At 61.9% G+C, this 55832-nt stretch carries 51 protein-coding genes and 10 tRNA genes (2 of these 61 cut by a window edge); 38 read left to right on the top strand and 23 right to left on the bottom strand.

Annotated elements, in window-relative coordinates; genetic code table 11:
* The 4 genes from WE862_RS01920 to mdtD form a co-directional block, all read left to right on the top strand.
* A protein-coding gene (locus tag WE862_RS01920) for an EAL domain-containing protein (RefSeq protein ID WP_042033213.1) crosses the window boundary here: on the top strand, positions 1 to 322 show its 3' portion. The gene continues 1265 nt to the left of window position 1, outside the view; only the last 322 of its 1587 coding nucleotides appear in the window; the start codon falls outside the window, past its left edge; it ends in the stop codon at positions 320 to 322.
* Between the two features lie 159 nt (positions 323 to 481).
* Positions 482 to 1876, top strand: coding sequence for a D-arabinono-1,4-lactone oxidase (locus WE862_RS01915; RefSeq protein ID WP_042033215.1), 1395 nt, complete (start codon positions 482 to 484; stop codon positions 1874 to 1876).
* 9 nt (positions 1877 to 1885) lie between these two features.
* Positions 1886 to 3013: a CobW family GTP-binding protein gene (locus WE862_RS01910; protein ID WP_042033216.1), complete on the top strand. Its 1128-nt coding sequence runs from the start codon at positions 1886 to 1888 to the stop codon at positions 3011 to 3013.
* Positions 3014 to 3081: 68 nt separating this feature from the next.
* Positions 3082 to 4494 carry a multidrug transporter subunit MdtD gene (gene mdtD, locus WE862_RS01905; protein ID WP_042033219.1) on the top strand — a complete coding sequence of 471 codons (1413 nt, stop codon included), beginning with the start codon at positions 3082 to 3084 and terminating at the stop codon, positions 4492 to 4494.
* On the opposite strand, the gene WE862_RS01900 is transcribed toward mdtD, so the two are convergent.
* From WE862_RS01900 to folB, 3 genes are all read right to left on the bottom strand, one after another.
* The gene (locus tag WE862_RS01900; protein ID WP_042033223.1) at positions 4466 to 4954 is read right to left on the bottom strand and encodes a YbaK/EbsC family protein; all 489 of its coding nucleotides are present in this window, start codon (positions 4952 to 4954) and stop codon (positions 4466 to 4468) included. The two genes, mdtD and WE862_RS01900, sit on opposite strands and share 29 nt — an antisense overlap.
* Positions 4955 to 5079: 125 nt before the next feature.
* A complete protein-coding gene (gene folK, locus WE862_RS01895) occupies positions 5080 to 5589 on the bottom strand; it encodes a 2-amino-4-hydroxy-6-hydroxymethyldihydropteridine diphosphokinase (protein WP_042033225.1) in 510 nt (169 codons plus the stop codon).
* Positions 5589 to 5960: a dihydroneopterin aldolase gene (gene folB, locus WE862_RS01890; protein WP_005356584.1), complete on the bottom strand. Its 372-nt coding sequence runs from the start codon at positions 5958 to 5960 to the stop codon at positions 5589 to 5591. The genes folK and folB overlap by 1 nt, the downstream gene beginning before the upstream one ends.
* A gap of 156 nt (positions 5961 to 6116) precedes the next feature.
* On the opposite strand from folB, the gene plsY reads away from it, so the two are divergent.
* From plsY to WE862_RS01860, 6 genes are all read left to right on the top strand, one after another.
* Positions 6117 to 6779 carry a glycerol-3-phosphate 1-O-acyltransferase PlsY gene (gene plsY, locus WE862_RS01885; RefSeq protein WP_042033227.1) on the top strand — a complete coding sequence of 221 codons (663 nt, stop codon included), beginning with the start codon at positions 6117 to 6119 and terminating at the stop codon, positions 6777 to 6779.
* A gap of 47 nt (positions 6780 to 6826) precedes the next feature.
* Positions 6827 to 6902: transfer RNA gene (locus WE862_RS01880), tRNA-Phe, on the top strand.
* A 53-nt stretch (positions 6903 to 6955) separates the two neighbouring features.
* Positions 6956 to 7031 (top strand) — tRNA-Thr (locus WE862_RS01875).
* A 3-nt stretch (positions 7032 to 7034) separates the two neighbouring features.
* Positions 7035 to 7110: transfer RNA gene (locus WE862_RS01870), tRNA-Phe, on the top strand.
* A gap of 8 nt (positions 7111 to 7118) precedes the next feature.
* Positions 7119 to 7194 (top strand) — tRNA-Asn (locus WE862_RS01865).
* Between the two features lie 106 nt (positions 7195 to 7300).
* Positions 7301 to 8473 carry a CD0519/CD1768 family membrane protein gene (locus WE862_RS01860; RefSeq protein ID WP_042033230.1) on the top strand — a complete coding sequence of 391 codons (1173 nt, stop codon included), beginning with the start codon at positions 7301 to 7303 and terminating at the stop codon, positions 8471 to 8473.
* A gap of 63 nt (positions 8474 to 8536) precedes the next feature.
* On the opposite strand, the gene WE862_RS01855 is transcribed toward WE862_RS01860, so the two are convergent.
* Complete coding sequence (locus WE862_RS01855) at positions 8537 to 9229, bottom strand: B3/B4 domain-containing protein (RefSeq protein ID WP_042033231.1); 693 nt, start codon at positions 9227 to 9229, stop codon at positions 8537 to 8539.
* Positions 9230 to 9672: 443 nt separating this feature from the next.
* Between WE862_RS01855 and WE862_RS01850 the strand changes: the two genes are divergently transcribed.
* Positions 9673 to 10128, top strand: a complete 456-nt coding sequence (locus tag WE862_RS01850) for a hypothetical protein (RefSeq protein WP_042033236.1) — start codon at positions 9673 to 9675, stop codon at positions 10126 to 10128.
* 75 nt (positions 10129 to 10203) lie between these two features.
* Here the strand turns inward: WE862_RS01850 and argH are convergent, their stop codons facing one another.
* From argH to argC, 5 genes are all read right to left on the bottom strand, one after another.
* Positions 10204 to 11589, bottom strand: a complete 1386-nt coding sequence (gene argH / locus WE862_RS01845) for an argininosuccinate lyase (RefSeq protein WP_042033237.1) — start codon at positions 11587 to 11589, stop codon at positions 10204 to 10206.
* 211 nt (positions 11590 to 11800) lie between these two features.
* Complete coding sequence (locus tag WE862_RS01840; protein ID WP_042033238.1) at positions 11801 to 13036, bottom strand: argininosuccinate synthase; 1236 nt, start codon at positions 13034 to 13036, stop codon at positions 11801 to 11803.
* A gap of 56 nt (positions 13037 to 13092) precedes the next feature.
* Positions 13093 to 14004 (bottom strand): ornithine carbamoyltransferase, encoded by a 912-nt coding sequence (locus WE862_RS01835; RefSeq protein ID WP_042033239.1) that lies wholly within the window; start codon positions 14002 to 14004, stop codon positions 13093 to 13095.
* A gap of 25 nt (positions 14005 to 14029) precedes the next feature.
* On the bottom strand, positions 14030 to 14809 hold the full coding sequence (argB, locus tag WE862_RS01830) for an acetylglutamate kinase (RefSeq protein WP_042033241.1): 780 nt from the start codon (positions 14807 to 14809) through the stop codon (positions 14030 to 14032).
* A 22-nt stretch (positions 14810 to 14831) separates the two neighbouring features.
* The gene (gene argC, locus WE862_RS01825) at positions 14832 to 15839 is read right to left on the bottom strand and encodes an N-acetyl-gamma-glutamyl-phosphate reductase (protein WP_042033244.1); all 1008 of its coding nucleotides are present in this window, start codon (positions 15837 to 15839) and stop codon (positions 14832 to 14834) included.
* A gap of 272 nt (positions 15840 to 16111) precedes the next feature.
* Here argC and argE point away from each other — a divergent pair, with 272 nt between their 5' ends.
* Both argE and ppc read left to right on the top strand, forming a co-directional pair.
* The gene (gene argE, locus WE862_RS01820) at positions 16112 to 17257 is read left to right on the top strand and encodes an acetylornithine deacetylase (RefSeq protein WP_042033246.1); all 1146 of its coding nucleotides are present in this window, start codon (positions 16112 to 16114) and stop codon (positions 17255 to 17257) included.
* 229 nt (positions 17258 to 17486) lie between these two features.
* On the top strand, positions 17487 to 20120 hold the full coding sequence (gene ppc, locus WE862_RS01815) for a phosphoenolpyruvate carboxylase (protein WP_042033248.1): 2634 nt from the start codon (positions 17487 to 17489) through the stop codon (positions 20118 to 20120).
* A gap of 84 nt (positions 20121 to 20204) precedes the next feature.
* Here the strand turns inward: ppc and WE862_RS01810 are convergent, their stop codons facing one another.
* Together WE862_RS01810 and WE862_RS01805 are read right to left on the bottom strand one after the other, a co-directional pair.
* Positions 20205 to 20540, bottom strand: coding sequence for a hypothetical protein (locus tag WE862_RS01810; RefSeq protein WP_124241549.1), 336 nt, complete (start codon positions 20538 to 20540; stop codon positions 20205 to 20207).
* A 76-nt stretch (positions 20541 to 20616) separates the two neighbouring features.
* Positions 20617 to 21129, bottom strand: a complete 513-nt coding sequence (locus WE862_RS01805) for a GNAT family N-acetyltransferase (RefSeq protein ID WP_042033252.1) — start codon at positions 21127 to 21129, stop codon at positions 20617 to 20619.
* Between the two features lie 178 nt (positions 21130 to 21307).
* Between WE862_RS01805 and ybaK the strand changes: the two genes are divergently transcribed.
* The 3 genes from ybaK to WE862_RS01790 all read left to right on the top strand — a co-directional run bounded on the left by ybaK (position 21308) and on the right by WE862_RS01790 (position 23610).
* Positions 21308 to 21772: a Cys-tRNA(Pro) deacylase gene (gene ybaK / locus WE862_RS01800; protein ID WP_042033253.1), complete on the top strand. Its 465-nt coding sequence runs from the start codon at positions 21308 to 21310 to the stop codon at positions 21770 to 21772.
* Positions 21773 to 21889: 117 nt separating this feature from the next.
* Positions 21890 to 22681 carry a substrate-binding periplasmic protein gene (locus tag WE862_RS01795; RefSeq protein ID WP_042033255.1) on the top strand — a complete coding sequence of 264 codons (792 nt, stop codon included), beginning with the start codon at positions 21890 to 21892 and terminating at the stop codon, positions 22679 to 22681.
* A gap of 5 nt (positions 22682 to 22686) precedes the next feature.
* Positions 22687 to 23610, top strand: a complete 924-nt coding sequence (locus WE862_RS01790; RefSeq protein ID WP_042033258.1) for a hypothetical protein — start codon at positions 22687 to 22689, stop codon at positions 23608 to 23610.
* Here the strand turns inward: WE862_RS01790 and WE862_RS01785 are convergent.
* From WE862_RS01785 to WE862_RS01775, 3 genes are all read right to left on the bottom strand, one after another.
* Positions 23604 to 24488, bottom strand: a complete 885-nt coding sequence (locus tag WE862_RS01785; protein WP_042033260.1) for a LysR family transcriptional regulator — start codon at positions 24486 to 24488, stop codon at positions 23604 to 23606. The genes WE862_RS01790 and WE862_RS01785 overlap by 7 nt on opposite strands.
* A 186-nt stretch (positions 24489 to 24674) precedes the next feature.
* Positions 24675 to 25391, bottom strand: a complete 717-nt coding sequence (locus WE862_RS01780) for a GNAT family N-acetyltransferase (protein ID WP_042033261.1) — start codon at positions 25389 to 25391, stop codon at positions 24675 to 24677.
* Positions 25381 to 25818 (bottom strand): rhodanese-like domain-containing protein, encoded by a 438-nt coding sequence (locus WE862_RS01775; RefSeq protein ID WP_042033263.1) that lies wholly within the window; start codon positions 25816 to 25818, stop codon positions 25381 to 25383. Before WE862_RS01775 ends, WE862_RS01780 begins: the two co-directional genes overlap by 11 nt.
* A gap of 88 nt (positions 25819 to 25906) precedes the next feature.
* On the opposite strand from WE862_RS01775, the gene WE862_RS01770 reads away from it, so the two are divergent.
* From WE862_RS01770 to WE862_RS01750, 5 genes are all read left to right on the top strand, one after another.
* On the top strand, positions 25907 to 27331 hold the full coding sequence (locus tag WE862_RS01770; RefSeq protein ID WP_042033264.1) for a PLP-dependent aminotransferase family protein: 1425 nt from the start codon (positions 25907 to 25909) through the stop codon (positions 27329 to 27331).
* Positions 27332 to 27430: 99 nt separating this feature from the next.
* Positions 27431 to 27832 carry a CidA/LrgA family protein gene (locus WE862_RS01765; RefSeq protein WP_041210812.1) on the top strand — a complete coding sequence of 134 codons (402 nt, stop codon included), beginning with the start codon at positions 27431 to 27433 and terminating at the stop codon, positions 27830 to 27832.
* Positions 27825 to 28514, top strand: a complete 690-nt coding sequence (locus tag WE862_RS01760; RefSeq protein WP_005341581.1) for an LrgB family protein — start codon at positions 27825 to 27827, stop codon at positions 28512 to 28514. Before WE862_RS01765 ends, WE862_RS01760 begins: the two co-directional genes overlap by 8 nt.
* A 74-nt stretch (positions 28515 to 28588) precedes the next feature.
* Positions 28589 to 29485, top strand: a complete 897-nt coding sequence (locus WE862_RS01755; protein WP_042033266.1) for a hypothetical protein — start codon at positions 28589 to 28591, stop codon at positions 29483 to 29485.
* 252 nt (positions 29486 to 29737) lie between these two features.
* Positions 29738 to 30598: a patatin-like phospholipase family protein gene (locus WE862_RS01750; protein ID WP_042033268.1), complete on the top strand. Its 861-nt coding sequence runs from the start codon at positions 29738 to 29740 to the stop codon at positions 30596 to 30598.
* 86 nt (positions 30599 to 30684) lie between these two features.
* On the opposite strand, the gene mutS is transcribed toward WE862_RS01750, so the two are convergent.
* On the bottom strand, positions 30685 to 33267 hold the full coding sequence (gene mutS, locus WE862_RS01745) for a DNA mismatch repair protein MutS (protein ID WP_042033269.1): 2583 nt from the start codon (positions 33265 to 33267) through the stop codon (positions 30685 to 30687).
* Positions 33268 to 33484: 217 nt separating this feature from the next.
* Between mutS and pncC the strand changes: the two genes are divergently transcribed.
* The 12 genes from pncC (at position 33485) to WE862_RS01685 (ending at position 41004) form a co-directional block, all read left to right on the top strand.
* Entirely contained in the window at positions 33485 to 33976 is a 492-nt protein-coding gene (gene pncC, locus WE862_RS01740; RefSeq protein WP_033115928.1) for a nicotinamide-nucleotide amidase, read from the top strand.
* A gap of 80 nt (positions 33977 to 34056) precedes the next feature.
* On the top strand, positions 34057 to 35121 hold the full coding sequence (gene recA, locus WE862_RS01735; RefSeq protein WP_042033271.1) for a recombinase RecA: 1065 nt from the start codon (positions 34057 to 34059) through the stop codon (positions 35119 to 35121).
* A gap of 44 nt (positions 35122 to 35165) precedes the next feature.
* A complete protein-coding gene (locus WE862_RS01730; protein ID WP_042033292.1) occupies positions 35166 to 35666 on the top strand; it encodes a regulatory protein RecX in 501 nt (166 codons plus the stop codon).
* Between the two features lie 295 nt (positions 35667 to 35961).
* Complete coding sequence (gene alaS / locus WE862_RS01725) at positions 35962 to 38586, top strand: alanine--tRNA ligase (protein ID WP_042033273.1); 2625 nt, start codon at positions 35962 to 35964, stop codon at positions 38584 to 38586.
* A gap of 16 nt (positions 38587 to 38602) precedes the next feature.
* Positions 38603 to 39841, top strand: coding sequence for an aspartate kinase (locus WE862_RS01720; RefSeq protein ID WP_041210820.1), 1239 nt, complete (start codon positions 38603 to 38605; stop codon positions 39839 to 39841).
* Between the two features lie 103 nt (positions 39842 to 39944).
* Positions 39945 to 40133 carry a carbon storage regulator CsrA gene (gene csrA, locus WE862_RS01715; protein ID WP_005305164.1) on the top strand — a complete coding sequence of 63 codons (189 nt, stop codon included), beginning with the start codon at positions 39945 to 39947 and terminating at the stop codon, positions 40131 to 40133.
* A gap of 214 nt (positions 40134 to 40347) precedes the next feature.
* Positions 40348 to 40440, top strand: a tRNA-Ser gene (locus WE862_RS01710).
* Positions 40441 to 40444: 4 nt separating this feature from the next.
* Positions 40445 to 40521: transfer RNA gene (locus tag WE862_RS01705), tRNA-Arg, on the top strand.
* A gap of 95 nt (positions 40522 to 40616) precedes the next feature.
* Positions 40617 to 40693, top strand: a tRNA-Arg gene (locus WE862_RS01700).
* Positions 40694 to 40719: 26 nt separating this feature from the next.
* Positions 40720 to 40796 (top strand) — tRNA-Arg (locus WE862_RS01695).
* 27 nt (positions 40797 to 40823) lie between these two features.
* A tRNA-Arg gene (locus WE862_RS01690) sits at positions 40824 to 40900 on the top strand.
* Positions 40901 to 40927: 27 nt separating this feature from the next.
* Positions 40928 to 41004, top strand: a tRNA-Arg gene (locus tag WE862_RS01685).
* Positions 41005 to 41315: 311 nt separating this feature from the next.
* Here WE862_RS01685 and pbpG read toward each other — a convergent pair.
* From pbpG to WE862_RS01655, 6 genes are all read right to left on the bottom strand, one after another.
* Positions 41316 to 42143 carry a D-alanyl-D-alanine endopeptidase gene (gene pbpG, locus WE862_RS01680; protein WP_041210894.1) on the bottom strand — a complete coding sequence of 276 codons (828 nt, stop codon included), beginning with the start codon at positions 42141 to 42143 and terminating at the stop codon, positions 41316 to 41318.
* 159 nt (positions 42144 to 42302) lie between these two features.
* The gene (locus tag WE862_RS01675) at positions 42303 to 42968 is read right to left on the bottom strand and encodes a DedA family protein (RefSeq protein ID WP_042033274.1); all 666 of its coding nucleotides are present in this window, start codon (positions 42966 to 42968) and stop codon (positions 42303 to 42305) included.
* 18 nt (positions 42969 to 42986) lie between these two features.
* Positions 42987 to 44279, bottom strand: coding sequence for a hemolysin family protein (locus WE862_RS01670; protein WP_033115934.1), 1293 nt, complete (start codon positions 44277 to 44279; stop codon positions 42987 to 42989).
* A gap of 180 nt (positions 44280 to 44459) precedes the next feature.
* Positions 44460 to 45518, bottom strand: a complete 1059-nt coding sequence (gene ansB, locus WE862_RS01665; protein ID WP_041210891.1) for an L-asparaginase 2 — start codon at positions 45516 to 45518, stop codon at positions 44460 to 44462.
* Positions 45519 to 45648: 130 nt separating this feature from the next.
* Complete coding sequence (locus WE862_RS01660; protein ID WP_042033275.1) at positions 45649 to 45843, bottom strand: heavy-metal-associated domain-containing protein; 195 nt, start codon at positions 45841 to 45843, stop codon at positions 45649 to 45651.
* Between the two features lie 174 nt (positions 45844 to 46017).
* Positions 46018 to 46968: an AEC family transporter gene (locus WE862_RS01655; protein ID WP_339058693.1), complete on the bottom strand. Its 951-nt coding sequence runs from the start codon at positions 46966 to 46968 to the stop codon at positions 46018 to 46020.
* A gap of 137 nt (positions 46969 to 47105) precedes the next feature.
* On the opposite strand from WE862_RS01655, the gene treR reads away from it, so the two are divergent.
* The 5 genes from treR to WE862_RS01630 all read left to right on the top strand — a co-directional run bounded on the left by treR (position 47106) and on the right by WE862_RS01630 (position 52437).
* The gene (treR, locus tag WE862_RS01650; RefSeq protein WP_042033277.1) at positions 47106 to 48053 is read left to right on the top strand and encodes a trehalose operon repressor TreR; all 948 of its coding nucleotides are present in this window, start codon (positions 47106 to 47108) and stop codon (positions 48051 to 48053) included.
* Between the two features lie 192 nt (positions 48054 to 48245).
* Positions 48246 to 49676 (top strand): PTS trehalose transporter subunit IIBC, encoded by a 1431-nt coding sequence (treB, locus tag WE862_RS01645; protein ID WP_042033278.1) that lies wholly within the window; start codon positions 48246 to 48248, stop codon positions 49674 to 49676.
* Between the two features lie 67 nt (positions 49677 to 49743).
* Positions 49744 to 51405: an alpha,alpha-phosphotrehalase gene (treC, locus tag WE862_RS01640; protein ID WP_042033280.1), complete on the top strand. Its 1662-nt coding sequence runs from the start codon at positions 49744 to 49746 to the stop codon at positions 51403 to 51405.
* A gap of 3 nt (positions 51406 to 51408) precedes the next feature.
* The gene (locus WE862_RS01635) at positions 51409 to 52002 is read left to right on the top strand and encodes a sugar O-acetyltransferase (RefSeq protein ID WP_042033282.1); all 594 of its coding nucleotides are present in this window, start codon (positions 51409 to 51411) and stop codon (positions 52000 to 52002) included.
* A 246-nt stretch (positions 52003 to 52248) separates the two neighbouring features.
* The gene (locus tag WE862_RS01630) at positions 52249 to 52437 is read left to right on the top strand and encodes a hypothetical protein (protein ID WP_019446232.1); all 189 of its coding nucleotides are present in this window, start codon (positions 52249 to 52251) and stop codon (positions 52435 to 52437) included.
* 64 nt (positions 52438 to 52501) lie between these two features.
* Here the strand turns inward: WE862_RS01630 and rluA are convergent, their stop codons facing one another.
* Together rluA and rapA are read right to left on the bottom strand one after the other, a co-directional pair.
* Entirely contained in the window at positions 52502 to 53158 is a 657-nt protein-coding gene (gene rluA / locus WE862_RS01625; protein ID WP_042033283.1) for a bifunctional tRNA pseudouridine(32) synthase/23S rRNA pseudouridine(746) synthase RluA, read from the bottom strand.
* 113 nt (positions 53159 to 53271) lie between these two features.
* Positions 53272 to 55832: the 3' portion of an RNA polymerase-associated protein RapA gene (rapA, locus tag WE862_RS01620; RefSeq protein WP_042033284.1), read on the bottom strand. It continues 307 nt past the right edge of the window; 2561 of the gene's 2868 nt are visible here — the last part of the coding sequence; its start codon lies off the right edge, out of view; it ends in the stop codon at positions 53272 to 53274.

Below are 55832 nucleotides of genomic sequence, written 5' to 3'. Positions count from 1 at the left end.
CCTGATCTATCTGCAGCAGTTCCATGTCGACTACCTCAAGATCGACCAGTCCTTTATCGCCCGTATCGGCACCGAGTCGCTCTCGGAGCATATCGTGGACAACGTGATCGATCTGGCGACTCGCCTCGGGTTGGCGCTGGTGGCGGAAGGGGTAGAAACCAGCAGGCAGGCTGACTACCTCAGAAGCAAGGGGGTCGATTATCTGCAGGGCTTCCTGTTTGCCCGTCCCATGCCGCTGCGCCAGTTCTGCGACGAGCTGTTGCCAAAGGAACAGGAAGAGTCGGCCACCGCGCTGGCGGGCGATATCCCGGGTACGGTATGAGAGACTCGCCGACCAGTACCAAATGATTCCGACAATGTGGCGATAGCGAGAATGAGGCCAATTCCACCAGATTGGCAGGGTCTTGTTTTCCATGCCTTGGCGCCCGCTTTTCGGTAGAATCGTCGCTCATTTTGACGTCAGCAAGAGATGAGGCGCGGTATGACGGTTCAGTTCCAGGCATTTCACAGCATCAAGGCGATTGGTAATCGGGAGGTGCTGTTCAACTGGTCGAGAACCAATCCCCTCGGGGCGCTGGATCAGGTGTGGCGTCCGAAAAACCGCGACGAGCTGCAGCAACTGCTGCGGGAACACCCCGAGCGCAAGCTGCGCCTTATCGGTTCCGGCCTCTCTTTTGAGCCCATTCACAGCGTCTATGCCGAGGGCAGTCAGGCGCTGCTGGTGGACTTGCACCACCTGCGCGGTCAGCTGGCGAAAACCGCCGATACCGTGACCTATCAGGCGGGTACGCCGCTCGACATCGTCTACGGCGATCTTATCGCCATGGAGCGGATGCTGCCGGCTTCCCCCGGGGTTATCGGCATCCAGACTCTGGGCGGCGCGCTCAGCACCGGCACCCACGGTCAGGGGCTTCACCAGTCTGCCCTCTGCGATGCGGTGGAGGCGATGACCGTGATGCTGGCCAATGGCGAGATCATCCGGGTGGATCGCACCGACCCGCGCTTCGGTGCCTTCGTGATGGGGATGGGGATGCTCGGCATCCTGCTCGACGTTACCCTGCGTACCGTGCCGAACCGCATCATGCGCTGCACCAAGTTCACCACCGATTACCCCTTCCTCCTGGAGCACAACGAGCGGCTCAACCGCGAGCACGGCTTCGTGAAGAGCTGGTGGTTTGCCTGGACTGGCGAGAGCCACATCTGGCTGGTGGATCCCGCCTCCGATGACGAGGTGGCCCGCTACCGCGCCGGTGGCAGCGAGCCGCTGCTGCTGGATGGCGATATCGACGCCCGCATGAATGCCACCATAGATGCCACCCTGCAGAAGATGGCGAAAGATACCAAGGATGAGGCGCTGGCCGGTGAGCACTTCGAGACGGTGCGCCGCTTCAAGGATGCCTCCGATCTGGTGGGCAACGTCTACCAGATCCTCTGCAAGGGGATCCCGGCCCCCCAGATCAACTGTGAAGTGGCGGTACCGCTGCATCGTATGAACGAGGCGCTGGAGACTCTGCAAGCGTGGCAGCAGGCCAATCCGGGCGTGTTGCACTACCCCTTTATCCTGCGCTGCACCGGCCCTTCCGAGGCGTGGCTCAGTGCCGCTTACGGCCAGCCGGTCTGCTGGATCGGTTTTCTGGTCTATCTGGCGGCGGACGGCACCTTCGTCAACGGCTCCATGGAGCAGATGCGCGAGCTGCAGCAACTGCTGGTGCCGCTCGGCGGCATCCCCCATTTCGGCAAGCATCTGGCGATGGATCTCTACGACTTCCCGGCTCTGCTGCCGCGCTGGAACGACTTCGTGGCCTTGCAGCGTGAGCTAGACCCCCACGGCCGCTTTGAAAACCGCTGGCTCAGCGACCTGTTTGCCAACCGGTAAGGATCTGACATGACCGATATGCAAGATACCCGTATCCCCGTGACCCTGCTGACCGGCTTTCTCGGCAGCGGCAAGACCACCTTGCTTAACCACTGGGTCAAGCAGCCGGAACTCGGCGAGTGTGCGGTGCTGATCAACGAGTTCGGCTCGGTGGGGCTGGATCACCATCTGGTGCAGCAGGTCGATGAGCAGGTGATGCTGCTCGACTCCGGCTGCATCTGCTGCTCGGTGCAGGGCTCTCTGGTGGAGGCGTTGCAGGGGCTCTTTATGAAGGCCATCCAGCGCAAGATCAAACCGTTCAAGCGGCTGATTATCGAGACCACTGGTCTGGCCGATCCGGCCCCCGTGCTCTTTACCTTGCGCGAAGAGGGCTTTATCGCCCAGCGCTACCGCTTCGATGGCACCGTTACCGTGGTGGATGCCGGCCATATCGAACAGCAGCTTGCAGCCCAGTATGAGGCGGTGAAGCAGGTGGCGCTGGCGGATCTGCTGGTGGTGAGCAAGGGCGATCTGGTGGATGGCGAGCAGCTGGCTCGGGTCGAAACCCAGCTGGCGGCACTCAATCCGGCGGCGCCGCTCCAGCTGGTGACCAATGGCGAGCTTTCGCCCAAGGTGCTGGAGAAGCTGGGCGCCTACAACGAAGCGGCCGGGCGCGATGTGCGCCAGCTGCTGGCCTGGCTGCGCACCGAATCCCCCAGGCAGGGGCTGGCGTCACCGATGCAGCCGAAGATGCAACCGTTCGCCGCCAAGGTGGGCACAGCTGCGCCCACCCACTTCGAGCACGGCAACATCGAAAGTTTCTCTTTGCGCATCGGCGAACCGCTCAAGCCCTCTCGTCTGCTGGCCGCCATCGATGCGGTGCAGGCCCAATACGGCGATGCCCTGCTGCGCCTCAAGGGGATCTTGCAGCTGGAAGGAGAGAGCCAGCCGGTGGTGATCCACGGCGTCCACGGTCAGCTCTATCCGCTGCAGGCACTGGGTGAGTGGCCGGAGGGCAAGGCCCAGTCCCGACTGGTGTTTATCGTGAAAACTCAGGACAAGGCGGGGATAGAGCGGCTGTTCCTTGATACGCTCAAGGCTCCCGAGCCCAGCCTCGAAGAGCAGCTCAAGGCCATGCTTGGCCAGCCGGATGCCTGATGTCTGACATGACCCGCCCGTAACAACGAGAGCGGGTCTTTTTATTCCTGAAGTGGAGGTGGTCTGTTATGGCGGAAGTTTCACTCGGGGTGACCCCGGCCCAGCGCAAGTGGCTGCCCATGCTGGCGGCAGTCGGCTTTTTCATGCAGTCGCTGGATGGCACCATTCTCAATACCGCCCTGCCCAGCATGGCCGAGACGCTGGGGGAGAGCCCGCTGCAGATGCAGTCGGTGGTGATCGCCTACATGCTGACGGTGGCCCTGCTCATCCCGGCCTCCGGCTGGCTGGCGGACAGGTTCGGTACCCGTCGCATCTATCTGGCGGCAATCTCGCTGTTCACCCTCGGTTCGCTGGCTTGTGCCGCTTCCGGTTCGCTCTCGATGCTGGTGGCAGCCCGGGTGCTGCAGGGGATTGGCGGCGCGCTGTTGATGCCGGTGGGACGACTGGCTGTACTGCGGGTCTATGACAAGCGGGAGCTGCTGCGGGTGATGTCGTTCGTCACCATTCCGGGGCTGCTCGGCCCGCTGATGGGGCCAGCGCTCGGTGGCTGGCTTGTCGAGGTGGCGAGCTGGCACTGGGTCTTTCTGATTAACCTGCCGGTGGGGGTGATCGGCTTTATGGCGAGCTGGTACTTCATGCCGGATCTGCGTCAGGCGACCGCCCGTTTTGACTGGCAGGGCTTCGTGCTGTTCAGCCTCGGCATGGTGCTGGTATCGGTCGGTTTGCAGGGGCTGGGGGAGCACAGCATCTCCACCGGCTGGGCACTGTTTGCGCTGATTTTCGGGCTGGCGGCGATGGCGAGCTACTGGCTCTATGCCGCCAATGCGGAGCAGCCGCTCTTCAGCCTGAATCTGTTCAAGACCGCCACCTTCGCCATCGGTGTCTGGGGCAACCTGTTTGCCCGCCTCGGCAGCGGTGCCATGCCGTTCCTCACCCCGCTCTTTCTGCAACTGGGGCTCGGCTTCTCCCCGAGCAAGGCGGGGATGACCATGATCCCGACGGTACTTGGCGCCATGCTGACCAAGACGCTGGTGAACAAACTCATCCCCAGGGTGGGCTATCGCCGGATCCTGATCGGCAACACCCTGTTGCTCGGCGCCATGATTGCCAGCTTCTACTTTATCGACAACCAGCTTCCCTATGGCGTGCTGCTGGGCTGGCTGGCGATCTTCGGCGCCATCAACTCGCTGCAGTTCTCCGCCATGAACACTCTCACGCTGCAAGATCTCAGCCCGACCCTGGCCAGTAGCGGCAATGGCCTGCTCTCGGTGGTGATGCAGCTCTCCATGAGTTTGGGGGTAGCGATTGCCGCCAGCCTGCTGGGGCTCTTCTCGGCGGGTACCTCAGCGGCCAACGGCCAGTGGCTGGCAGGGTTCCACCTTACCTACCTCTGTGTCGGTTTGCTCTCCATGCTGGCTGCGCTGATCTTCGCTCAGCTGGCACGCGATGGTGTTACGCCGTCGTCACGGGCAGATAGCTGACTTCGCAGGGGAGCTGCGCCAACACCTCAGCCAGATGGGCCGTCTCCAGCAGAAAGGTCTGCTCGGGGTGGCCCGGGGTCCAGGTGAAGGCGGAGTGGCTGAGCAGTTGCGGATCCACCAGTAGGGGAATATCGGCGCGGGGCAGGAAGGGGCAGACGGCTCCCGGCAGGCAGCCAATCTCAGCCTGCATCTCTTCGGCGCTGCAGATGGAGGGCTTGGCACCGAGCGCGGCCTTGACCGCCTTGTTGTCGAGCCTACCATCCCTGTGGGTCAGCAGCAGGGCGAAGCGGCCATCCTTGAACTTGATAAAGAGGGTCTTGCTGAACTCCGCCTGCCAGCCGAAGCGGGCTTTGACCTTCTCATCGGTGGCGTAGTCGAGGATGGGTTCGTGTTCGAAGCGCTGGTGGGGCAGGGTGGTGAGCAGCTGGCAGTTGAAATGGTGAATGGTATCGAGTGGCATAAGGTTCTCCTGTAGTGGGCGCTATCCTGCCACTCTCGCAGGGGCTGGCCCAATGACACTTTCTTATCCGTGATAAGCAACCTTGTCCGTGAAACGACAAGGGCACCGCGAGGTGCCCTTGTAGATCAGTGGTGCTGCAGCTCCCGCGCTTCCCAGTGAAAGGGAATGGGGCACAGCTGCTGGGAGGCCTTGTCGTAGCTCTCCCACAGCTCGCCCATGGTGCGGCCATCGATGGGGTGGCGTAGTCCGGGTGCCAGCTCGGCCAGCGGCCAGAGCACGAAAGCGTTGGTAAGGATCTCGCCGCGCGGCAGTACCAGCGGCGTCTCGCAGACCAGCTCGCCATAGAGCAGCAGGTCTAGATCCAGCGTGCGCGGGGCGAACTTCTTGGCATCCGGCTCGCGACCGTGGGCGAACTCCATCTCGCGCAGCTGCTGGCAGACGGTAACCAGCGGCAGGTCGGTCTCGGCAGCGGCAACAAGGTTGTAGAAGGGGCGGCCATTGAAGCCCACCGCTTCACTCTCGAACACTCGGGAGACCCGCAGCTCACCGAAGGCAGCGTGCAACGCATCGAGGCCGGCGCGAATATGGCGCTCTCGCTCGATGTTGGAACCAAGGCTGATATAGATAGTGGTCATCAGTTGCTGCTCGCCGCCGGGGTGCGGTGGCGCAGGATCTCGACGCCGACACCGGCGGCATTGGGTACGGCGCCCGGCTTGGTGAGGGTCACCTTGACCCACTGCACCCGCTCGTCGGCGAGTACCAGCATGGCGACCTGCTCGGCCATGGTCTCGACCAGCTCGACTACCTTGCCTGTGACATGCTCGCAGATCTTGTTGGAGAGGTCGGCATAATCCAGTGCCAGATTGATGTCGTCGGTTGCGGCGGCGGGGCGGTTGTCGAACCCCATCTCGAGGTCAAAACGGAGCTTCTGGCGAATGCCTTTCTCCCACTCATATACACCTATGGTGGTCAAAACCTCGAGTCCGCGAATAAACACCTTGTCCATGACTGTACTTCTTCTTTACTCTTGATGGGCTGTGATGACAGCGCAGGGATGCTGGCCGGGCAACAGGCTTGCCGAGGCGCTCTGGGTGGGCATGGGCCCATGCCAGCGTTGTGGCCCGCATCATACCCCATTCATATCGTGGTAAAAACGACCAAGATGACGGCCCTGACGATTTTGATGATTATTCTGGCCTACCTGGGTGGTTCACTATCCAGTGCTGTGCTGGTCTCCCGCTGCAGCGGTCTGCCCGACCCGCGGGATCATGGTTCCCACAACCCCGGCGCCACCAATGTGCTGCGCCTCGGTGGCCGGCTGGCGGCGCTGGTGGTGCTGTTGCTCGATGTGCTCAAGGGAACGGCGCCTGTCTATCTTGCCTGGTATCTGCAGATAAAGCCGGTCTACCTCGGCTTTATCGGGGTGGCCGCCTGTCTTGGCCACATGTATCCCATCTTCTTTCATTTTCGCGGTGGCAAGGGGGTGGCGACGGCGCTGGGCACCATGATGCCGCTCGGCTTCACCATGGGGGGCGCTGTCATCTGCACCTGGCTGCTGGTGTTGCTGGCAAGCGGCTACTCTTCGCTGGCCTCCATCATTACCGTGCTGCTGACGCCACTCTTTACCTACCTGCTCAAACCCGAATACACCCTCCCTGTCTCGCTGCTCTCCTGCCTTATCCTGATCCGCCATCACGAGAACATCTCCCGCCTGCTCAAGGGGGAAGAACCCAGAGTCTGGCGGCGAAAAGGGTGTGCCTGTGGTGAGGAAGTGGGAAAAACGGGTGATGTTGAGCAAAAAAGAGACGAACGAGACAAAAAGTAAAATTTCCCGTTGACCATCCGCCTTAAAATCCGTTTAATAGCGCCCACGCCCAGATAGCTCAGTCGGTAGAGCAGGGGATTGAAAATCCCCGTGTCGGCGGTTCGATTCCGTCTCTGGGCACCAAATTTTGGTGCCATGAAATAAAAAATTTGTTCATGCACAATGGTTTAAAGTGTGCCGGCTTAGCTCAGTAGGTAGAGCAACTGACTTGTAATCAGTAGGTCACCAGTTCGATTCCGGTAGCCGGCACCATTTGCCCAGATAGCTCAGTCGGTAGAGCAGGGGATTGAAAATCCCCGTGTCGGCGGTTCGATTCCGTCTCTGGGCACCACTAATAATTCCTCCTTAGCTCAGTCGGTAGAGCGACGGACTGTTAATCCGCAGGTCGCTGGTTCGAGCCCAGCAGGAGGAGCCAAACCGAAAAGCCCTTGTCGCAAGACAAGGGCTTTTTTTCTTTGGTTCAATACCGCTTTTTTACCATAACAACAATCACACACGCACAGAATGACGGCAGGATAGATATGGAAAATCAAGTAGTTATAGACTCAAAGGGGCGACTGGCCACCATCCGCGAGTGGCTTGAGCCCGTGCTGGTGCTGCTGATCCTGGGCTGCCTGTTTGGCTACCTCGGCAGCCAGATGGGCCTCTCCGCCATGGTCAACACCCTGTTCAATACCGCTCACCAGCTGCTGCTCAATACCGTGCTCTTCATCATGGGGATCACCGTACTTTCCGGCGCTCTGAGCCAGCTGTTGAGCGAATTCGGGGTGATCCGCCTGCTGGAGGTGCTGCTGGCACCCCTGATGAAGCCGGTGTTCCGCTTGCCGGGGCGCACCGCGCTGGCGGCGCTGATGACCTTCTTCTCCGATAACCCGGCGGTGATCAGCCTCGCCAAGGACAGCCGCTTTCGCAAGGGCTTCACTCCGTGGCAACTGGTGTCTCTGACCAATTTTGGTACCGCCTTCGGTATGGGCCTGATCGTGGTGACCTTTATGGCCACCCTGCAGCTGCCGGGCGGCGAATCCACTGCCAGCGCAGCGCTGATCGGTCTGCTCGGCGCTCTGGTTGGCTCGGTGGTCTCTACCCGACTGATGCAGCGGATGATCCGCCCGCTGGTGGGCGAGGTGCTGGACGATGAGCCGACTGATGCCAAGGGGCATAAAGTCGGGGTCAGCAAGGAGGCGGCCCCCGGCTGGCTGCGGATCCTCAACTCATTGCTCGATGGCGGCAAATCCGGTGTGGAGCTGGGGATGGCGGTGATCCCGGGTGTGCTGATCATCAGCACCTTCGTGATGCTGCTTACCTTCGGCCCGGGGGAGAAGGGCTATACCGGCGAAGCGTTTCAAGGGGTAGCCTTGCTGCCGGTGCTGGCCGCCAAGGCTGGCTGGCTGTTTGATCTGCTATTCGGCTTCCAGCAGCCGGAGCTGGTCGCCTTCCCGGCTACCTCGCTCGGCGCAGTCGGTGCAGCCATGTCGCTGGTGCCCCCCTTTATCGCCAAGGGGTGGATCACTGGTAACGAGGTGGCAGTGTTTACCGCCATGGGGATGTGCTGGAGCGGCTTTTTGAGCACCCACACCGCCATGCTCGATGCCCTCGGCTATCGCCACCTCACCTCCCGCGCCATCGTCGCCCATACGGTCGGCGGTCTGTGCGCCGGGGTGGCAGCGCACCAGCTTTATATGCTGCTGGGCTGAGCAGAGTGAAAAGAGAGAGGGGCGCTGCGGTGCCCCTCTCTGTATCCTGCTGACGAAAATCGCCTATTCGTTATGGCCGATCAGGCTCTGCGCGATCACCGCTTCCGGCATCATCTCCTGCAGTCCGGCGACCAGTTTTTCCCCCGCCTCATGCAGCGCAGCCAGCGGCATCTCGGGCAGGCTCTCCAGAATGAACCACATCTGGCCCGAATCGACACTCAATCGGGTGCGCACACCCTGCCGCCAGTTCCAGCGCCGACAGGTCACCCCCTTGTCATCCCGCCAGACCACCTCGCCGGGCTCCACCGCTTCGTGGGTCGGCTCGCCCCCCTTCATGGTATCGAACTGCTCGCTGCCATCGGCCACCACCAGTCGCGGCAACCCCTCATAGGCGAGCTGGTTTTCGCCCCCCACCGGAATGGCGTAGCGGATGCTGATGGCGTTGTAGAGATCGACTACGGGATCGATGGCGGGCAGGTTGCCATCGCGGGCGACCCGCTTTCTCAGAGCGTCGGCGGAACAGGGAGTCCGCTGCGGCTTGGCGCCGAACTTTCTGAACAGCTCGCCCCAGGCGGCGAGATGCGCCTCTGCCCACGGCACATCGGCGGTCAGCATGGCGCTGCAGGCTTCATCGAGCGCACGCGCCCCCACGTTCGGGTCGACCACGGCGGCGGCCTGCACCGTGATGCTTAAAGCGCGAAAGCCGGGAGCCAACTGGCTGACTTCGGGGGAGATATGGGGGGTAATCAGGGACATAGCGACTCCATAAACGAAAAAGGCAGGGAGAAGGCGGCTGCCGGCCAGCATAACGGTGACGGCAAATCCGGTTTGAGAGCCATCTTGCGCGAACATGTCAGATAAGAAAATTTACATGATCTTAATCGCCATAAGTTTCATGAATGAAAAATGATGTGATCGAGGGGATGGCGGGCATGTACCGGCATATAGCGAAGAGGATCCCTGCCGTCTCCGGTTTGCTGCGGCAATGCCCCTTTGCCGCTTCGATCTGCAGCGGCAGCCGCTGGCCGCCCGGCTCTCGTGTGATGACCTCAGTTGCAATCCCCGAACACAAGGCGGCGATTCAAATCACTCGGTGACTCAATGAGTTGGTTTCGCCCTGCGCTGTTCACTGCATTCTGGCCCCGCTTATGCACTCCTCCTGGCAACACCATCAAGGGTCGTTGTCGCGGAGAGATATCATGATCAGCAGCCTGCTTCCCCTTGCCTCGATCGCCCTCAAGCTGGGCAGCCAGCTGCTTGGCAGCAGTAGCAAACCCCAGCCCGTGCAGCCTGCCGTACAGGAGGAACACCTAGCCCCGACCGTCCAGAGCCTGTTCCAGCGATTTGGTATCAAGGATGCCGATAGCGAACAGAACCGCGCTGCCATCAACCACTTTATGGGTGAGCTGATGCAGACCCTGGGGCAGGAGAATGGTGGCCAATCCCTCCCGGCTGCCATCGACAGCGCCCGCAACCAGCTGGCGAGCGGCACCCAGAGCACCCGCCTCAATGCGCTGCAAAGTGAGCTCGATACCCTCAAGGATTCCCTCGGTGCCAGCCATCTCAACCTCGACCAGCTGCTCGGTGCCTTTAAGCAGACCCTGCCCAATGGCAAGGGGGAGGGGGTTGGCAAGCTGCTCAATGCCAGCGCCTGAACGGCGGTGAACAATAAAAAACGGCAACCTCGGGTTGCCGTTTTGCTTTCAACTTTGGATGACAAGCCGGTTGGCTTAACCCACCCGCTTGGCCAGCCACTGCTCTGCGGCGGTAAGGGCCGCTTCTACCTGCTCGCGGGCAACGCCGCCTTTGGCGACCCGCTTGGCCAGGGTCGCTTCCAGTTCCAGATTGGGGTAGACGTCGAACTCGATCACCGGGCTGAAGCGCTGGAACTCGCCGATGGAGAGCTCCTCCAACGGACGGCCCACGCTGATGGCGAATACCACGGTTTCGCCGACGATATGGTGCGCTTCACGGAATGGAATCCCCTTGGCCACCAGATAGTCCGCCAGCTCGGTAGCGTTGGCATAGCCGCCCTGCGCCGCCGCCATGGTGCGCTCGCCATTGACCTTCAGATCGATCAGCACCAGCGCCGCCATATCGAGGCAGTCGTGCCAGGTGTCGAGGGCATCGAACAGCCCCTCCTTGTCTTCCTGCATGTCCTTGTTGTAGGCCAGCGGCAGCGCCTTGAGGCTCATCAACATGCCCATCTGGGCGCCGACCACCCGGCCGGTCTTGCCACGGATCAGCTCCAGCGCATCCGGGTTTTTCTTCTGCGGCATCAGCGACGAGCCGGAGGTGACTGCATCGGAGAGCTCGACAAAGCCCGCCTCGCCGGTGTTGTAGAAGATGAGGTCTTCGGCAAAGCGCGACAGGTGGGTCATGGAGAGGGACGCCACGTGCATCAGCTCCACCACGTGATCCCGATCGGAGACCGAATCTAGGCTGTTGCGGGTGGCGCCGCTAAAGCCCATGTCGAGCGCCAAGGCTTCGCGGTCGATGGCATAGGCGGTGCCCGCCAGCGCGCCGCAGCCGAGGGGGCTGGTGTCGAGGCGCTTGAGGGCATCCTGCAGCCGGGAGTAGTCCCGTTCCAGCATCTCCACATAGGCCAGCGCCCAGTGGGCGTAGGTGACCGGCTGGGCCCGCTGCAGGTGGGTGTAACCCGGCAGCACGGCAGCCTGATTGGCACGGGCGGAGGCCACCAGCCCCTGCTGCAGGGCGGTGATGGAACCGAGCAGCAGCTCGCCCTGCGCCTTGCACCAGAGTTTCAGGTCGGTGGCGACCTGATCGTTGCGCGAGCGGCCGGTGTGCAGCTTCTTGCCAAGATCGCCGACGGCGGCAATCAGCTGGCTCTCGACCCAGGAGTGGATGTCTTCGGCGTCCGAGCTCAGGATCTGCCGGGGATCCTGCTGCACCGAGGCGAGCAGCACTTCCATCGCCTGCTGCAACTTGGCCTGCTCATCGGCGGTCAACACGCCCACCTTGACCAGCGCTTTGGCCCAGGCCATGGAGCCCTGAATATCCTGCTCCGCCAAGCGGTAATCGAACCGCAGCGAATCGTTGAACTGCTTGAACCGGTTATCGGCTCCCTGACTGAAGCGTCCACCCCAAAGTGCCATACTGCTCTCCTTGAATGCGTTGTCGGCGGCGCCTTGCACCGCCGAGCTTGAAATCGTGCCCTGTTTTTCTGCGAGCCTGTTATCTCACAGAAGCGGCCGGGGCGCTGCCGCTCTTGTCACACCCGCCGATGATGGGTCAGGGGTTATGCCCTCTGCCTGTAGAAGAGGGGGCCATGCCCCCTCAACGGAATCAGCGGGTTATCGCGGTTGCTTAACCGTGGGTATGATCACCACCAATGGCCTGATGCTGCTCCTTCATGGCGCGGATCCGGCTGGCCAGGGTGTAGAGACGGATAAAGCCTTCGGCATGGCTCTGGTCATACACTTCATCGGCCCCGAAAGTGGCGAAGTCTTCGGAGTAGAGGCTGTTCGGCGACTTCTTCTGCACCGCAGTGACCTGACCCTTGTACATCTTCAGCACCACTTCACCATCCAGATCTTCGGCGATGGCGTTGGCAGAGGCGAGGATCGCCTTGCACAGCGGGGTGAACCAGCGACCGTCATAGACCAGATGGGAGAACTCGGCACCCAGCTTCTCCCGCCAGGCGCGGGTCGGGCGATCCAGGACCAGCTCTTCCACGGCGCGCAGCGCGGCGACCATCACGGTACCGCCCGGGGTCTCGTAGCAGCCACGGGACTTCATCCCCACCATCCGGTTTTCGGTGATGTCGATGCGGCCCACGCCGTGCTTGCCAGCACGCTCGTTCAGGGTCATCAGGATCTGGTGCGGGCTGAGCGGCTGGTCGTCAACGGCCACCACTTCACCCTGCGCCACGGTCAGCTTGACGTACTCCGGCTGATCCGGAGCCTGCTCGGCCGGTACGGTCCACTGCCAGACCGCTTCGGACGGCTCGTTCCAGGTGCTCTCCAGCTCGCCACCTTCGGTGGAGATGTGCCAGGCGTTGGCATCGCGGCTGTAGATCTTCTTCAGGGTCGCCTTGCAGGGGATGTTGCGGGTCTCCAGATAGGAGAGCAGATCTTCCCGGGAGCGCATGTCCCAGATCCGCCACGGGGCGATCACTTTCAGCTGGGGCGCCAGCGCGGCAACCGCACCTTCGAAACGCACCTGATCGTTACCCTTGCCGGTGCAGCCGTGGGAGATGGCATCGGCCCCTTCCGCCAGCGCGGCCTCGACCATCGCCCTGGCGATCACCGGACGAGCCATGGAGGTGCCCAGCAGATAGGTGCCTTCATAGACGGCGCCAGTCTTCAGGGTCGGGTAGACGTACTCTTTGACGAACTCTTCCCGCAGATCCTTGATGATGCACTTGGTGGCGCCGGAGGCGATGGCTTTTTGCTCGATCCCTTCCAGATCGTCGCGCTCCTGACCGACATCAGCTACGAAGGCGATGATTTCGGCGTCATAGTGCTCTTTCAGCCAGGGAATGATGGCCGAGGTATCCAGTCCACCCGAGTAAGCCAGTACGATCTTGTTGATTCCGCTCATTTTACTTCTCTCCATGATGATTCGATAAAGGGTCGTGATTCAGGTTGAGTGCCGCGTTACTTGCCGCCGAGAAGGGTCAGCAACACGGCGTTCTGGATATGCATCCGGTTTTCGGCCTCGTCCATGATGAGGGAGGCGGGGCCATCCATCACCTGCGAGGTGATCTCCAGCTCCCGGTGCGCCGGTTGGCAATGCAGCACGTGCTGGATGCCGGTGCGGTCGAGCAGGGCATGGTTGATCTGGTAAGGCATAAAGAGGTCTTTGACCTGCTCCATCGGGGTGTTGTCGCCCATGGAGACCCAGGTGTCGGTGTAGGCCACGTCGAACCCTTCGATATCCGCCACGTCATCGCTGATGTGGATGGTCGCCCCCGACTTGGTCGCCAGTGCCTGCGCCTGCAGGAAGATCTGGGTATCCGGGCCGTGGCCTTTCGGGCAGATGAGGGTGACGTCGGTGCCGAGGGTCGCCCCCAGCAGCAGCAGAGAGTGGCTGACGTTGTTGCCATCACCGAGGTAGGCAAGCTTCACCTTCGACAGGTCGTCGTAGTGCTCGGCAATGGTCATAAAGTCGGCCAGCCCCTGACAGGGGTGATAGAGGTTGCACAGGCTGTTCACCACCGGCACTGTGCCGTGCGCTGCCAGCTCGACCAGGGTCTGGTGATCGAACACCCGGGCGACGATGGCATCACACCAGCGCGACAGGTTGGCGGCGAAATCCTTCACCGACTCCCGCTTGCCCAGCGCGCCGTTCTGCTGATCCAGATAGACGCTGTGGCCGCCCAGCTTGGCGATACCGATGTCGAAGGTGACCCGGGTACGCAGGGAGGGTTTCTCGAACAGGGTGACCACGCTCTTGCCCGCCAGCGCCTGGCTGTACTTCTTCGGGTCGGCCTTTACTGCTTTGCCCAGCGCAATCAGCGCCTCGATCTGGGCTTTGTTCAGATCACTGTCTTTCAGAAGATGTTGCATCGGATGTTCCTTGTTCCGGTGGAGATCAAATGGCCACTTGGGTGCCGACCGCGCCGCCAGCCAGCAGCTTGAGCAGCTGATCCGGGTAACGCCAGCTGGCGACACAGACCGGCTTGCCGAGGGTCTGGGCGGCGTGCAGGGCCGCTTCTACCTTGACCGCCATGCCGTCGCGGATCACCCCTTTCTCCATCAGATCCAGTGCGGTCAGCTTGTCGAGCTGGGGCACCAGCTTGCCCTTGCCATCGAGGATGCCGCTCACGTCGGAGAGCATCACCAGATCGGCACCGAGCGCCTCGGCAATGGCGGTGGCCGCCTGATCCGCGTTGACGTTCATCAGTTGCCCGTCGGCGGTGATGCCGATGGAGCTCACCACCGGCAGGAAGCCCTGACCGAGGATCCCCGCCACCAGTGCCGGGTTGCCCGGCTTGCACTCGCCGACTGCACCGAGATCCGGGTCGAGCTGGGTCACCTGACAGAGGCCGCCATCTGCCAGACAGAGCCCCACCGCCGGAATGCCGGTGGCGATCGCCTTGGCCATCATCTGCTTGTTGGCAGTGCCCGCCAGCGCTCCGGCAATGAAGGGGATCTGTTCGAACGGGGTTACCCGCAGGCCGTTCTTCTTGGTGGAGGTAAGACCCAGCCCCTTGAGCAGGTCATCCACTAGACAGCCACCGCCGTGCACCAGCACCAGCGGGCGGTGCTGCTCGTCGAGAAAGGTTTTGAGGGTGGCGAACAGGGCGGTCAGCGCCTCGTCGTTCTCGATAAGGGCGCCGCCCAGCTTGATTACCAACGTCTGTTTGTCCATGTTCGAGATCCTTCCTAAGTCCTTAAATCAGGCCGGTGGCCGGTTCAAATCCGAATTTGATATTTATGCACTGAATGGCTTGCGAGGCGGCGCCCTTGAGCAGGTTGTCGATGGCAGAGACCACCACCAGCATGTTGCCCTGCTGTTGCCAGGCGATATCGCAGTAAGGGGTGTTTGCCACACCGCGAATAGAGGGCATCTGGCCGGTGAGGCGCACCAGCGGCTTGCCTTCATAAGCCTTGAGGAAGGCCTGATCCACCTGGGTGGGGGTGACGCCGTCCGCCAGCTGCACATAGATGGTGGCCAGAATGCCGCGCACATAGTTGCCAAGGTGGGGCTGGAACAGCACCTCCTTGCCGAGGTGGTGGCTGATCTCCGGCTGGTGTCTGTGATTGAAGGTGCCGTAGGGATTGAGGCTCACTTCGCAGAAGCTGGTGTTGATGGCGGCCTTGCGCCCGGCCCCGGAGACCCCGGAGACGGCGTTGATGATGGGCTGCCACCCCTTGGCAATCAGGCCATCCTGCTGCAGCGGCTTGAGGGCGCACAGCGATGCGGTCGGGTAGCAACCGGGCACGGCGATCAGCTGGGCGCTGGCGATGGCCTCGGCATTCCACTCCGCCAGACCATAGACGGCCTGATCCAGCCACTGCTCATTCTGGTGGGTGAAACCATAGAAGCTGTCGTAAAAGCCCTGATCCTTGACCCGGAAGGCGCCGGAGAGATCAAACACCGGCAGCCCCTTGGCGAGAAACTTGGGGGCGAGCTCGGCGCTCACCTCGTGGGCGGTGGCCAGTAGCACCAGATCAGCCTGGGTCAGGATCCGGGTCATGCCATCCTCGTCCAGTGGCAGCAGCGGCTGATCGAGGGCGCCGACCCACTGGGGATGCAGGGAAGAGAAGCGCTTGTGGGCATCCTGACTGCCGGCGGAGACATAGAGGCCGAACAGTTTGAGTTGTGGATGGTTCTGTACCAGTGCGGCCAGTTCGGCTCCCGCGTAGCCACTGGCACCGACGATAACGGTGTTGAGCATGTTTGAATATTCCAAATCAGAGTTCGAGATTCACAGCGTGGTGCTGCGGTGCACAAGGGTGTTCGATCGCCCCTGTGCACAAGTGCGGAGGGGCAATTCAGGCGGGTGTGTGTCGTCGGTTATAGATCAGGTGACAGAACATTAACTTTCCCTTACAACTAGAAGCCTTTGTTGGCGAGCTGCTTATCCTGGCAAAAAGACAGAATATTCATGCACTCGCATTGCATTTGTATTTTCTAACAGAAACGTTTTGGGGAAGCAAGGAGGAGCTGATGGCCAATCTGGATTTTTTTTCACTCTACAAGAATATTATTGCGATCCCCTCTATCAGCAGCACGGATCCCAAGTGGGATCAGAGCAACGAGGCGGTGATCCGGCTGCTGGCCGACTGGTTCGGTCAGCTCGGCTTTCAGTGCGAGGTAACTGCGCTCCCCGATCTGCCGGGCAAGTTCAATCTGGTGGCGACGATCGGGCAGGGGGAGGGCGGTCTGCTGCTGGCGGGTCACACCGATACGGTGCCGTTCGATGAGGGGGGCTGGAGCAAGGATCCCTTCAAGGTGACCGAAGAGGGCAACCGCCTCTATGGCCTCGGCACCATCGATATGAAGGGCTTCTTCGCCTTTATCGTTGAGGCGCTCAAGGAGATTGACCTCACCAAGCTGACCAAGCCCCTGCGTATCCTCGCCACTGCCGATGAAGAGACCACCATGGCGGGGGCCCGCGCCATCGCTGCGGCTGCCGAACTCAAACCCGACTACGCGGTGATTGGCGAGCCAACCGGACTGGTGCCTGTGGTGGCCCACAAGGGGCATATGTCGGAGGCGATCCGCATTACCGGCAAGAGCGGTCACAGCTCGGATCCCGCCAACGGCGTCAACGCCATGGAGATCATGCACAAGGCGATGGGGCAGGTGCTGCGCTTGCAGCAGGATCTGAAAGATCGCTACGCCGACCACCGCTTTGCCGTGCCGCAGCCGACCCTGAACCTCGGTTACATTCAGGGTGGTGACAGCCCGAACCGCATCTGCGGCTGCTGCGAGCTGCATATCGATCTGCGACCCACTCCGCAGGTGGGGCCAGACGAGCTGATGGGGATGCTCAAAGAGGCGCTCTCTCCCATCGAAGTTCACCAGCCCGGCTGCCTGCATCTGCAACACCTGCATGAGCCCATTCCCGCCTACGCCTGTGCCGATGACTCTGTGCTGGTACGCGAAGCCGAGAAGGCGAGCGGCCGCGCGGCCGAGTCGGTCAACTACTGCACCGAGGCCCCTTTTATCCAGCAGCTTGGCTGCGAGACCATAGTGATGGGGCCCGGCCATATCACCCAGGCGCATCAGCCTGACGAGTATCTGGATCTCTCCTTCGTCAAGCCCACCACTGCGGTATTGCAGCATCTGGTTCGTCGTTTCTGCCTCTGAAAAGGGCAGCAAAGGGGGTCAAAGCTGTAAGTAAGTTACATAACAAGCCGGTGCGGGAGTGGTGAGGGAAATACATCTTCTGAATCGGCCTGTTATTTGACCTTGCGCAGACAATCTGGGTAGATTGTCACCCTAAGATGACGGAGCATATGTTGTAATCGCACAACAATAAGTGAGGTCGTCTCGCACCCCGGATGGGTGTCAGGCACCAACAAGATAAGGATGTGGAATGAACGAAAAGTACGCCGCACTACGCGCCAACGTAGGCATGCTGGGTCAGCTGCTGGGCAAGTCCATCAAGGACCATCAGGGTCAGGCCTTCCTCGACAAGATCGAAACCATTCGCCAACTGGCCAAATCTTCCCGCAAAGGCAATGAGGCAGACCGGGAACGTCTGCTTGATACCCTGCGCACCCTGAGCGACGACGAGCTGCTGCCGGTGGCTCGCGCCTTCAGCCAGTTCCTCAATCTGGCCAACGTGGCCGAACAGTTCCACACCATCTCCCGTCGCTGCGAAGAGCAGGTCTGCACTCCGGATCCGCTGGAGCAGATGTTCGATAAACTGAAAGCCTCCAACCTGTCGCAAGAGGCCATCATTCAGGCCGTGCGCGAGCTGGATATCGATCTGGTGCTGACCGCTCACCCCACCGAGGTGACCCGTCGCACCCTGATCCACAAGCACGTACAGCTCAACGACTGCCTCGAGGCGCTGGAGCTCTCCGACCTGCTGCCCCGCGAGCGGGACAAGATCCTCAATCGCATCGAGCAGCTCATCAATCAGGCGTGGCACACCAACGAGATCCGAGAACAGCGCCCGACTCCGGTCGACGAGGCCAAGTGGGGCTTCGCCGTGGTGGAAAACAGCCTGTGGCCAGCCATCCCCGAATTTATGCGCAATCTGGACGAGCGTTTGCAGCACCATCTGGGTGTGCGGCTGCCGCTGGATGCCGCGCCGGTCAAGTTTACCTCCTGGATGGGCGGTGACCGTGACGGTAACCCCTTCGTCACCGCCAAGGTGACTGCCGAGGTGCTGGAGCTGGGCCGCTGGATGGCGGTGAGCCTGTTCTACAAGGACATCCGCGAGCTCACCTCCGAGCTCTCCATGTCCGACTGCACCGACGCCGTGCGCGAGCGGGTTGGCGATCACCCGGAGCCCTACCGTGCGCTGGTGCGCGAGCTGCGCGAACAGCTGCGCGAAACTCAGGAGTACCTGACCGCCAAGGTGCAGGGACAGGCGAGCGAGAGCCGGGATCTGGTCAAGACCACCGCCCAGCTGCGCGAGCCGCTGGAGCTCTGCTACCACTCATTGCACGCCTGCGGCATGGGCAACATCGCCGATGGCATGCTGCTGGACGTGCTGCGCAAGATCGCCTGCTTCGGCATCCATCTGGTCAAGCTCGATATCCGTCAGGATGGTGAGCGCCACGGTCAGGTTTTCTCCGAGCTGACCCGCTATCTGGGGCTGGGGGATTACGCTGAGTGGAGCGAGGATGACAAGCAGGCCTTCCTGCTCAACGAACTCAACTCCCGCCGTCCGCTTATCCCCAACGACTGGGAGCCGAGCGACGAGACCCGCGAAACCATCGAAACCTGCCGGGTGATTGCCCGGCACGATCCCGATGCGTTCGGTATCTACATCATCTCCATGGCTGGTGCCCCGTCCGACGTGTTGGCGGTGCAGCTGTTGCTGAAAGAGGCTGGCTGCAAGTTCCGCATGCCGGTCGCCCCGCTGTTCGAGACTCAGGAAGACCTGATGGCGGGCACCGCCGTGATGGAGCGCCTGCTGTCGGTGGACTGGTATCGCGGCTACATTCAGGGCCGTCAGTACGTGATGATCGGCTACTCCGACTCCGCCAAGGATGCGGGCATGATGGCCGCTGGCTGGGCTCAGTACGCCGCCATGGAGTCGCTGGTGGCGCTGGCCGAGGCCAATAATCTGCGCCTCACCCTGTTCCATGGCCGCGGCGGTACCGTCGGTCGTGGCGGTGCGCCGGCCCAGCAAGCCATTCTGTCGCAACCGCCGGGCTCCCTGCGCGGTGGCCTGCGCGTCACCGAACAGGGCGAGATGATCCGCTTCAAGTTCGGCCTGCCGAAAGTGGCGATCAAGAGTCTGGCGCTATACACCAGTGCCGTGCTGGAGGGGAATCTGCTGCCGCCGCCCAAGCCGAAAGCGTGCTGGCGTGAAGTGGTGGAGCAGCTGGCGACCGTCTCCTGCGATCACTACCGCAGTATCGTGCGCGGCCACCCGGACTTCGTGCCCTACTTCCGTGCCGCTACCCCGGAGATGGAGCTTGGCAAACTGCCGCTCGGCTCCCGTCCCTCCAAGCGCAAGCCCAACGGCGGCGTCGAGAGTCTGCGCGCCATTCCTTGGATCTTCGCCTGGACCCAGAATCGCCTGATGCTGCCGGCCTGGCTCGGTGCCCACAAGGCGCTGCAGCAGGCGATCGACGACGGCAAGCTGGCCGTACTGGAAGAGATGAGCGCCCAGTGGCCCTTCTTCCGCACTCGCCTCGAGATGCTGGAGATGGTGTTCCTCAAAGCGGACGTCTGGCTCGCCGAGTACTACGACACCCGTCTGGTGCCGCAGGAGCTGTGGGGCCTTGGCAAACAGCTGCGTCAGGAGCTCGCCGAATCCATCGAGGTGGTGCTGAAGCTGAGCCCGCGCGGGGATCTGCTGGAGGATCAGCCGTGGATCAAGGAGTCCATCAAGCTGCGCAACCCCTACACCGACCCGCTCAACGTGCTGCAGGCCGAGCTGCTCAACCGCTCCCGCAACCACCCGGAGACCCTGCACCCCGAGCTGGACAAGGCGCTGATGGTCACCATCGCCGGTATTGCCGCAGGTATGCGGAACACCGGTTGATCGCAGACCACTAAAATCACAGAAACAGGAAGGGCGCCCATCAGGCGCCCTTTCTGTTTCTGGTGTTCCCTTGGCCCGGCTCGATTACTGGCTCTGCTGCAGTGCTTGTTTCAGGCAGAGGATGTCGAGATCGTCTTCGCTGGTTTTCAGGCGAGCGGTGAGCGCGGCTTGCCCTGCCGGGGTGGCCAGCTGGCGAGTGAGCTGCAGTCGCTCGGCCCTGAGATCGGCCAGATGCTGCTCAAGGTCGAACCCCTCGGGCCTTGCCTGAGAGTTGGGGAGCGTCTCTTCCGTGCAGAGTTTGATCAGGGTATCCACCTTGCTCTGGTACTCCTCTGCATCGGGCTGGTGAGCGCAGCCGGTGAGGAGCAGAGGGAGGACGAGCAGGGATATTCCCGTCGGTAGCCAGCGTGATCGGGTCATATAACCTCGTTGCCTATGGTGGGTGGCGCCCGGGTGGCGGGCGTAACCGATACGATGGGCGCCATTGTAACCCGGCTCAGCGCGGGTTCGCGCCGTTATGCGGGATGGCCTGCAAAATGGCGATGGGGCGATTTTCATCGTCGAGATCTTCCTCGATCTGCTCGAAGCCGCAGCGCTGCCAGAAGGCGAGGGCGGCAGGGTTGCTCAGCTGAACGCAGAGACGAACCGGCGCCGGGTTGAGTTGTGCCAGATGGTGGCAAAGCTGACTGGCAGCACTGCGCCCCACCCCTTTACCCGCCATTTCGCTATCGATCACCAGCAGACCAATCCAGGGATGGCCATCGAAGGGGTTACTGGCCAGCAGATGGGCGATACCGACAACCTCTTGCTGCCTGCGAATGACCAGATAGCGGCCGCCGGCGGCCAGCACGGCTTCAGCATCCTGCCGGATGGCGGTGAGGGAAAGCGCCGCAGGGCCGCCCAGCGCCAGATTGAAGACGGGCTGCGAGTTGATGACCCGCTGCTGCAGGGCCAGCCCGCCGGGGCTCAGGGTCTCTTCAGGGGTAAGGGGAACAAGCTCGATCTGCATGGGAAATGAGGACGAATATCGGTGAAATCGGGGGGCGAGGATAGCATGGGGCGCTGTCGGAAAGGCACTGTCCGGTGGCGCGTCGCGCCCCAAATTGCCCTTGCGACTTGCATCACCCTATCGTGAGGCGCAGACTGTCTGGCCTTGTTTTTATGCAATTCGATTCAAGGCAACCATCATGACTCCTGCCATCAACCTGCTGAAGAAGCTCAAAATCCCCCACAAGCTCTACCCCTACGAGTGCGAAGCCCACGACGATTTCGGCAAGCATGCCGCGACTCAGCTCGGGCTGCCGGAGGCGCAGGTATTCAAGACCCTGATCGCCCACCACGACAAACAGGCGGTGGTGGCCATAGTGCCCTCATCCGGCATGTGCAGTCTGAAACAGCTGGCCAAGGCGACCGGCCTCAAGAAGGTGGAGATGATGAAGCCGGCGGAAGCGGAAAAACTGACCGGCTACAAGGTGGGCGGCATCAGCCCGCTGGCCCAGAAGAAGCTGCTGCCCACCGTGCTCGACGAGTCGGCTATGCAATTTGACGAGATCCTGGTGAGCGGCGGCAAGCGTGGCCTCTCGGTCGGTGTGGCGCCGCAGGATATGCTGACTTTGCTGAAGTGGATTGCCGCTCCTATCGGCGAAGAGTAATCGGTGAAGAGTCAGCGACGAAGAGTGATGCCCCGCACGGCCTGACGCTGCCGCCACGGCACGGTAGCGGGCTGGCTGGTATAGTGGAAGGAGACTGGCTGCCAAGGATATGGCCCCATGCGAGCATCTGTCAGATCCCTGCTGTGCGCTGTGCTGCTTCTCCCCGCCACGGGTAGTGCTACCCCTGCCTTTACCCTGCACTCCTGTTTTGAAAACAGCGACTCCTACCCCTGGCTGCTGCAGTCGGGGGAGGGGATCGTTCAGTATCACCTCAAGCTGGTGGCAGAGCGCCTTGGCATCGAAATCCTGATGACTCCACTCCCCTGGAAGCGCTGCCTCTCGCTGGTGAGTAGCGGCCAGATGGATGCTGCCTTCAAGATGAGCTACAGCGCGGAGCGGGCGAGCAAGATAGGCAGTTACCCGATGCGCGGTGACAAGCCGGATCCCGACAAGCGCTTGCTCATCGAAAGCTACAGCCTCTATCAGCTCAAGGGGGGCAAGAGCCAGTGGGATGGCACCACCCTCAGGGTCAAGGGGATAGTGGCGGCCCAGTCCGGTTTCTCCATAGTCGAGTACCTGCAGGGGGCGGGAGTCGAGGTAGATGACTCCAGTCGGGATCCGCTCATCATATTGAAAAAGCTGGTGATGGATCGGGCCGCCGCCACCGCCTTGCAGACCGAAGTGGCCGACAGCCTGCTGGCGGCCTATCCCGACCTGCAAGGGCAGATCGAGCGGCTGGCGCCGGTGTTGGTGGAGAAGCCCTACTATCTGGTTTTCTCCCACGCCTTCCGCCAGAGCCATCCGCATGAGAGTCAGCAGGTGTGGGATGCCATCGAGGCGGTGCGCAACTCGCCCGCCTATCAGCACTATGTGGCCACTTTCAGACAGACCCATCGGGCAGGGGACTAACAGGGATGAGAGCGATAAGCCATGGAACGGCAGAGCGGTTTGCAGGACGGTGGCTGGCGCTGCTGGTGGCCAGCCTGCTTGTGCTGCTCCCGCTGGCGGTCGAGGCGGTGACCCGCTTTACCTATATCAGTCCCGAGAGCGAACGGGATCCGCGCACCACCTACGATCGGGAGCTGCTGCGTCTCGCCCTCGACAAGACGCGCGACCAGTTTGGCGACTATGTGATGGAGGCTGCGCCTCCCATGACCAAGGCCCGCGAGCGGGTCAGCATGCAGCTCGACAGCTTCCCCAATCTCTTTGCCATGGACAGTTACAGCAGCACTCGCGAGGGGCTGGGGCTGGCCTATGCCCGCTTCCCGGTGCATCTGGGGATCGTCAGCTACCGCATCTGTTTTGTCAGCCCGCAGCAGCAGGCAGCAGTCAGGCAGGTGATCGATCTTGCTGGCCTGCGTCGCTTCACCTTCGGTCAGGGCAAGGGGTGGCTCGATGTAGATATTCTGCGCCATGCCGGGCTGGAGGTGATGGAGGTGGATGGCTACGAGAAGCTGTTCAAGATGGTGGCACGCGGCCGTTTCGATCTCTTCTGCCGCGGGGTGAGCGAACTGCGCAGCGAACAGCTCACCCACGACGAGCTGGAGGGGCTCAAGGTCGACGATGCTCTGATGATCTACTACCCGCTGCCCCGGGTTTTCTATACCAATGCCAACAATCGCGAGGCGCTCAAACGGGTCGAGCAGGGGCTGCAGATCGCCTGGCAGGATGGCTCGCTGCAGGCACTGTGGCGCAAGAGCTTCGGCCCGGCCATCGCCTTTGCCCACCCCCAGCAGCGGCGGCTGATCAAGCTGGAGAACCCCTTCCTCAAGGGGATCAGCTTCGATTACCGCCCCTATTTCTACAATCCGCTCACCGATCGCTTCGGCGATCAGTGAGGCTCCCGCCACTTGCGGCACAGCTCCAGCCAGGCTTCGGCGGTGCGCGACAGATAGCGCTCGCGCGGCCAGATCACTCCGAGTCGCCAGCTCAGTTCGGGCTCCAGCGGCCGCAGTACCAACCCCTCCGGATTGAGCCGGTTGCAGACCGGCTCGGGCAGGAAGGCGACCCCCATGCCGCTGCGCACCATGGCGGTGAGAAAATCCCACTGACTGCTGCGTGCCGCTACCTGCGGCACGAACCCCGCCTCCCGGCACGCCTGCTCCAGCCGCTCGCTCAGAGTGAAGGCCTGGGTATAGAGCAGGAAGGGCTCCTCCTGCAGCGCCTCCATCCGCAGCGGCGCATCGCCGCGCCAGCGCGGCTGATCCGGCAGCACCACCTGAATGGGATAGCGATCGAGATCGAGGGCGCTGAGCGGCCCCTCCTCTTTGGTGGGCAGCATGGTGATGGCGAGATCCAGCTCCCCCTCCAGCACCGCCTGTTCGATCAGACGGCCGCCATACTCCACCAGCGTCAGCTCCACCTTGGGGTAGCGGGTGCGGTAGGCGCGAATGAGATCAGCGTAGAGGTGGCCCACCATGGGGGGAATGCCGAGGGTGAGGCGACCATGCTGCAGGCTCTGCAGATCCGCCAGCTCCGCCTCCAGCTGCTGCATCTCGGCCAGAATGGTCTGGGCCCGCTGAAACAGCACCTGCCCGCTGTCGGTCAGGGTAAAGCGACGCCCCTCCCGGTTGAGCAGAGGCTGGCCCAGCTCCTCCTCGATATTGCGGATCATCTTGCTGATGGTGGGCTGGGTGACGAACAGCTTCTCCGAGGCGCGGGTGAAGCTCTGCTCCCGAACCAGTTCGACAAAGTAGCGCAGGGCGCGAATATCCATGGGCTCTCCCGGGATAACAAGGGCTCTAATCATGCCAATATGGCATGAAATGACTCATTCTAATTCATTTCATGAAGGATCTGAGCCTCTCAACGGGGTGAGGCGTGCAGCGGGCAGGGGATAAACAGGCTGGCCGATCGGATGGCTGGAAAATGTGGGGCGGCCAGGGTGGCCGCCCGTATGCACTCAGTTGCCGCGCAGGGCGGCGGTGAGCGCCGAGAGGGAGAGGCGCTGGCGCCCGCTCTGGTCGAAGTTGGCATCGTCCAGCCAGCGGGCAAGGGTCGCCTGCAGGGCGGGCCACTCGCTGTCGATCACCGAGAACCAGGCGGTATCGCGTGAGCGATCCTTGTCGACCCGGGCCTGCCGGAAGATCCCCTCGAAGGTGAAACCGAGCCGCAGCGCCGCCTGCCGGGAGGGGAGGTTGAGGGCGTTGCACTTCCACTCGTAACGGCGATAGCCGAGGGCGAAGGCGCGCGCCATCATCAGCGTCATGGCGGCGGTGGCGAGCCGGGTGCGGCGCATCGCCGGGGCGAAGTGGAGCCAGCCCACCTCGATGCTGCCAGCGAGAGGGTCGATGCGCAGAAAGCTGGCGAGTCCGAGGGCGCGCCCGCTGGCGGCATCGACGATGGCGTAGAACTGGGGATCCCGCCCCGCCGCCATACGCGCCAGCCATCCCTGCCACTCGGAGCGGCTTGGGAAGGGGCCGCTGGTGAGGTAGGTCCAAAGGCTCCCGTCATCCTTGCCGAAGGCTTGCCAGAGGCTCGCTTCGTGGCGGGCCGGATCGAGTGGCTCGCAGCGACAGCCCCACCCCTCAAGCAGTTGCGCTTCCGGGAAGCGGGCGCCGTCCCAGCCGGCGACCAGCGGCCCGAGCGGTTGGCCAAATTCGTTGATCTCAGCAGCCACAGCGCACCTCCTCGTTGGCCAGCTGACCCGGCTCGTCGCCGAGCGCGACCGCAAAGCCATCCTGCTGCCACCAGTGGAGGCCGCCGATCAGCTCCTTGACCCGAAAACCGAGGCGCGCCAGCTTGTAAGCTCCCTGAGTCGAGCCGTTGCAGCCGATGCCGTCGCAGTAGCAGACGTAGATGGCATCGCGATCGAGCCCGGCCACCCGCTCGGGCACCATCTCCCGGTGCGGCAGGGAGATGGCCCCGGGAATGTGGCCGGCGGCGTAGTGCGCTGGCGAGCGGGTGTCGATGACGACGATGCCGGCCGTTGCCGCCATCAGGTCAGCGGCCAGATCGGCGGCATCGGTGCGGCAGGCAAGCTGGGCTTCGAAGAAGAGGGCGGCCTGCTCGGGCGAGAGCAGGCCGGTGGAACGAACGTGACTCATGATTAACTCCTTGTCTGATGGCAGAGCTCCACTCTAGCGGCATAATGGTTCACACGGATGTACCAATTCTGCTGGATGGAGTAGACCAATGAGCGCCTTGCCGACCCTGTTTGCCGAGAACGATGCCAGCTTGCCGGTGCAGGAGCGACTGGTGCGCACGGTGCGCGATGCCATCCTCGCCGGTCACCTGCCGCAGGGCAGCCGCCTGCCGCCGAGCCGGGTGCTGGCGCGGGATCTCTCCCTGTCGCGTGGCACGGTTGAGCAGGCTTATGGCCGGCTGGAGGCGGAGGGCTACCTGACCCGCCGGGTCGGCGTGGGCAGCTTCGTGGCGCTGGCGGTGGTGCCCGCGCCGCGCAGCCGCCAGCGCGGTGGCGCCCCCCTGTCCAGGCGCGGGGAGGCGATCCTCGCCAGCGGCGCCTGTCAGGAGGAGACGGGCACCCCGCACAGTTTTGCCAGCGGTCAGGGCGATACGCTCGCCTTTCCCCGCGAGCTGTGGGGGCGGTTGTTGCAGCAGCAGTGGCGCCGGCACGGCCCGCGCCTGATGCAGTATGGCGATCCCGCCGGTCTGCCCGCCCTGCGTCAGGCCATCGCCGCCTATCTGGTGCAGTCGCGCGGACTGGTCTGCCACCCGGAGCAGGTGCTGCTGCTCACCAGCTCCCAGCAGGGGATCCAGCTCGCCGCCCAGCTGCTGCTCGACCCCGGTGATACGGTCTGGCTGGAGGAGCCGGGCTACCTCGGCGCGCGCAATGCGATGCAGGCCGCCGGGGCGCACCTCCATCCGGTGCCGGTGGATGAGGAGGGGCTCAACCCGGCGGGCGCTCACCCGGCGCCGCGCCTCATCTACACCACTCCTTCCCACCAGTATCCCCTCGGCATGGCGATGAGCCTGCCACGGCGCATGGCGCTGCTGGCCCGCGCCGAGCGGGAGCAGGCCTGGATCCTGGAGGATGACTACGACGGCGAGTTTCAGTACGACCAGCGGCCGCTCCCCTCGTTGCAGGGGCTGGATCGCAGCGGCCGGGTCATCTATGTGGGTACCTTCAGCAAGGTGCTGTTCGGTTCGCTGCGCCTTGCCTATCTGGTGCTGCCACCGGCGCTGCTGGAGCCCTTTGCCCGCGCGCGCGCCGCGTTCGACGGTCACAGTAACCAGCTGTTGCAGGCGGTGACTGCCGAGTTTCTGCAGGGAGGCTACTTTGCCAGCCATCTGCGCCAGATGCGGCTGCTCTACCGCAGCCGGCGGGATCTGCTGCTGGCCCAGCTGGCCGAGCACTGCCCACAGCTGACCCCCATTCACACCGGTGCCGGATTGCAGTGCACCGCGCTGTTGCCTCCCGGCGGCGAGGCGCGCTGGACAAACCTGGCCAACCGGCAGGGGTTGGGATTGCGAGCCTTGCGCCCCTTCTATCTGGGAGAGTCGGATCGGGAGGGGTGGCTGCTCGGTTATGCCGGCCTCGATAACGGCACCCTGCGCCAGCTCTGCCGCGACCTTGGCCGCGTACTGCGGGAGGGATAATACATGCCTTTAAGGCATGAAGTTGATAATTTAAATTCATTTCTGGAAGGTTTTACCTCTCTCTATACTGTGAACCAGTTCACAGAAAGACCCTTAATCATGAAATCCCTTGCCCTGCGCTGGTTACAGACTCCCTTCCAGATTGTGTTGCTGGCGGCCATCTGGCTGCTGGCCGATACCGCGGTTCGAACTCTCCATCTGCCGCTGCCCGCCAACCTCACCGGCATGCTGTTGCTGCTGGCCTGCATCCTGCTCGGGGTGGTCAAGGCCGAGTGGTTCAGTGCCGGTGCGCGTTGGTTGCTGGCGGAGATGCTGCTCTTCTTCGTCCCCGCCGTGGTGGCGGTGGTCAACTATCAGGAGCTGCTGCTGCAAGAGGGGTGGCGCATCATGGTGGTGCTGCTGGTGAGCACCACTCTGGTACTCGGCACCACGGCACTGGTGGTGGATCGGGTGTACCGCCTCGAACTGAAACTGGCCCGCCGGAGTCGCCGTCATGTCTGATACCCTGCTCGGGCTGATCTGTTTCGCCCTTACCCTGCTCTTCTACTACGCCAGCAAATGGCTCTACGGCAAAAAGCGGATCCTGCCGCTGATGCCGCTGCTGCTGGCGCCGACCCTGCTGGTGGCCGTGGTGCTGCTGTTCCACATCCCCTATCAGGACTACATGGCGGAATCCCACTGGCTGCTCTGGCTGCTGGGCCCGGCGACCGTCGCCTTCGCGGTGCCGGTCTACGAGAACCGCCAGCTCATTCGTCGCCACTGGCTGTCGCTGTCGGTCGGGGTGGTCGCCTCGGTCATCATGGCGGTGGGGAGTACCGTGCTGCTGGCCCGCTGGCTCGATCTCTCCGACATGTTGCAGCGCAGTCTGGCGATGCGCTCCATCACCACGCCGTTTGCGGTGGAGGCGACCCGCGCCATCGGCGGTCAGAGCGACCTCACGGCGCTGTTTGTGGTGCTGACCGGCGTCATCGGCATGGCGGTGGGGGAGAGCGTGCTCACCGTGCTGGCCATTCGCAGTCGTCTCGGCAAGGGGGCGGGGTTTGGCGCCTCGGCCCACGGTGCCGGCACCGCCAGGGCCTATCAGATGGGTAACGAAGAGGGGGTGGTCTCCAGTATGGTGATGATGATCGCCGGCATGGTGACCGTGCTGCTGGCGCCCCTGCTGGGCCGGATGTTCTGGTAGGCTGAGCTTCCCTTTACAAGGCTGCTCGTCCCGGCGCTACACTCTAGTGAGCGTGTATTCCCGGGATGAGCAGTATGACCTTTCATCGCCTCGCCTCCTTCTTGCTGCTATGCAGCCTCTCACTTCTCGCCGCCCCCCTGCGGGCGAGCGACGTCTTTACCCATATCAGCCCGGAGAGCGACCGGGATCAGCGCACCATCTATTTTCGCGAGCTGCTGCAGCTGGCGCTGGAGAAGACCCGCGACAGCTTCGGTGACTACGAGCTGCGGGCGGCGCCGCCGATGAACCGGATCCGGCTGCGGCAGGTGCTGCAGACCAACCTCTACCCCAACTTCTTTGCCGTCGATACGCCGCAGCCCGATAGCGGTGAGGCCCTCGACTATGTCCGCTTCCCGGTGGAACTCGGCATCCTCGGCTATCGCATCTGCTTCGTCAGCCCGCAGCAGGCAAAGGCCATTGCCGGAGTGACCCGCTTCGAGCAGCTCAAGCAGTACCAGAACGTGCAGGGGCGTGGCTGGCAGGATGCCGCCATTTTGCGGGCGGCCGGTCTGCAGGTGCAGGAGGTGGACAGCTACGAGCGGCTGTTCAAGCTGGTGGCTCGCGGGCGGGCCGACCTCTTTTGCCGCGGCGCCAACGAGCTCTTCACCGAGCTGGAGCAGCACCGGGATCTGCCCGGCCTCACCGTGGAGCAGCATATCGCCCTGCACTACCCCTTCCTCCATCTCTTCTACACCTTCAAGGGGAATCAGGCGGGGATCCGGCGCATTCAGGCCGGGCTCAAGCTGGCGTGGCAGGATGGCTCGCTGCAGCGGCTCTGGCTGCACCACTTCAAACCCTCCCTCGATCAGGCCAGACTCCACCAGCGCCAGCTGTTCGAGCTGCCCAACCCCTTGCTCAAGGGGATCGACTTTGATTACGACGCCTACCACTACGATCCGGTGACCGGGCGTTTTGGCCCCGGCTTGCCCTGATTGAGGTGAGAACACGGCCAGCCCTGCGGCTGGCCTTTTTACGGTACAAATCATTCCAAAGTGGCATAATTTTTATTATTTAAATTCATTTTTTGCAGGTTTGTTCACTGCATATACTGGCAGTCGCTTCACGGTATCGGCACAGCGACACTGTCCGAACCGTCCAGCTCAGGCGTCTTGGTGTCCGACATGAAGGCGTCCATCACCGATCGGGGCATGCCCCGGATTTGTTACCGCTGACGGAGCCTTCACATGTTCTCTTCTGCTACCAACGCGCTCATTGTCGAAGGGGGCGCCATGCGCGGCATCTTCGCCAGTGGCGTGCTCGATGCCTTCGTGGAAAGTCACCACTACCCGTTCGATTTCGTCATGGGGGTCTCGGCCGGGGCGACCAATCTGGTCTCTTACCTGAGTGAGCAGCCGCGCCGCAGTCACCACATCATCACCCAGCTGGCCTGCAGCAGCGACTTTCTCGATCCGCTGCGCTTCGTCAAGGGGGGTGATCTGGTGGATGTCAGCTGGCTCTGGCGCACCAGCCGCTACCGCTTTCCCCTCGACCTCGACACCTTCTCCGCCTGCCGCATTCCCTTCTATGCGGTCACCACCGAGGTGGCGACCGGCGCGGCTGTCTACCTGCCGGTGCACCCCGACAACATGGACGAGGTGCTGACCGCCACCTGCGCCCTGCCGGTGGTGCAGCACGAGACCCCCTCTGTCGATGGCCGTCCCATGGCGGATGGCGGCATCAGCGACTCCATCCCGGTGATCGAGGCCTATCGGCGCGGGGCGCGGCGGATGACGGTGGTGCTCTCCGAGCCACGCGGTTATCGCAAGAAGCCGGCCCGCTTCTGCTGGATGGTGAAGGCGCTGCTCAAGACCCAGCCTGCACTGGCACAGGCGATGCTGGCACGGGATGTGGCCTACAACCGCGCCCTCGACTTTATCGAAATGCCGCCTGCGGATTGCGAGATCGAGGTGATCGCGCCACCGGCCGGTTTTCCGGTCTCCCGCTTTACCCGCGATCAGCTCAAGCTGGAGTCCGGCTATCTGCAGGGCTACTGGCAAGGGCGCCAGAGTCTGCTGCGGGCGGGCAGAGAGGCGCAGGCTGCCTAGCAGTAAAACAGTCCGAAAAGGCATTACGGCAATAAAAAGGGGAACCTCGCGGTTCCCCTTTTATCTTGCTGATTGGCAGTCGCTGGTTACAGCATCTGCTTGAGGCGATAGAGCAGATCCAGCGCCTGCCGCGGGGTAAGCTCGTCCGGGCGCACCGCTTCCAGTTCATCGACTACCGGATGGCTCTGGGGCGCCATGGCCATCGGGGCCGGGCGGGTTTCACCGGCGGCCACCGGGGTGGCGCTTTCCAGCTCGTGCAGTTTGTGACGGGCCTGCTGGATCACCGATTTCGGCACCCCCGCCAACGCCGCCACTTGCAGACCGTAGGAGCGGCTGGCCGCCCCCTCCTGTACCGCGTGCATAAAGGCGATGGTGTCGCCGTGCTCCACTGCATCCAGGTGGACGTTGGCCAGCCCGCTCATCAGCTCCGGCAAGCGGGTCAGCTCGAAGTAGTGGGTGGCAAACAGGGTGTAGGCGCCAATCTTGCTCGCCAGCTGTTCGGCGCAGGCCCACGCCAGCGAGAGGCCGTCGTAGGTGCTGGTGCCGCGGCCAATTTCGTCCATCAGCACCAGACTGCGGGCGGTGGCGTTGTTGAGGATATTGGCGGTCTCGGTCATCTCCACCATAAAGGTGGATCGGCCGGAGGCCAGATCATCCGAGGCTCCGATGCGGGTGAAGATGCGATCGATGGGGCCGATGCGGGCGCTGTCGGCCGGCACGAAGGCGCCGATGTGGGCCAGCAGCACGATCAGCGCGGTCTGGCGCATGTAGGTCGATTTACCGCCCATGTTGGGGCCGGTGATGATCAGCATCCGCCGCTCCCGCTCCAGCCGGATGGGGTTGGCGATGAAGGGGTCGGTCATCACCTGCTCCACCACCGGATGGCGGCCCGCCTCGATGATGATCTGATCCTCGTCGATGAGGGTGGGGCAGCGATAGTCGAGGGTCTCGGCCCGCTCGGCCAGGTTGGCCAGCACGTCCAGCTCCGCCAGCGCGGCAGCGGACTCCTGCAGATCGCCCAGATGCGGCAGCAGAGCATCGAGCAGCTCTTCGTAGAGGCGTTTCTCCAGCGCCAGCGCCTGCGCCTGGGCGGTGAGCACCCGATCCTCGTACTTTTTCAGCTCGTCGATGATGTAGCGTTCGTTGTTCTTGAGGGTCTGGCGGCGGATGTAGTGGGCCGGCACCAGATGGCTGTTGGCGCGGCTTACCTCGATATAGAAGCCGTGCACCTTGTTGTAACCCACCTTGAGGGTGTTGATGCCGGTCAGCAGCTTCTCCCGCTCCTCGATACGGGCGAGGCTGGCGGTGGCGCCGTTGGCCAGATCCCGCAGCTCGTCCAGCTCGGCGTTGAACCCTTCACGGATCACGCCGCCATCGCGGATCAGCACCGGCGGCACCTCCATCACCGCGCGCTCCAGCAGGTCCAGCAGCTCGGGGAAGGTGCTGGCCCGCTCGCGCAGCTGCTGCACCGCCTCGTGCTCGCTCTCCGCCAGCAGGCGCTGCAATTCGGGCAGCTGGGCGAAAGCCTGCCGTAGCCGGGTGAGGTCGCGCGGACGGGCCGAGCGCAGGGCCAGACGCGCCAGCACCCGCTCCACATCGCCGACCTGACGAAGCAGACCACCCAGCTCGTCATAGAGGTTCTGTTCGATCAGCTCCTTGATGGTGCTCTGGCGACCTTTCAGGATCACCCGATCACGGATCGGCTGGTGGATCCAGCGTTTGAGCAAGCGACTGCCCATCGGCGTGGCGGTGCAGTCCAGCACCGCAGAGAGGGTGTTGTCGTGACCGCCGGCCAGATTCTGGGTCAGCTCCAGATTGCGGCGAGTGGCGGCATCCATGATGACCGCATGATCGGGCTGTTCGAGGCGCACGCTGCGAATGTGGGGCAGGGCGGTGCGCTGGGTGTCCTTGACGTACTGCATCAGACAGCCGGCCGCGCACAGGGCGGTCTCGCTCTGTTCGACGCCAAAGCCCACCAGATCCTGGGTACCGAACTGTTGGCACAACAGCTTGCGGGCGGTGCCGAGTTCGAACTCCCACTCCGGGCGGCGGCGCAGACCGCGGCGACCCTCGACGTGGTGCAGGAAGGCGAACGATTCGGGGTAGAGCAGTTCGGCCGGATTGGTGCGCTGCAGCTCCGCCAGCAGGGTCTCTTCTTTCTCGAACTGGTTAATGAAGAAGCGGCCCGAGCCAATGTCCATGGTGCCGTAGCCGAAGCGGCGGCCATCGTGATAGACGGCGGCGATCAGGTTGTCCTGTCGCTCGCTGAGCAGTGCCTCGTCGGAGACGGTGCCCGGGGTGATGATGCGAATGACCTTGCGCTCCACCGGCCCCTTGCTGGTGGCGGGATCCCCCACCTGTTCGCAGATGGCGGCAGATTCGCCGAGCTGCACCAGCTTGGCCAGATAACCCTCGATGGCGTGATAGGGAACACCCGCCATCGGGATGGGGCTGCCGGCCGACTGGCCGCGCTTGGTCAGGGAGATGTCGAGCAGCTGGGAGGCCTTGCGGGCATCGTCATAGAACAACTCGTAGAAGTCGCCCATCCGGTAGAACAGCAGGATCTCCGGGTTCTCGGCCTTGAGGGTCAGATACTGCTGCATCATGGGCGTGTGGGCGCTGAGATTGGCGCTTGGCGCAGCGCCAGTAGCTTGGTGTTGTGCGGTCATGTTCTATTCCAGAAGGGGCCTCTGCGGGCCCGGGTCTGCGGTGATGAGCCTTGAGCTTGATGGCGCCATTCTACACATAAGCGCCGCGCCGGGGGAGGTTGGCTCGCACCACCATTTGGCCGATGCGAGTCATCAGCCTTGTGACAATAAGCTCAGTTGCGAGGGGCTGCGGCGGGATCGCATAATGTGTCCTTTCCACGCATCAGAAGGAGCTGTGATGAAACTGGACGCTGAGATAGAGCACCTCGCCATCGAGCTGGGGCGGGCCCTTGGTCAGCGGGGCTGGCTGGCGGCGACCGCCGAATCCTGTACCGGCGGTGGAGTGGCTACGGCCATCACCGACATCGCGGGCAGCTCCGGCTGGTTCGATCGCGGTTTTGTCACCTACACCAACGAGGCCAAACAGCAGATGCTGGGGGTGAGCCGCGAGAGCCTTGAGCGGCACGGCGCGGTGAGCGAGGCGGTGGTGCTGGAGATGGCCCGCGGCGCGCTGGCGCACTCGTCTGCCTCCATCAGCGTTGCCATCAGCGGCATCGCCGGCCCCGGCGGTGCGACCGAGGGCAAACCGGTCGGCACCGTCTGGTTCGCCTGGGCCGACAGCAATGGCCGCCACCACTCCCTGCTGGCCCGCTTCGACGGGGATCGCCGGCAGGTGCGCCAGCAGGCGGTGAGACAGGCCTTGTCGGGTCTGTTGGCCCTGCTCAGATAAATTGGGCTTGATACTGTATGAATAGACAGTATACTTAGCCCAACTTCATTTTTTACTCACGATTTCCAGCGGAGATTGGCATGGATCAGAACAAACAGAAGGCACTGGCGGCTGCGCTGGGTCAGATTGAAAAGCAGTTCGGCAAAGGCTCCATCATGCGTCTGGGCGACAGCAAGACCATGGATATCGAAGCCATCTCCACCGGCTCCCTCTCTCTGGACGTGGCGCTGGGGATCGGTGGTCTGCCGTGCGGTCGTATCGTCGAGATCTACGGCCCGGAATCTTCCGGTAAAACCACCCTCACCCTGCAGGTGATCGCCGAAGCCCAGAAGAAGGGCAAGACCTGTGCCTTCGTCGATGCGGAGCACGCGCTGGATCCCATCTATGCCGCCAAGCTGGGCGTCAACGTCGACGACCTGCTCATCTCCCAGCCGGATACCGGTGAACAGGCGCTGGAGATCTGCGACATGCTGGTGCGCTCCAACGCCGTTGACGTCATCATCGTCGACTCCGTGGCGGCGCTGACTCCGAAAGCGGAAATCGAAGGCGAGATGGGTGACTCCCACGTTGGCCTGCAGGCCCGTCTGATGTCCCAGGCGCTGCGCAAGCTGACCGCCAACATCAAAAACGCCAACTGCCTGTGCATCTTCATCAACCAGATCCGGATGAAGATTGGCGTCATGTTCGGCAGCCCGGAGACCACTACCGGTGGTAACGCGCTCAAGTTCTACGCCTCAGTGCGTCTGGATATCCGTCGTACCGGCGCCATCAAGGAAGGTGACGAAGTGGTCGGTAACGAGACCCGCGTCAAGGTAGTGAAGAACAAGGTGGCTCCTCCCTTCAAGCAGGCCGAATTCCAGATCTTCTACGGTGCCGGTATCTCCAAAGAGGGTGAGCTGGTTGACCTGGGCGTCAAGCACAAGCTGATCGACAAGGCGGGTGCCTGGTACAGCTACAACGGCGAGAAGATTGGTCAGGGCAAGGCCAACGTGATGAAACTGTTCGCCGAGAACAAGGCGCTGGCTGGCGAAGTGGAAGCCAAACTGCGCGAGTTGCTGCTCTCCGGTGCCGTACCAGTCGATGACAAGGCTGCACCGGTTGAGGCAGACGAGTTCGATGCCGAAAGCGAACAAGAGTTCGAATAAGGAACAAAGGAAGGCCGGGTAGATACCCGGCCTTGTTATTTATGATGGTTGATGAATCTGCTGACAAACCTGTCGAACTCACCTTTGAAGAACAACTGGCGGCGGCCCGCGGCTATGCCATGCGCAGTCTGGCCCGCCGCGAGAGTGCCGAGTCGGAGTTGGCCAGACGCCTGCGCCAGCAGGGCTATCAGGAAGAGGTGATCGAGGCGGTTGTCGACTACTGCCGCGGTTACAACTGGGTCAATGACGAACGCTATGGTGCCATGGCGGTGCGGGCCGGTGCCGCCAAGGGACATGGCCCGCTCAAGATCCGTTTCGACCTGCGTCGCAAGGGGCTGGACGATGGCCAGATCGATGCCGCCTTCGAGCAACCCGAGCTGGACTGGTTCGAGCTTGCCTTCGAACTGCTGGAGCGACGGGCAAAAATTGCCGATCTGGCCGATTTCAAGCTGCGGATGAAGTGGCTCAAATATCTGCTGGGGCGCGGCTTTACCCAGGATCAGGCCCGTTATGCCATCTCGGCCCTGCAGGAGCGGGAGGAGTAACGCCACTGCGTGGCAACAGTCGTTTTACCTCCCCTTGTGGCAGGTTTTTCCTGCCGGCTCAGTAGCTTGCGAGCGCAATCCCGAAAAAGTCGCCTTTTGTTCATCTCATCCCTCTTTATGCGCTGCTTTTTTGCCTCTCGACAGTGAAAAAAGCCACTGTGAGCAGTGGCGCTCTTTTCTGGCCCGTTTATGTGCGCTTTTTCGCCCGTGGCGGCCCTGTCCGTTTTACTTTACCCCGCAGAAAACTTACATTAATGCGGTTAAAAGTCCGTATTCGAATCAAGCAGGATTTTCCATGTATATGTCCACGTCAGAGATTCGCGCTGCGTTTCTCGAGTATTTCCGTTCCCAGGGGCACCAGGTTGTCTCCTCCAGCTCGCTGGTACCGCATAACGACCCGACCCTGTTGTTTACCAACGCGGGTATGAACCAGTTCAAGGACGTGTTCCTTGGCGCAGACAAGCGTGCCTACAATCGCGCGACGACTTCCCAGCGTTGCGTGCGTGCCGGTGGTAAGCACAACGATCTGGAAAACGTCGGCTATACCGCTCGTCACCACACCTTCTTCGAAATGCTGGGCAACTTCAGCTTCGGTGACTACTTCAAACAGGATGCCATCAAGTTTGCATGGGGCTTCCTGACCGAGGTGCTGCAGCTGCCGAAAGATCGCCTGCTGGTGACCGTCTACGCGACTGATGATGAAGCTTTCGACATCTGGGAAAAAGAGGTCGGTGTCCCGGCCGATCGCATCGTGCGCATCGGTGACAACAAGGGTGCCCCTTACGCTTCCGACAACTTCTGGGCGATGGGCGATACCGGCCCGTGCGGTCCCTGCACCGAGATCTTCTATGACCACGGCGATCACATCTGGGGTGGCCGTCCCGGCTCACCGGAAGAGGATGGCGACCGTTTCATCGAGATCTGGAACGTGGTGTTCATGCAGTTCAACCGTCAGGCAGACGGCACCATGGAGCCGCTGCCGCGTCCGTCCGTGGATACCGGCATGGGTCTGGAGCGTATCTCCGCCATCATGCAGGGTGTGCACTCCAACTACGAAATCGACATCTTCCAGGCGCTGATCAAGAAAGCGGCCGAGATTGTTGGCACCACCGATCTGAGCAACCAGTCCCTGCGCGTCATCGCTGACCACATCCGCTCCTGCGCCTTCCTGGTGGCAGATGGCGTGATGCCGTCCAACGAAGGTCGTGGCTATGTGCTGCGCCGCATCATCCGCCGCGCCGTGCGTCACGGTCGCAAGCTGGGCGCTACCGATGTCTTCTTCTACAAACTGGCTGCCGAGCTGGCAGTGCAGATGAAGGATGTCGCTGCCGAGCTGATCGCCCAGCTGCCGCTGGTCGAGCGCGTGCTGCGCATCGAAGAGGAGCAGTTCGTCCGCACTCTGGATCGCGGTCTGCTGCTGCTGGAAGACGCTCTGGCCAACCTGGGCGATGCCAAGGTTATTCCGGGCGAAGTGGTGTTCAAGCTCTATGACACTTACGGCTTCCCGGCTGACCTGACTGCCGACGTGGTGCGCGAGCGCGAGATCGGCATCGACGAAGAGGGCTTCAAGGCCGAGATGGAGAAGCAGCGTGCTCGTGCCAAGGAAGCGTCCAGCTTCGGCGTGAACTACAACGAGATGCTCAAGCTCGACTTCGAGACCCCCTTCACCGGTTACAAGACCCTGAGCGAGCGCACTCGCGTGGTCGGCATCTACAAGGGTGTGGAAGAGGTGAGCGGTCTGATCGCCGGTGACGAAGCAGTCATCGTGCTGGAAGAGACCCCTTTCTACGCCGAGTCCGGCGGCCAGATTGGCGACAGCGGTACCCTGAAAGTGGACGACGGCATCTTTGCCGTGACCGACACCCTGAAAGCGGGCAAGGCGATCATCCACAAGGGCTACATGGAGCTGGGCACCCTGGAGAAAGGGGCCGAGGTCGAGGCCGTGGTGGACGCTGACCGTCGTCAGGCCATCGCCCTGAACCACTCCGTGACTCACCTGCTGCACGCTGCCCTGCGTCAGGCTCTGGGCGAGCACGTCACCCAGAAAGGTTCTCTGGTTGGAGCCGAGCGCATGCGTTTCGACTTCTCCCACTTCGAGGGGCTGACCATGGCGACCATTCGCCGGGTCGAGGAGCTGGTCAACAACCAGATCCGCGCCAACCACGAAATCACCACCCAGCTGATGGATCTGGAAGCGGCCAAGTCCGCCGGTGCCATGGCGCTGTTTGGTGAAAAATATGAAGACGACGTGCGTGTCGTGCGCATGGGCGACTACTCCACCGAGCTGTGCGGCGGTACTCACGCCAAGCGCACCGGTGATATCGGCTTCTTCAAGATCATCGCCGAGAGCGGTATCGCTGCTGGCGTGCGCCGTATCGAAGCGGTGACCGGCAAAGCGGCCATCGACTTCATGCATCAGGTTGGCGAGCAGATCGAAGAGGCTGCTGCCCTGGTGAAAGGCGACCAGTTCTGCATCGCCGACAAGGTTCGCCAGATGCTGGACAAGGCCAAGATGATGGAGCGCGAGCTGGAGCAGCTCAAGGCCAAGCTGGCCGCTCAGGCCGGTAACGACCTGCTGGGTCAGGTGATCGAGATCAACGGTCAGAAGGTGCTGGTTGCAGCGCTGGAAGGGGCCGATCCGAAATCCCTGCGCGGCATGCTGGACGAGCTGAAGAACCAGATGAAGTCCGGTGTTGTGCTGCTGGCAACCTGTGCCGACGGCAAGGTCAACCTGATCGCGGGCGTCACCAACGACCTGACCGGCAAGGTCAAGGCCGGTGAGCTGGTCAATCTGGTTGCCCAGCAGGTGGGTGGCAAGGGCGGTGGCCGTCCGGACATGGCACAGGCGGGTGGTACCCAGCCTGAGGCGGTGCCGGCAGCGCTGCAATCCGTTCACTCCTGGCTGGAAGAGCGCCTGTAATCGGGCGAGGTGATCTGTGGCACTCTATGTACAGAAGTACGGCGGCACCTCGGTCGGCACACTGGAGCGGATCGAGGCGGTAGCTGAGCGGGTCGAGCAGACCCGCGCCCAGGGACACGACGTGGTGGTGGTTGTCTCCGCCATGTCGGGCGAAACCAACCGGTTGCTGGGCATGGCCCAGCAACTGGATCCTGATGCCAACCGGCGCGAGATGGATGTACTGGTCTCCACCGGTGAGCAGGTCACCATAGCGCTGCTGGCCATCGCGTTGAACAAACGCGGTTGCCCGGCGGTCTCGATGACTGGCGATCAGGTACGGATTCATACCGATTCCGCCTATGGCAAGGCGCGCATCACCCACATCGACACCGAGCTGGTTCATGCCGAACTGGCTGCGGGCAAGGTGGTGGTGATCGCCGGTTTCCAGGGCCGTGACGAGCATAACGCCATCACGACGCTGGGCCGCGGCGGTTCGGATACCACGGCGGTTGCCGTGGCGGCGGCCATCAAGGCCGATGAGTGCCAGATCTTTACCGATGTGGATGGGGTATACACCACGGATCCGCGCATCGAGCCCAAGGCTCGTCGTCTCGACACCATCACCTTCGAGGAGATGCTGGAGATGGCCAGTCTCGGCGCCAAGGTGCTGCAGATCCGCTCGGTGGAGTTTGCGGGCAAGTACCGCGTCCCGCTGCGGGTGTTGTCGAGCTTTGTCGACGGAGAGGGAACCTTAATCACATATGGAGGTGAGAGGATGGAAGCTCCCCTGGTATCCGGGATCGCTTTTAACCGCAACGAGGCCAGCCTGACCATTCTGGGTGTGCCGGACAGACCGACCGTGGCTGCGCAGATCCTGAACCCGATCAGCGACGCCAACATTGATGTCGACATGATTGTGCAAAATACCCTGGGAGATGGCACCGCCGACTTCACCTTCACGGTGAATCGTGACGACTACCGCCGTGCCCGTGCGCTGCTGGAGGAGACCGCCACTGAGCTGGGAGCCTCCTGCGTGCAGGGGAATGGCGAGATTGCCAAGGTCTCCATTGTCGGTGTCGGCATGTGGAACCATCCCGGTGTTGCGCGCACCATGTTCAAGGTATTGGGCGAGGAGGGGATCAACATGCAGTTGATTTCTACCTCTGAAATCAAAATCTCGGTGGTGATTGACGAGAAGTATCTGGAGCTGGCGGTGCGGGCCCTGCACGCCGCTTTTGGATTGGATCAAGCGCCCCAAGAGCAGCCTTTGGGCTAACAATCGCTGATTGATTTAGTTTCAACCATTTACCATATCGGTATCTTTGTAAGATAATGTCGCATATCGATATAAAAACAAAACAGGATACAGGAGCAAGCGAATGCTTATTTTGACTCGTCGTGTAGGGGAAACCCTGATGATTGGTGATGAAGTGACTGTCACCGTACTGGGCGTTAAAGGTAACCAGGTCCGTATCGGTGTTAACGCGCCGAAAGAGGTCTCCGTACACCGCGAAGAGATCTACCAGCGCATCCAGGCTGAGAAAGTACCGGGTCAATCCGGCTTCTAAGCGGCTTTAATGGCTGTGACAAGGCGACACCTCATGTGTCGCCTTTTGTTTTTTAAGGCCAGGCAAAACCGCACTGCAAGGTGCAAAAGAGCGGGATAAGTGTCGATATTGTTTGAATATTCCACGCTTTGGCCAAATGCTGAGCGAACACGCTTTTTTCTCCAAAAAAGTGTTTGACTAAAAATCCCTGTGAAGTATTATCAGCCCCGCAAACGGAGAGGTGGCCGAGAGGCTGAAGGCGCTCCCCTGCTAAGGGAGTATGCGGCTTATACCCGCATCGGGGGTTCGAATCCCCCCTTCTCCGCCATTTTGCGCCCGTAGCTCAGCTGGATAGAGTACCTGGCTACGAACCAGGTGGTCAGAGGTTCGAATCCTCTCGGGCGCACCATATTCGACTCTTTGGAGTCATGTGTTGACCATCAGCAAGTCAGCACTGAAAAAGGCTTACTGTTGAGTAAGCTTTTTTTATCGTTTGAAAACAGGGCGCCCGTAGCTCAGCTGGATAGAGTACCTGGCTACGAACCAGGTGGTCAGAGGTTCGAATCCTCTCGGGCGCACCATTTCAAACAAATACAATGATTTATGAGCGCCCGTAGCTCAGCTGGATAGAGTACCTGGCTACGAACCAGGTGGTCAGAGGTTCGAATCCTCTCGGGCGCACCATGTTTCAAGCAGTGCAACAATTTATGAGCGCCCGTAGCTCAGCTGGATAGAGTACCTGGCTACGAACCAGGTGGTCAGAGGTTCGAATCCTCTCGGGCGCACCATATCTCAAGCAGTGCTACAAGTTGTGAGCGCCCGTAGCTCAGCTGGATAGAGTACCTGGCTACGAACCAGGTGGTCAGAGGTTCGAATCCTCTCGGGCGCACCATACAGACAGCCTCGACTTCGGTCGGGGCTGTTTTTTTATGGGCGTTTTGCACCGTTTATCCATCTCGCTTGTTCCCGCTAATGGTGCTGCAACGGTCTCTTCCCAGCTTGCCGCAATACCCGTATTCCCTCTTCTTCCTGCCCGTTGCCCCTCATTAACCTACAGCGTCAAAACCTCGCTGTTTGCAGTGGTTTATCTTGCTCGCGTGGATACCTGGTCACTACCGCCAAATGCCTTTAACGCGCTCCTGCGCGGTTTGGCGGCAATAAAAAAGGATGCCGCAGCATCCTTTTTCAGTAGGAGTGATTCACTCAGCTTTTCAGCCATTTGCGAATGCGGTTGGCATCGCCGACCGGGGTGCGTTTGCCCACCGAGTTGAGCAGCACGATGGCCAGCTCGCGGTTGTCCGGCTTGGCCCGCATCACCAGGCAGCGGCCCGCTTCATCGGTAAAGCCGGTCTTGGAGAGGCGCACATCCCAATCCGGGTTTTTCACCAGCGGGTTGGTGTTGTTGAACATCAGGCTGTAGGCCGGGGTGGTGAAACGCATCTCGCGGTTCTCGTCCTGAGTGAACTGGCGGATCAGCGGCTGGCGATAGGCAGCAGCCACCAGCTTGGCCAGATCCTGCGCGGTCGCGACGTTGCGGGTCGAGAGGCCGGTGGAGTCGTAGAAGTGGGTATTGCGCATGCCCAGCTGACGCGCCTTGTTGTTCATGGCGCGCACGAAGGCGCTGCGGCCGCCCGGGTAGTGGCGGCCGAGGGCAGAGGCCATCCGGTTCTCGGAGGACATCAGCGCCAGATGCAGGGCATCGCGGCGGGTCACCTTGGTGCCCATGCGAATGCGTGAATGGGTGTGCTTGACCCGGTCGATGTCATCCTTGTCGACCGTGATGATCTGATCCAGATTCTGCCGGGCTTCCAGCACCACCAGCGCCGTCATCAGCTTGGTGAGGGAGGCGATGGGGCGGGCCTTGTTGGCATTCTTCTGATAAAGGGTCTTGCCCGAGTTGACGTCTACCACCAGTGCGCTTTCCGAGCGTACATCCAGCTTGGCAGGGCTGGGGGCGGCACTCGCCGCAGGCAATCCCAGCATTCCCATCAAGCCGACAACCAGCGCAACTGCGCGAATCCGACACCGCATACTACCGACTCCATTCCCATCGAAAAAAGGCGCTAGATTCACTCATTTTTGACCGGGCTTTACAAGGGGCGATCGAGACTATTTCTGCGCTTTGCGCAAAAGCGGGATCAAAAAAGCCCTCCATGAGAGGGCTCTTCGTGCAGGCATGGTCAGCCGGCGTCAGTTCTGGGTCCGTGTGGCCTTGCGCTTGCTGATCCAGCGCCAGATGAGGGCGATGACGCCACCGACCAGCAGCACCACCGGCAGGTAGATGATGATGCTGAGGAACTGGGACTGATATTCGGCCGCCAGTTTGGTGTGGCTCAGGTAGTAGCCGAAGCCCACCAACGGGCAGATCCACATGATGGAGCTGATCAGATTGACGATGAGAAAGCGCCCCTGCGGCAGTTCGGTGGCGCCGACGATGTAGGGGTAGGCGGTGCGGACAAAGGCGATGTAGCGGGCGGTGATCAGGGTGATGATCCCGTATTTGTCCAGCAGGTAGTAAACCTTTTGCTGGTGCTTCTCTTCCACATGGGAGAGCAGCCGGTGGTAGAGCTGGGTATGGCCGAGGAAGCGCCCCTGCATGTAGCCGAGCCAGGTGCCGACGAAGGTGGCCATGATCAGCAGCGGGATCACCCCGAAGGAGAGCACGTCCTGATAGATGAGGACGCCGGTCAGGATCAACAGGCTGTCGCCGGGCAGGAAAGCGGTGGGGATAAAGCCATTTTCCAATACCAGAAAGGTCAGTAAGACGGCGCAAACCATGAAGGCCATCTTGGGATCGGACAGGGTCACCAGATCCTGATGCATAAAGGCGTGAGCCAGTTGGTAAAACCGCTCCATACTTGCAAACTCCGCAGGTTAGCTGGGTTGATCGGTCAAGGGCATGGCGAGCACCTTGTCGATGCGCAGACCATCCATGTCAACAATTTCCAGTTGCCACTGTTCCAGGGTCACCAGATCGCCGGTGTGTGGAACACGACCAAGGAGCAGCATGATAAGCCCTCCGAGGGTGTGATAGTGATGTTTTTCTTCTTCCGGCAGGCGAACCAGCTCCAGACAGTCCTTCAACTCGGGCAGCGGGATCAGGCCATCGAGCAGCCAGCTGCCGTCAGCGCGCTGGAATGCCCAGTTGTCCTCGCCATCCTCCTGCTGGAAATCCCCGGCCAGCGCCTCCAGCAGATCCTGCTGGGTGACCAGCCCCTGCAGCTCGCCATACTCGTCCACCACCATCACCATCTGTTCGCTGTGGGTGCGGAAGTGATTGAGCAGCTCGACCCCGTTGAGGGTCTCGGGCAGCAGGCTGCAATCCTGAGTCAGGGCCGCCAGATCGATGGGCTCCCCCTTGATGTAGGCGTGCAGCACCTTGCTGACGTTGATGACCCCGACCAGATCCGACAGGCTGCCGTCGCAGACCGGGAAGAAGCTGTGACGATACTCCACCAGCCGTTGCAGGTTGGCCTCCAGCGGCAGCGCCAGATCCAGATAGCGGATATCGCTGCGCGGTACCATCAGGGAGGAGAGGCTGCGCTCGTCTAAACGAAACACGTTGCGCAGCATGGTATGTTCGTGATCCTCGATCACCCCGGCTTCCGACCCCTCTACCAGCATGGCATGGATCTCCTCCTCGGTGACGTTGGCGTTGCCATTCTGGTTGACCCGCAGCAGGCGCAAGGTGGTGTTGGTGGATGCCGAGAGCAGCCAGACGAAGGGGCGGGTCATGATGGCAAGCCACAACATGGGGCGCGCCACCATACAGGCGATGCGCTCGGCGCTGAGCTGGCCAAGCCGCTTGGGCACTAGTTCACCGACCACGATGGAGAGGTAGGTTACTCCCACCACCACGATGACGGTGGCGATAAGTCCGCTGCTCTTGGGGGAGAGTCCCCACTCCTGCAGCCAGAGGGAGAAGGGCTGCGCCAGCAGGGATTCGCCGTAGATACCGTTGAGCAGACCGATGCTGGTAATGCCGATTTGGACGGCAGAGAGAAAATGGGTCGGGTTTTCGCCGAGTTTGAGTGCGATGGCCGCCGAGCGGCTTCCTTCATTGGCCAGCTTGCCAAGGCGCGCCTTGCGGGCGGTGACGATGGCGATTTCCGACATGGCGAAGAGGCCGTTAAGCAAGATCAATCCCAACAGGATCAACAGTTCCATACTGCAGCTGCACTCCTTGAGTAGAAAATATCGCTGGCAGTGTAATGAATTTGGCGGCGATGTGCTTGTGAAAGCGGGTGATCCTGCTCGCTAATTTGATCTCGCAGGGGCAGGGAGTGACGCGCGGGGAGGAGAAAAGGGCGGGAGATCCCGCCCTTGGCATGATTGCAGAGTCCCCTGTCAGAACTGCTGGAAGTAGCGCTGGATCTGCTTGGGATCCTTGGTCTGGGTCAGGGAGAGCATCAGCAGCACCCGCGCCTTCTGCGGGTTGAGGGTCTCGGCGGCGACGAAGCCGTACTTGGCGTCATCAATCTCGGCATCCAGAGTGGTGGAGCCGGTCGGTACGCGGGCGGAGCGCACGACCCGGATGCCGTCCTTGCTCGCCTTGGCCAGGGTGTCGAACAGGGTGTGGTAGAGGTTGCCGTTGCCCACCCCAGCGCTGACGATGCCGTCGAACTTGGCATCCACCATCGCCTTGGCCGGCAGATCGGTGGCGTTGGCGTAGCTGTAGACGATGCCAACCTGCGGCAGCTTGTCGAGCTTGCTCACGTCAAACGGAGTCTTGCTGGTGTGCAGGCGGGCCGGGCTGCGCTGATAGTCGATCTTGCCGTTGTGGATGTAGCCGAGCGGGCCGAAGTTGGGGGAAGCAAAGGTCTGCACGCCGGTGGTGTTGGTCTTGGTGACGTCGCGGGCATCGAGCACGGTGTCGTTCATCGCCACCATGACGCCACGCCCCTTGGAGGCGGGGTCAGAGGCGGTCACCACTGCGTTGTAGAGGTTCATCGGGCCGTCGGCACTCATGGCAGTGGAGGGGCGCATGGCACCGACCAGCACCACCGGCTTGTCGCTCTTGACGGTCAGATTGAGGAAGTAGGCGGTCTCTTCCATGGTGTCGGTGCCGTGGGTGATGACGATGCCATCCACATCATCCTTGGCCAGCAGCTCGTTGACCCGCTTGGCCAGCTTGAGCCACACCTCGTCGTTCATGTCCTGAGAGCCGATCTTCACCACCTGCTCACCCTGCACGTCGGCCACGTTTTTCATCTCGGGCACGGCGGCGATCAGGGTTTCGATGGCCACCTTGCCAGCCTCGTAGTTGGACTGGGTAGCGGACTGGCCTGCCCCGGCGATGGTGCCGCCGGTCGCCAGGATGTGCACGTTGGGCAGCGCCATGGCCATGGGGGAGAGGGTCAAGCCGACGACTGCGGCGAGCAGGGTCTTGCGGATCGGTAGGGTCATGCTGCAAATCCTTATGGTTGGAATAATTGCAGCCAGTTTGCCCAGATAACCATCAATATCTGTGATAAAACTCACCAAAAGACAGGTGAGTACAGATTTTTAACCTGTTTTATACCTCTATGGAGATAATTTAACTCGCAGAGAAACCCTTGGCTTCGATCAGGGCGATCAGCTCGGTCTTGCTCAGCTCGCTCTCGATGACGGCCTTGCTGCTGGCAAAGTCGACGGTTGCGGTGGTGACTGCAGGCTGGGCCAGCAGGGCTTTTTGCAGGCTGGCGGCGCAGCCACCACAGGACATGCCGGAGACGGTGAGTTCGATGGTCATAAATGCTCTCCTCGGTTGATATGGCACAAGGGTAAAGCTGTCGCCTCCGGCAAGGTCAAGCCGTCAGTACATAAGACCCAGATAGTTCATCAGGATTGCTCCCAGCCGGTGTATGGGTGACATGCGAGCCAAGGTTCATAGTGGCGATGAGGTTGGCAGTTTCCTCTGGCAGGGTCAGTACATCAGACCGAGGTAATTCATCAGAGTCGCCCCGAGGCTGGTAGTAATTAGCGACCCCAGGGTGGTGGTGGCGATGATGTTTGCTGCCAGCACGCTGTCGCCCCCCATGGCGCGGGTCATCACATAGCTGGCGGCGGCAGTCGGGGTAGCGCTGATAAGAAACAGGATGCCGAGCTCCAGATGGCTGAAGCCGAGCAGGGCTGCCCCCAGAGTGAACACCGCAGGAATGAGGCAGAGCCGCATCACGCTGGCCCAGCCGGTCAGCGCCGCCCCGCCGCGCAGGGCGCCAAGACTGAGGGAGGCGCCGGTGCAGAGCAGCGCCAGCGGCAACGTCATGTTGGCGAAGTAGCCGCCAGTGGTGAGCAGCAGCTGCGGCATCTTGATGCCGAGCAGGCTGAAGGGCAGGGCCGCCACGATGGCGATGATGAGCGGATTCTTGATGATGCCGAGCAGGATGGGGCGGATGCCGGTGGCGCCGCCGAGGCTGCGGGTGAGGGTGATGACCGCGAGGATGTTGTAGAGCACGGTGACCGCGCCGACGTAGAGCGCTGCAGCCCCCAGCCCCTCGTGGCCATAGGCGTTCTGCACGTAGGCGAGCCCTATGATGGCGCTGTTGCCGCGAAAACTCCCCTGCACGAAGATGCCGCGCAGTCGCTGCTCGCCGATAAAGCGGCCCGCCAGCAGCTCCAGCACCAGATAGCTGGCGACGGTGGCGAGCAGGCCGTAACCGATAAACCAGGGGCTCGGCATGGTGGCGAAGTTGGTGCCAAGAATGCTGAGAAAGAGCAGGGCGGGCAGGGTGACCTGAAACACCAGCCGGGAGGCGGATTCGGTAAAGGGCTCCGGCAGCAGCCCCAGCCGTTTGAGCCAGATGCCGAGCAGCAGGATCACGCAGATGGAACCTGTGATGGAGAGGGAGAAGAGCAGACTGGCCAGCAGATCCATGGTGGGCGTCCTCCTGATGCGCCGTCCGAAGCGGGGCAAAAAGGGCATTCTAACGCCATGGGCTTGTATTCACAGGGGTTAATCACAACAATGTGGGCAATTTCCACCGCCTGCGCCAAGCCCCAGTGAGTCAATCCATGGACAAGAAACTGACCATCCTCGATATCGCCCGCCTCTCGGGGGTCGGCAAGTCGACTGTTTCCCGGGTGCTCAATCAGGATCCCAAAGTGAAGCAGGAGACCCGCGAGCGGGTGGAGCAGATCATCGCCGAGCATGGCTTCGTGCCGAGCAAGTCGGCGCGGGCCATGCGCAGCCAGAGCCAGCAGGTGGTGGGGATCATCGTCTCGCGGCTCGACTCCAGCTCGGAGAATCAGGCAGTGCGCGGCATGCTGGAGACCCTCTACCAGCGCGGCTACGACGCCGTGCTGATGGAGAGCAAGTTCTCCCCCGCCAAGGTACAGGAGCATCTGGCGGTGCTGGAGCGGCGCGGAGTGGATGGCATCATCCTGTTCGCCTTCAACGATCTCGACTATGCCGCCATGGCGCCGCTCAGGGACAAGCTGGTGCTGGTTGCCCGCGAATATCCCGGTTTCTCCTCGGTCTGCTTTGACGATGTCGGGGCGGTGCGTACCATGCTGGGCCAGCTCGCTGCCCGTGGTATCCGCGATATCGCCTATCTGGGGGTGGATACTGCCGACCTCACCACCGGCCAGCGCCGGCTCGACGCCTACCTCGGCTACTGCGCCGAGCAGGGGTTAGCTGCGCGCAGCGCCCTCGGCGATCTTAGCCTGCAGAGCGGCTACCGGTTGGCTGCCGAGCTGCTCACTCCGACTACCGGCGCGCTGGTCTGCGCCAGCGACACCCTCGCCATCGGTGCGGCAAAATACCTGCAAGAACAAGGGCGTAGCGAGGTGCTGGTGACCGGCCTTGGCAACAACCCCATGTTTACCTTCCTCTTCCCCAACGCCCTCACTCTGGATCTCGGTTACAAGGGGGCAGGGGAGCAGGCGGCGCGGCAGCTGCTCGGCCAGATCGAACAGGATCAGCCGCCGCTGGCGACCATAGCCCCCTGCCGTACCCTGTGACCCCCATCACTCCGGACTGAACAAAAAACGCGCTTTTTGTGACGATGACCACGAATTGGGAACGTTCCCATTTTGATCTGGCAAGATTGTTGGCATGCTAAATGGGAACGATACCAAAAACGCTCGAGCCCAAAGAGTGGCTCGCAAGGGCGATGCAGACCACTATTCAATGGCGTCACAGAGGGAAGACCCATGTCCAAGATCAACGCACAGCAGCTTGCCACCCTGATCGACAAGATCGGCGGCAAGGAGAACATCGCCACCGTCAGCCACTGTCTGACCCGGTTGCGCTTCGTCCTGAACGATCCGGCCAAGGCCGACAGCAAGGCCATCGAAACCATCCCGGCGGTGAAGGGAAGCTTCACCCAGGGCGGTCAGTTCCAGGTGGTGATCGGCAACGAGGTGGAGCAGTGGTACAAGGCGCTGACCGAGCAGCTCGGCGTCAGCGGTGGCAGCAAGGAGGCCGCCAAGCAGGCTGCGCGCCAGAACATGAACCCGCTGGAGCGGGGCATCTCCCATCTGGCGGAGATCTTCGTGCCGCTGCTGCCCGCCATCATCACCGGTGGTTTGATCCTGGGCTTTCGCAACGTCATCGGCGACATCAAGATGTTCGACGATGGCACTCACACCCTCACCGAGATCAGCCAGTTCTGGGCTCAGGTGCACGCCTTCCTCTGGCTGCTGGGCGAAGCGATCTTCCACTTCCTGCCGGTCGGCGTCTGCTGGTCTGCGGTGAAGAAGATGGGCGGCTCCGAGATCCTCGGTATCGTGCTCGGTATCACGCTGGTGTCGCCACAGTTGATGAACGCCTACGGCATCGGCCAGCAGACTCCCGAGGTGTGGGACTTCGGTCTGTTCGTGATCCAGAAGGTGGGTTATCAGGCGCAGGTCATTCCGGCGCTGCTGGCGGGTGTCTTCCTCGCCTGGGTAGAGACCAACCTCAAGCGGATCATTCCGGCCTATCTCTATCTGGTGATTGTGCCGTTCGTTTCTCTGCTGCTGGCGGTGATCGTGGCCCACGCCTTTATCGGCCCGTTCGGGCGCTGGATTGGTGAGGGCGTCGGCTTCGCTGCCAAGGCCGCCATGACCGGCTCCTTCGCCCCTATCGGTGCTGCCCTGTTCGGTTTCCTCTACGCGCCGCTGGTCATCACCGGCATCCACCACACCACCAACGCGGTGGATCTGCAACTGATGCAGAGCATGGGCGGCACCCCGATTTGGCCGCTCATCGCCCTCTCCAACATCGCTCAGGCTTCTGCGGTCGTCGGCATCATTCTGATTAGCCGCAAGGAGAACGAGCGGGAGATCTCGGTACCTGCCGCTATCTCCGCCTATCTCGGGGTGACCGAACCGGCGATGTACGGTATCAACCTCAAGTACAAGTTCCCCATGCTGTGCGCCATGGTGGGCTCGAGCCTTGCTGCCCTCATCTGCGGTTTCGCTGGGGTGATGGCGAACGGCATCGGGGTAGGCGGCCTGCCGGGCATCCTCTCCATCCAGCCGCAATACTGGGCGGTTTACTCCCTCGCCATGCTGGTCGCCATCGTGGTGCCGGTGGTGCTGACCCTGCTGGTCTACAAGCGCCAGCAAGCGGCTGGCAAGCTGGCCGAAGCCAGCGCCTGAATCTGATTGTCAGGGCGACCCAACGGGTCGCCCTCTCCCATTTCAATTTGTGACAAGAGAAAGAGCCATGAGCCAAACACCCTGGTGGCAGAGCGCCGTGATTTACCAGATCTATCCCAAGAGCTTTCAGGATTCCGCTGCCCGTGGCACCGGTGATCTCAAGGGGATCATGGCCCGCCTCGATTACCTCAAGACGCTGGGGGTCGATGCCCTCTGGCTGACCCCGGTTTACGTCTCGCCGCAGGTGGACAACGGCTACGACATCGCCGACTACTACTCAATCGACCCCGCCTACGGCACCATGGCTGATTTCGAGGCGCTGCTGGCCGCTGCCCACGCGCGCGACATCCGCATCGTGATGGATATCGTGGTCAACCACACCTCTACCGAGCACGCCTGGTTCAAGTCGGCGCTGGGGGACAAGAACAGCCCCTACCGCGACTACTACATCTGGCGCGATCCGGTGGATGGCGGCGTGCCCAACAACTGGCAATCCAAGTTTGGTGGCAGCGCCTGGGAGCTCGATGAGATCACCGGTCAATACTACCTGCACCTGTTTGCCCGTGAGCAGGCGGATCTCAACTGGGAAAACCCGGCGGTGCGCGCCGAGGTGAAAAACATCATCCACTTCTGGGCCAAAAAGGGGGTGGACGGTTTCCGCCTCGACGTCATCAACCTTATCTCCAAGGATCAGGCGTTCCCGAACGACGAGATTGGCGATGGCCGCCGCTTCTATACCGACGGGCCGCGCATCCACGAATTCCTGCAGGACGTGAGCCGCGACGTGTTTGCGCCGGTGGGGGCCATGACGGTGGGGGAGATGTCCTCTACTTCGCTGGAGCACTGCCAGCGCTATGGTGCCCTCGATGGCTCCGAGCTCTCCATGGTGTTCAACTTCCACCATCTGAAGGTGGATTACCCCAACGGCGACAAGTGGACCAAGGCGCCGTTCGATTTCCTCGAACTCAAGCGCATCTTCAACCACTGGCAGAGCGGCATGCACGGCAAGGGGTGGTCGGCGCTGTTCTGGTGCAACCACGATCAGCCGCGCATCGTCTCCCGTTTCGGTGACGAGGGCGAGCATAGAGTCGTGGCCGCCAAGATGCTGGCCAGTACGCTGCACGGTTTGCAGGGCACCCCCTACATCTATCAGGGGGAGGAGATCGGCATGACCAACCCCGGCTATCAGCGCATCGATGACTATCAGGATGTGGAGAGCCGCAACATCTTCGCCATCAAGCAGGCCGAAGGGATGAGCGAGGCCGAGATCCTCGCCATTCTCGGCGCCAAGTCCCGCGACAACTCGCGCACCCCGATGCAGTGGAGCGCCGCCCCCAATGCCGGTTTCACCCAAGGGACGCCCTGGCTCAAGCCAGCTGCCAACTATTCCGGGATCAACGCCGAGGCGGCGCTGGCCGACCAGCACTCGGTGTTCTGGCACTATCGGGATCTCATCGCCCTGCGCAAGGCGCACCCCATCTTCACCCAGGGGGATTATCAGGAGCTGCTGACCGGGCACCCGCAGATCTGGGCCTATGCCCGCCGCGCCAACGGTCAGACCCTGCTGGTGGTGAGCAACTTCTACGGCGAGCCGGTGGAGTTTGCCTTGCCTGCCGAGCTGCAAAGCGGGCAAGGTCGGCTGCTGCTCGGCAACTACCCGGATAGCCCGGCCCAACCGCAATCGGGTATGCTGCGCCCTTATGAATCCCTGATCTGGCTGATGGAGTAGGTAATGGAGAAGGTGGTACGTGGTGCCGAGTGGCAGAAGATGGTGGCGGGGGAACCTTATGATGCGGGCAATCCCGAGCTGAAAGCGGCGCGCGAGCGCTGCCGCAGGCTCTATCACACCTTCAACACCAGCTGGCAGGAGAAACCGGTGCGGGATGCTTTGCTGCACGAGCTGCTCGGTGGACGTGGCAACGAGTGCGCCATCAATCCGCCATTCTTCTGCGACTATGGCGCCAACATCTTCGTCGGCGAGAACTTCTACGCCAACGTGGGCTGTACCATCCTCGACGTCTGTGAGGTGCACATCGGCGACAACGTGCTGCTGGCGCCCGGGGTGCAGATCTACACCGCCGCTCACCCGGTGGCGGTGGCGCCGCGCATCAGGGGGGTCGAGTTCGGCAAGCCGGTGCGGATCGGCCACAACGTCTGGATCGGCGGCAGCACGGTTATCTGCCCCGGCGTCACCATCGGGGACAACAGCGTCATCGGCGCCGGTTCGGTGGTGACCAAAGATGTGCCCGCCAACGTGGTGGCAGCCGGCAACCCCTGTCGGGTATTGCGGGCGATGACGGCAGAGGAGCTTGCGGGCCTCGAATAGGCATTTTCGAGGGGCTTGGTGGCGCTTTTTATCATTTATTTTTCAAATGATATGGCTTTCATCATTTGCTTATCGAATGGCTGATGACCCCTCAAAACGCCCAGCTGGCGCGGTTTCGGGGCGATTTATCCCTTCCGCAGCGTTCGCACGACCGACATGAAAACGGGCCCCGGTTCGGATTATTGTCCATTGATTGCTCATGTCTGGCTGAGGGCGGCCGATACTCTTTGGTGCAGGAGGTAACCTATGGACATATCCAGCTCTGCAAATGCGTCGTTCGGTTCTGCGTTGATGGCGGCCAGTCTGGCCAAAAAACAGCAGACCCAAGAGGGCGAATCCGCACTGAAATTGCTGCAAACCGCAGCGCAATCCGCTCCGGCTGCGCCGACATCGGCCAGCGCTTCCCTCGGAAGCAATATCGATATCCGCGTCTGAGCGATAAAAAAGCCCCCATCTCTCGATGGGGGCTTTCTTTTTATTGGGCTGTTACCTGGCTGGCTCAGACCGGGAAAGGGGCTGGCGCCTCGAAGGTCATCCGCTCGCCGCTGCGGGGGTGGCTGATGGTCAGGCTGGCCGCATGCAGATAAAGGTGCGGTGCCGCCGCCAGCGCATCCGGGTTGGCGTAGAGGTTATCGCCAAGGATGGGGTGACCCAGCTCCAGCATATGAACCCGCAGCTGATGGGAGCGACCGGTAATCGGGATCAGCTTGATCAGGCTGTTGCCATTCTCCACCTTCAGCTTCTGCCACAGGGTCAGGGCATGACGCCCCTCCTCAAAATCCACCTTCTGCTTCGGCCGGTTGGGCCAGTCGACGCAGAGCGGCAGATCCACTTCGCCCGCATCCAGCTCCGGTTCACCCCACACCCAGGCGAGGTAGTGCTTCTCGGTCTCCCGCTCGCGGAATTGCCGGCTCAGCTCCCGGTGGGAGTTGGGGTTGAGCGGGATCACCAGCACGCCGGTGGTCGCCATGTCGAGGCGATGGGCGGCAGCCGCCTTGGGGTGCTGCTGCTTGACCCGATGGAGCACGCTGTCTTCGTTCTCGGGGCCGCGCCCGGGGACGCTCAGCAGGCCAGTGGGCTTGTTGACCACCATGATGTCCTTGTCCTTGAACAGGATATCGAGCCAGGGTTCCAGGGGCGGTGAGTATACAAACATAGCGTCTCGCATCTTTGGTCAAAGCGGGGGCAAGCCCCCATCAGTTATGGGTTACCACGATAAAAAGTGCATGGCAGCCAACTTGCGTTGGGTTTGGCCATGTCACCGTTTTATCAGTTATGGGTCACCACAATAAAGCGGATGGCATCCAGCTTGAGCTGGGTCTGGTCGATCAGGTGGTGCAATTCTGCCTGCAGATTGCGCAGATATTCCAGCTCGCTGTCGCGCACGTTCGGGTTGACCGCCTTGAGCGCCTCCAGACGATCGAGATCCTGCTGCAGGGTTTGCGCCATCTGGGCGCGGGCCTTGTCGACAATCCCGGCCTTCAGCTCTTCGGCAATCGCCTGACCCTGGCCAATCAGACCGTGAATCACCGGCTGGGACGCAGTCACCAGCTTGCTACCAAGGTGGCGGTTAACCGGCGTCAGCTGGCGGTTGAACGCATCGAACGCCACCTTCTCGCCGAGGTTGTTGCCGTTTTTGTCCATCAGCAGGCGGATCGGTGTCGGCGGCATGAAGCGGTAAAGCTGGGGATGAGCCGCAGACTCGGCGACGAAGATCAGCTCCAGCAGGATGGAACCGACCGGCAGCGCCTTGTTCTTGAGCAGGGCGACCGAGGTGGCACCGATCTCGGAGCCGAGGATCAGGTCGATACCGCCGCGCATCATGGGGTGATCCCAGGAGAGGAACGACATATCGTCCCGCGACAGGGCGGTGGTGCGATCAAAGGTGATGGTCATGCCGTCTTGCGGCAGGCCCGGGAAGCTGGGCACCAGCATGTGATCGCCCGGCATCAGCACCAGCGCGTTCTCGCCGCGATCGTCCTGATTGACGCCGATCTCGTCGAACATCTTGAGGGCGAAGGAGATCATGCCGGTGTCGTCATCTTCGGCGGCCAGCTTCTCGACCAGCTGTTTGGCAGCTTCGCCACCGCTGGAGTGGATCTCCAGCAGACGATCGCGGCCCTGTTCCAGCTTGGCCTTGAGCGGCTCGTGCAGTTCGCGGGTGCGGGTCAGCAGTGCTTCGAGTATCGCCTGATCACCGGTGTTGGCGGCCAGCAGCTCGAACAGCTCGTCACGCACCGCTTCGAATACCGGACGAGCGGTCGGGCAGGTCTGCTCGAACGCGTCCAGACCATCGTGATACCAGAGCTGCAGGGCGCGCTGGGAGGTACCCTCCAGATAGGGAACGTGGATTTCGACGGTGTTCTGCTGACCGATACGATCGAGACGGCCGATCCGCTGCTCCAGCAGATCCGGGTTAAGAGGCAGATCGAACAACACCAGATGGCTGGCAAACTGGAAGTTGCGACCTTCGGAGCCGATCTCGGAGCAGAGCAGCACCTGGGCGCCCCCCTCAGCTTGAGCGAAATAGGCGGACGCCTTGTCCCGCTCGAGGATGGACATCCCCTCGTGGAAGACGGCGGCGCGGATCCCCTCGCGGGTGCGCACGGCCTCTTCCAGCGCGATGGCGGTGGCCGCTTCGGAGCAGATCACCAGCACCTTCTGCTGACGGGCAGAGATCAGCAGCTCCAGCAGCCAGTCAACACGCGGGTCGAACTGGGTCCAGCTGGCGCTGTCGCCTTCAAACTGCTGGAAGATCTTCTCGGGGTAGAGGTAGCGCAGGGCGCGGGTCTGCAGATCGCCGCCATTGCCACCCATCATGCCCATCACCTTGATGGCGGTTTTGTACTGCTCTGGCAGCGGCATGGGGTAGACGTTGAGATGACGCTCGGGGAAGCCCTGAATGTTGGCGCGGCTGTTGCGGAACAGGACGCGACCGGTGCCGTGCTGATCCAGCAGCTTGGCGACCGCCTGTTGACGGGCGGCGGCATCGCCGAGATCCAGACCGGTCAGTTGATCGGCCAGGATGGCTTTGGCGTTGTCGCTCAGGGTCTCGCCATCCAGCAGCTCTTGCGCGGCGCTGGCGACCTGACCATAGGCCTGCTCCTCGGCGAGGAAGGCGTCGTAGTCGTAGAAACGCTCGGGGTCGAGCAGGCGCAGACGGGCAAAGTGGCTCTGGTGGCCCAGCTGATCCGGGGTGGCGGTCAGCAGCAGCACGCCCGGTACCTGTTCGGCCAGCGCTTCCACCATTTCATAGGCGCGGCTCGGCGCCTCTTCGCTCCACTCCAGATGGTGTGCTTCATCGACAACCAGCAGATCCCACTCGGCCTCCAGCACCTGCTCGAAGCGACGACGCTTCTTGCGCAGGAAATCGAGGCTGCAGATCACCAGCTGTTCGGTCTCGAAGGGGTTTTCCGCATCGGCGAATGCCTCGATACAGCGCTCCTCGTCAAACAGGGAGAAGTGCAGGTTGAAACGGCGCAGCATCTCGACCAGCCACTGATGCTGGAGCGTTTCGGGCAGCAGGATCAGCACCCGATGGGCGCGGCCGGAGAGCAGCTGCTGATGAATGATCATGCCCGCTTCGATGGTCTTGCCCAGACCAACCTCATCGGCCAGCAGTACGCGCGGGGCGTAGCGGTGACCCACCTCGTGGGCAATATAGAGTTGGTGCGGGATCAGACTGACCCGGCCACCGGCCAGACCGCGGGTCGGATTGCGACGACGCTTGTGCTGGTTGACCAGCGCCTCGTAGCGCAGGGTAAAGCGGGACATCCGATCGATCTGACCGGCGAACAGGCGATCCTGCGGTTTGTTGAACTTGATAAAGT

Source organism: Aeromonas jandaei (genome assembly GCF_037890695.1).
In the GTDB taxonomy this organism is placed as follows: domain Bacteria; phylum Pseudomonadota; class Gammaproteobacteria; order Enterobacterales; family Aeromonadaceae; genus Aeromonas; species Aeromonas jandaei.
This window is presented reverse-complemented; position numbering and strand designations above follow the sequence as displayed.

What these genes read in the sequence shown, in the direction of transcription:
- WE862_RS01915 (WP_042033215.1), top strand. Translation starts at nt 482, where the DNA reads ATGACGGTTCAGTTCCAGGCATTTCACAGCATCAAGGCGATTGGTAAT.
- WE862_RS01910 (WP_042033216.1), top strand. Translation starts at nt 1,886, where the DNA reads ATGACCGATATGCAAGATACCCGTATCCCCGTGACCCTGCTGACCGGC.
- mdtD (WP_042033219.1), top strand. Translation starts at nt 3,082, where the DNA reads ATGGCGGAAGTTTCACTCGGGGTGACCCCGGCCCAGCGCAAGTGGCTG.
- WE862_RS01900 (WP_042033223.1), bottom strand. Translation starts at nt 4,954, where the DNA reads ATGCCACTCGATACCATTCACCATTTCAACTGCCAGCTGCTCACCACC.
- folK (WP_042033225.1), bottom strand. Translation starts at nt 5,589, where the DNA reads ATGACCACTATCTATATCAGCCTTGGTTCCAACATCGAGCGAGAGCGC.
- folB (WP_005356584.1), bottom strand. Translation starts at nt 5,960, where the DNA reads ATGGACAAGGTGTTTATTCGCGGACTCGAGGTTTTGACCACCATAGGT.
- plsY (WP_042033227.1), top strand. Translation starts at nt 6,117, where the DNA reads ATGACGGCCCTGACGATTTTGATGATTATTCTGGCCTACCTGGGTGGT.
- WE862_RS01860 (WP_042033230.1), top strand. Translation starts at nt 7,301, where the DNA reads ATGGAAAATCAAGTAGTTATAGACTCAAAGGGGCGACTGGCCACCATC.
- WE862_RS01855 (WP_042033231.1), bottom strand. Translation starts at nt 9,229, where the DNA reads ATGTCCCTGATTACCCCCCATATCTCCCCCGAAGTCAGCCAGTTGGCT.
- WE862_RS01850 (WP_042033236.1), top strand. Translation starts at nt 9,673, where the DNA reads ATGATCAGCAGCCTGCTTCCCCTTGCCTCGATCGCCCTCAAGCTGGGC.
- argH (WP_042033237.1), bottom strand. Translation starts at nt 11,589, where the DNA reads ATGGCACTTTGGGGTGGACGCTTCAGTCAGGGAGCCGATAACCGGTTC.
- WE862_RS01840 (WP_042033238.1), bottom strand. Translation starts at nt 13,036, where the DNA reads ATGAGCGGAATCAACAAGATCGTACTGGCTTACTCGGGTGGACTGGAT.
- WE862_RS01835 (WP_042033239.1), bottom strand. Translation starts at nt 14,004, where the DNA reads ATGCAACATCTTCTGAAAGACAGTGATCTGAACAAAGCCCAGATCGAG.
- argB (WP_042033241.1), bottom strand. Translation starts at nt 14,809, where the DNA reads ATGGACAAACAGACGTTGGTAATCAAGCTGGGCGGCGCCCTTATCGAG.
- argC (WP_042033244.1), bottom strand. Translation starts at nt 15,839, where the DNA reads ATGCTCAACACCGTTATCGTCGGTGCCAGTGGCTACGCGGGAGCCGAA.
- argE (WP_042033246.1), top strand. Translation starts at nt 16,112, where the DNA reads ATGGCCAATCTGGATTTTTTTTCACTCTACAAGAATATTATTGCGATC.
- ppc (WP_042033248.1), top strand. Translation starts at nt 17,487, where the DNA reads ATGAACGAAAAGTACGCCGCACTACGCGCCAACGTAGGCATGCTGGGT.
- WE862_RS01810 (WP_124241549.1), bottom strand. Translation starts at nt 20,540, where the DNA reads ATGACCCGATCACGCTGGCTACCGACGGGAATATCCCTGCTCGTCCTC.
- WE862_RS01805 (WP_042033252.1), bottom strand. Translation starts at nt 21,129, where the DNA reads ATGCAGATCGAGCTTGTTCCCCTTACCCCTGAAGAGACCCTGAGCCCC.
- ybaK (WP_042033253.1), top strand. Translation starts at nt 21,308, where the DNA reads ATGACTCCTGCCATCAACCTGCTGAAGAAGCTCAAAATCCCCCACAAG.
- WE862_RS01795 (WP_042033255.1), top strand. Translation starts at nt 21,890, where the DNA reads ATGCGAGCATCTGTCAGATCCCTGCTGTGCGCTGTGCTGCTTCTCCCC.
- WE862_RS01790 (WP_042033258.1), top strand. Translation starts at nt 22,687, where the DNA reads ATGAGAGCGATAAGCCATGGAACGGCAGAGCGGTTTGCAGGACGGTGG.
- WE862_RS01785 (WP_042033260.1), bottom strand. Translation starts at nt 24,488, where the DNA reads ATGGATATTCGCGCCCTGCGCTACTTTGTCGAACTGGTTCGGGAGCAG.
- WE862_RS01775 (WP_042033263.1), bottom strand. Translation starts at nt 25,818, where the DNA reads ATGAGTCACGTTCGTTCCACCGGCCTGCTCTCGCCCGAGCAGGCCGCC.
- WE862_RS01770 (WP_042033264.1), top strand. Translation starts at nt 25,907, where the DNA reads ATGAGCGCCTTGCCGACCCTGTTTGCCGAGAACGATGCCAGCTTGCCG.
- WE862_RS01765 (WP_041210812.1), top strand. Translation starts at nt 27,431, where the DNA reads ATGAAATCCCTTGCCCTGCGCTGGTTACAGACTCCCTTCCAGATTGTG.
- WE862_RS01760 (WP_005341581.1), top strand. Translation starts at nt 27,825, where the DNA reads ATGTCTGATACCCTGCTCGGGCTGATCTGTTTCGCCCTTACCCTGCTC.
- WE862_RS01755 (WP_042033266.1), top strand. Translation starts at nt 28,589, where the DNA reads ATGACCTTTCATCGCCTCGCCTCCTTCTTGCTGCTATGCAGCCTCTCA.
- WE862_RS01750 (WP_042033268.1), top strand. Translation starts at nt 29,738, where the DNA reads ATGTTCTCTTCTGCTACCAACGCGCTCATTGTCGAAGGGGGCGCCATG.
- mutS (WP_042033269.1), bottom strand. Translation starts at nt 33,267, where the DNA reads ATGACCGCACAACACCAAGCTACTGGCGCTGCGCCAAGCGCCAATCTC.
- pncC (WP_033115928.1), top strand. Translation starts at nt 33,485, where the DNA reads ATGAAACTGGACGCTGAGATAGAGCACCTCGCCATCGAGCTGGGGCGG.
- recA (WP_042033271.1), top strand. Translation starts at nt 34,057, where the DNA reads ATGGATCAGAACAAACAGAAGGCACTGGCGGCTGCGCTGGGTCAGATT.
- WE862_RS01730 (WP_042033292.1), top strand. Translation starts at nt 35,166, where the DNA reads ATGGTTGATGAATCTGCTGACAAACCTGTCGAACTCACCTTTGAAGAA.
- alaS (WP_042033273.1), top strand. Translation starts at nt 35,962, where the DNA reads ATGTATATGTCCACGTCAGAGATTCGCGCTGCGTTTCTCGAGTATTTC.
- csrA (WP_005305164.1), top strand. Translation starts at nt 39,945, where the DNA reads ATGCTTATTTTGACTCGTCGTGTAGGGGAAACCCTGATGATTGGTGAT.
- pbpG (WP_041210894.1), bottom strand. Translation starts at nt 42,143, where the DNA reads ATGCGGTGTCGGATTCGCGCAGTTGCGCTGGTTGTCGGCTTGATGGGA.
- WE862_RS01675 (WP_042033274.1), bottom strand. Translation starts at nt 42,968, where the DNA reads ATGGAGCGGTTTTACCAACTGGCTCACGCCTTTATGCATCAGGATCTG.
- WE862_RS01670 (WP_033115934.1), bottom strand. Translation starts at nt 44,279, where the DNA reads ATGGAACTGTTGATCCTGTTGGGATTGATCTTGCTTAACGGCCTCTTC.
- ansB (WP_041210891.1), bottom strand. Translation starts at nt 45,518, where the DNA reads ATGACCCTACCGATCCGCAAGACCCTGCTCGCCGCAGTCGTCGGCTTG.
- WE862_RS01660 (WP_042033275.1), bottom strand. Translation starts at nt 45,843, where the DNA reads ATGACCATCGAACTCACCGTCTCCGGCATGTCCTGTGGTGGCTGCGCC.
- WE862_RS01655 (WP_339058693.1), bottom strand. Translation starts at nt 46,968, where the DNA reads ATGGATCTGCTGGCCAGTCTGCTCTTCTCCCTCTCCATCACAGGTTCC.
- treR (WP_042033277.1), top strand. Translation starts at nt 47,106, where the DNA reads ATGGACAAGAAACTGACCATCCTCGATATCGCCCGCCTCTCGGGGGTC.
- treB (WP_042033278.1), top strand. Translation starts at nt 48,246, where the DNA reads ATGTCCAAGATCAACGCACAGCAGCTTGCCACCCTGATCGACAAGATC.
- treC (WP_042033280.1), top strand. Translation starts at nt 49,744, where the DNA reads ATGAGCCAAACACCCTGGTGGCAGAGCGCCGTGATTTACCAGATCTAT.
- WE862_RS01635 (WP_042033282.1), top strand. Translation starts at nt 51,409, where the DNA reads ATGGAGAAGGTGGTACGTGGTGCCGAGTGGCAGAAGATGGTGGCGGGG.
- WE862_RS01630 (WP_019446232.1), top strand. Translation starts at nt 52,249, where the DNA reads ATGGACATATCCAGCTCTGCAAATGCGTCGTTCGGTTCTGCGTTGATG.
- rluA (WP_042033283.1), bottom strand. Translation starts at nt 53,158, where the DNA reads ATGTTTGTATACTCACCGCCCCTGGAACCCTGGCTCGATATCCTGTTC.